This is a genomic window from Desulfosarcina sp. BuS5 (genome assembly GCF_028752835.1).
Lineage (GTDB): Bacteria > Desulfobacterota > Desulfobacteria > Desulfobacterales > BuS5 > BuS5.
In genome coordinates this window covers 3,777,572-3,835,242 of the sequence record NZ_CP087952.1, presented here as the reverse complement: position 1 = coordinate 3,835,242, position 57,671 = coordinate 3,777,572, and the positions used below count along the sequence as shown (strand labels likewise).

Sequence of the window (57,671 nt, the reverse complement as noted above, 5' to 3'; positions counted from 1 at the left end):
ACGTGGATATGCCTATGGGTAATTTTTTCATATTTGAACTTGTGGAACATTTATAACGCTTCGTAAGTAAGGAACAAAAACGAATTAACTTCCCCAACTATGCATCACAGTTTCATTATCATGTTGGAATTATTCCGGATTCTGCTTTTCTCCTTCCATAACAGCAAGCCGCTCTGTCAACAAGCGTAATCTTTGTTCCTGCCTTGATCGTTCAATATCATTAACAAGCATTTTAATCATTATTACCCCCATACCGGCTATAACAAGAAAAATCGGTGGGTAACTTACGCCCAGAAGCGTTGCCACAAAATCATTCAGATCCGGAAATGCCCCGAATAAAACAATTGCGCCTGATATCAGCAGCCAGAATAATGAATGTCTGGCATGTAAAGTATCTTTTCTTACAAGATAAATTATAAGCACGGCTATTGTCAGCCCTAATACCAGAGATGTCAAACGATAAGAAAACAACATTAAATTGTAAATTTCCTCCTATAAACGGGAATCAGGTCGGGAATCAGGTTTTGACTCCCGGCACATTTTAGACAAACACAATATTAAGGTTTTATAAAGATATATAATAACGGCTCCCCATGAAGAAAATACTTTAGACTTGCCGTATGCCCTGGTATTCATTTTTACCGGAATTTCCATTATTCTAAAACCGTTTTTTTTTAGATAAAGAAGGGTTCCAATATCCTGATAATCAAGAAGCGCCGTCCGGTCGGATACAAGAGCTGAAAAAGCGGCTCGATTATATGCGCGCAGCCCTGAGGTAATATCCCATGTTTTTAACATTGAAATCCTTCGCAGCCAGGGCCAGGCAAATTTTCTGGCGGAAGTACCACGGGAAAGGCATGAACCGATAACTACATCTGACTGTTTGTTTTTAACCGGAGCAGCTACCTGCATAATCGAATCGGCGGAATGCTGACCATCGGCATCCATGGTCACCGCAATCTCATAACCGTGCCGGACAGCATACCGGAAACCGGTTCTTACGGCGCCCCAGGCGCCAAGCCGCACAGCATGAGGCAATAAGACAGCTCCGGCAGCCCTTGCAGCATCGGAAGTGCCGTCATCGCCGGCATCATCTATCACCACTACATCACAGGAGACCAGTTCCTTAACCTTAAGGACAACATCGGCTACTGTTTGCTCTTCATTCATGGCCGGGATAAGAACTATCATACTATCCGACTTGAAACCTTTCGCTGCGTCCGGAGATCATCCCTTAAAGCCTATAAAACAGTATCATACACGGCTGCAATTTGCCGGGCAATATTATTAATTTTATAAAATTTATTAAACTCTTCTTTAGCCGCATTCCCCATCCGGTTTTTTAATTCCGAATTTTTCGACATTATCCTTATCGCCGCCGCAAGAGCATCCGGATCGTCCGGCCTGACCAATAATCCGGTCTTATTATGTTTTACAACACAGCCAATGCCGGAGCCGGTTATATTGCCTGCAATAACAGGCTTTCCAAATCGCATTGCTTCAAGAAGAACAAGGCCGAAGGCCTCGGTTCGTTCAACAGAAGAAAGGCAGAGGAAATCACACGTTTCCAGCAGTGCGCAAACTTGCTCTTGTTCCATAAGGCCTGTCAGCTTCACCCGGCCGGCAAGTCCGCTTGCGTTAATCAGATCCTGCAGATGCTGCCGGAGCTCACCATCACCCACGATAACAACCATGGCGTCAGGCGTTTTTGATGCCGCTTTGATCAACACATCATGCCCCTTATAGTATGTTAGTCTTCCTATTGCAAGAATTCTGGGCTTTCTGCCGCCCCATATTTTTTCCATCCGGTTTTTCAATTCAAGAGATGCAGTTTTTAAACGCGCAGGATTTATACCAAGTGGAACGACTATGCATTTATTTTTCCATGGCTTTAAAGCGCTGCTTGTTGCCAGATAAGGCGGGGAAGTTACAAATATTGCACTTGACCTTTCCAGGAGAAGGCTTTCCAGGGGACGGTAAAACCTGTAGGCAAAGTTCAACCGGAAATCAATATTAGAAACAGCTACATCCGAATGCCAGTGAATCACAGATGGAATTTTTTTTGCCGGCATATGGAATAAAGCCCAGAATGCCGATGTATTAGGCATGTGCAAATGCAAAATTTCCGGCTTAAACAAACGAACAATGCGCCTCAGGATAAAGGGAAACAAAGGGCTCAGAGGCGCATAAATCAAAGTACCATAGCATGGGGCCTGCCAAATTTGAACGGAATTTTTATTTTTAATCAATCCGGTTTGTTCAGGCGAATGACTGTGCACCAGGGCTGCGGCATTCACTCCTGCAGTTTGCAATGCAGGAAGGAGATCGCCTAAAAAATTTTCCATGCCGCCGGATACAGGCGGGTAAAATTTTCCGATATGAAGAACACGCATTCTATATCGCCCTTATGCCCGGGTTTATCACGTCAATCATCATTTGCAATTTTCAAACGCCCTTTTTTTAATAATTTTTGAAGCAAATCAAAATTATGTTTTGCTTCTTTGTGCTGAGGATCAATTTTAAGGATTTCGGTAAATATATTTTTCGCATCTTGAACCCTGCCGCTGATAATAAATATATGCCCGAGATTATTCATTGCAAACAAACTTTCCGGATAAATTTCAAGCGCCTTTTTAAAATATTTTTCAGCACGGGAGTACTGTTTCATGGCAAAATAGATATTCCCCTTGCTGTTAAGCACCCTGGAACGATTTAAGGAAGTTAAATCCTGTTTTAAAAGAATATCCGCCATCTGCAGCGCATCCTTTAATCTTCCCTTGCGCCGGTACAGGATAATCAGGTTTGAGGCGGCGGCCTGGGCGCCTGTTTTAGTTTGTCTGCACTCCATGGCTTTGCTGAATGCTTTTTCAGCCTCATCATCTTTTCCTTCCTGCAGCAACATCACGCCTAACGTATTCCAGGGTCTCATCTTTTGCGGGGAATACCTGGCGCAATCCCGCCAAAAGAGAACCGGATCTCTCCACATCCGGTTTCGCTGCCAGGTGGCAGCCGATGCAGACAACAATAAAAGCAGAACAATCGGCACCGCAATATTTCTTTTTCGATCCGATAGCCAAACCGCCGCTGAATATCCCGCGCCAAGACATAACCCCAGGTTCGGCAGATAGGTTCTATGCTCAAACATCAAGTCCCTTATAGGGATTAGACTTGATTCAACAAGGTGGGCCAGATAATAAAATAAAATTGCAAATGTTACCGTCGGAAACCGTTTTTTTAATAAAATCGCTGCGGCAAGCATGCAGAGATGCCCGGCAAAGGAGCAAAGAACCAGGGGATCAAAAAAACCTGGCGCAATCGGAATATCATAGTCAAGGTGCAAACCTGCAGGCCACAGGAAAAGACGAATATATTTCCATAATACGATAAACTGGGTATTTAAATAATCTTTGCGTGAAATAATTATTGTGTCTCTGGTAAGGGCCTGCAGCGCTTCAAGGGAAAATGGATCATACCCTGAAATATATCTGACAAAAGCCAGGATAGCGCTGAATAGAATGATTGAAAAAAAAGCCCATAAAACAAGCCGTTTTTTAGCGCTGTTAAAAAATATCCATTCAATTATTAATACCGCCGCCGGAAGGGTGACGGTATTCTGCTTTGTGAAAAAAGCAAGAATTGAAAAAAATATAAGACCTGAAAACCATAAATATCTTTGCTTGCTATCGGTTGAAATTCTTGCATAAACATAACAGGCAAGGGAAAAAATATAAAACATTGCCGCCATGCAGGCCAGCCGCTGCACAATATATGTAACCGCCTGGGTCTGAAGGGGATGAAGCAAAAATAACGCGGCGCTTATAAATGGAAACCATTTTGCGGTTATATTGCTGATTCTGCCTTTTAAGGCAGGAGAAAGGAGCAACCCCCTTCCGAGCAGAAAAACAGCATAACCGGCAAAAAGATGGATTATCAGGTTGATAATATGGTATCCTGTCACATCAAATTTGTGCCAGTGATAATTCAGCCAGAAAGAAGTATAGCCTGTTATTCTAAGGGGTGAAAAATTCCAGAGTGATTTAATATCACATCCCTGGGTGAATAGAGTACTTTCTTTTATAGAAGAAAAATCATCAAAATAAAACGGGACATCAAGAGTATGGATGTAAACCGCAATGGTTGCGGCGGCAAGTAAAAAAACCTGAACCTGCCATAAACTAAAAACTTTCCTGAAAACCGCCTTTTTATCCGCTGCCGGTTTTTTTTTTTTTGACCGACTTTTCATTTTAATGGCCCCTTGAGCCGAACTTTCATATAAAATTTCATTGGGGAATATACAATCTTTTCCCAGGGCTGGTTGCATAAGATATAAGGGCCTTGGTCATCGTTTCGGCCAGGGAGCAAATGCTGTCAGCCCGACTGGTACTGTAGGGAATACAAGTTTTAGGTTTTAAGTGGTTAAGTTTTAAGAAATACACCACTTAACACTTAAAACTTAACCCATCTTTTTGAATAAAAAAAACAAACACTATAATTACAGTAGGTTACTTTTTTAAAATCTTAGTTATGGCACTACTTTTATTTTTTTGATAGTTGTTTTCATCGTTCTGCCAGGGAGAGAGCTTAACCCTAAAGCAGAATATATTTTCTGTTGTCGTGATTCCGGTCGTGTGCTTTTTCTTACATGCACAACATTATCATTTCGGCACTGCATGGAAACTGTTACTCGATTTTGGCCTGCAAGTTGTTTTCTCAAATCAGACCAGCTACTGTTTATCCCCGTCTTTTTCAATCGGTAACGAATACTATGTATCAAATGGTAAGCGATGACACTGATAAAAATATGACCTGTCACCCGTTTTGTGATTTGGTGAAAAACCGGCCGCATCCCAAGCTCGGATTTCAGTGAACGAAAAACAGCCTCCAAATCCGTTAACATTGTATATGTACGCCATAGCGTAGCTTCATCAAATTCCATATGGGTTGTTCTGAGACAATATACTCCCGGCAAACTATCTTTTGTGTCCGCAAGCGTTTGGCGTGTCCAAAGGATCTTAACAGCGTTGCCATTTTTTTCGTTTTTAGATACTTCTATTTTATAATGCTTTGCAGCCTTGGAATATTGCTGTTTCAGACGACCTATTTTTTCCAGGACTTTATCGTATTTTTTTAGACATCCTTTTTTATGCAAGCCTGACTCAAGTTTGCTGACAGCCTTTTCAAAGCGAATGGTAAAGCGATCATTAATAGCCTGTTCTTTTTTTTCCCGCTTTGTAGAGTGACAATACAACAAAACCTCATCATTTTCTGAGTCAATAATTTTTTGCACTTTTACTGTGCAGTCATTGTCTTGTTTTACCACAACTGCTTCATCTTCATTAAATTCGCGATGATGTTTTCGGCTAACTACAATATATGGATAACTGTTTTCCCTGAGCCATTTAATATTATCTTCAGTGGCAATTCCGGCATCCATTACTATAGTCGCTTTTGAGGGCTTAAACAGCTCTTGGGATAAATTCTTTCTTTCCAAACCAACAATCATTTTTTTTAATGTTGACGGTTCACTTACATTACCCTCAAATACTTTGCTGCGCTTGGGAAAGCCACTGCTGTCCAGCACCAAAGCCAAAGTTACCAGTGGACAATCAGAACGTTTCTCTTTGGAATGTCCGCGTTTCCCCAGCTTGTTTGCTTTACTGCTGCCTTCAAAATAAGTGTTGGTAAGATCATAAAGGGTTATTGTCTCTTGAAATTCAAATAAATTCTTTTCTTGTAAGTATAGATGATTTTCTATGGCTTCCTTATTATTGAGAAGCTGATCAGAGATTTTATACATTTTGTATAGATTAATTTTGTTGAAATCATAATCAATTAATTCACCCAAGCCTGAAACATTCTGGAGCCAGTAATGAGTTGCCAGTTCACTACCTGGTTGACACATACGACCTATTATTGTACCGGTTGCTGCTGCGAGCTGAGGGCCATTGAATCCCAGGGCTTTTAGTTCTTCACCAAGTTTTAAAAAAACAAACGCTTCCAGCGCCACATGTTCACAGCTTACACTGCGTGGCCTGAACATTTCCAGGCTGTCTACATCTACCTCGCGATAATCCGGCTTATTATTTTCAGCTTTATTTTTGTGTTGCGCGTGAATAATCCGGGCTGCATAATTTTGAGCAAGCTCCTCTATTTCTTCAGAAATTTTGAAAAAACTCTGCTGGCCACTGATAATCTCCTGAATGCGTGAAGATAATTCTGGCCATTGATCCCGTGGCAGAGAAAAAGCCGTACCGAGATTAATTAATGTGTGCTGGCTGACTCCCTTTGCAGTTCGTTCGGATTGAACCAATCTATAGGTGTAATATTGTTTGCCATCTTTTCGACTTTTTATTGTGGTTCTTCTAATATACATGTTGCCCAATATAGGCGGATATCAATAAAAAGTCAAGTTATTTTTTTATTTTATGGCACTACACTGGTAAAGCCAGAGCAAATTATTTTTAACCTATTAAAATCATTCAAATTAAATTTTTGAAAATTCTAAAATGAGGCTTATTTTGAGCATTTGCCCATAAAACTCAAAAAGATGGGTTAATCACTTAAAACTTTGACAAATATAAAAAAGCCCCGGTCGAAAACCGGCCGGGGCTTTTATTGAATTGTAATTGCGGCCCCTGGAATAATATTTCCAAAGGCCGGTTAATGGTTAAAGATTATTTAATCTTCAAATGTATGGGTAAAGTAACCTTTCCCCCTGGGTTTATCATCATCAGCGGTATATAAATTCGTTATAGCGCTGAAATCGTTTAAATCTGTTTCGGCAGAACTAATCCATGATTCGAATTCACCTGCTGTGAAGGTGATTACGTAGTCAAGTTCGCCGGAAGGCAGATTAATGTCGGCAACGTCCGCAATGAGATTCCATCCGAGATTGGTTTTGCTTCTGGCATCAGACGAATCAGTCACATCAAGAACATTTGCAGTAAGTTTAGCGCCGCCGCTCATACCATTATCAGGTAATACATACCCGAAAATGTAGAGCTGCGGGTGACCTTCTTCACCGCCTACTTCACTGCCGTCATTATTGTTTGTCAGGCTTGAGCTGTTAAGCGCATATGCGTAACCTGCTCTAAGGTATGATATATCAGATGAAGCAGCGTAAACAACACCGTTTTCGTCCAGGCCGAAAAGCTTGGCTCCAGCCCCGGCTATAAACGGGACACCACTTTCAGAATCAATACCGATAAGAGCACTAGACACGCTTGCAACCTGAATATTGGCAGTTGCCCTGGGTGTCTTGTCAACGCCGGGGTATACTTTGTTGATGCTTGGCGCTTTACTCTTATAATAAACCTTATCTACAACAACAGGCAGGAGATTCCAGCCATCGACCAAATCATAGTCAAAGATTTTGGTCATGTCAAAATCAGCCCTGCATGTACCGTCCTTGGTCCAGAAGTAATAAGTTATATCCACATCATCAGTTACACCGTTAAGAAGGATGTGCCTTGAAGCCGTAGCTTCAGGATAGTCTGTCTCCCAGATGCCTGAAGCAGTACCGGAGCATTCCTGTGTATACTGCTCTGTGAGTACCAGCACAACTTTCTTTTCGATGATTCTGGATTGAATCGCTTCTTTCAATTCCTGGAGAGTAGACCCTTTGGCAAGAAGAGCTTCGTCATCCTGGTTATCCGTAAGAGCTTCGTCGTTGACAAGAAGAGCTTTTCCAAGCTCGTCAACGGCTAGTATCTTGTACTGACCGGCCGTATCGCCAAAGTCTACAAAGGCTTTTCCAACCGGACGAGGTGTAGCGCTAGCAATCAGATCACCATCCCAGAATTTCCAGTCATCATCCAGGGTAGTTACAACTGTCCTGGAACCGGAACCCTTGATGCCGTAACTGCCTGAGGCAGTTATGGTCGCTGATCCGTCTCTTGTATTTTCCTTCACAGTAAGCTTTACATAAAAAACAGAATCGTGCTCGCCCTGCGGTTCAGGATCAAGAGAGAGGCCAAAGTTGAAACCGTAATTAATATTATAAATATCATCACTTGGCACTATGCCCTGGCTGCTTCCGTAGCTGCTATCATCATCATCAGCATCACCTCCAGAGTATCCAATGTCGGTATGCAGATAACAGTAACCGGCTTCTACGAAGTCCTCAATATCATCAGCACCCGTCAGCGGATCAATATCCCCATAGTTAGGATCTGTGCCGCCCTCACACGAAGATACACCATCGCCATCCGAGTATACCAGGGTGATATATGTACCATTCTGGTGACACTGCGGAGTCTGGCCTTTTGTATAAAGACCGAAAGAGCCGCCGGTATTTTTTGAAAGCGGTCCGTAGTCAAAGCTTATTTCCAGATTGTAGTATTCATCCTGGGAAACATCAAGATAACGGTAAGCCTCATAAGCCGTAATCTGGGCTCCCCCGTTAGGATCTCCCTGGAAATCGAAATTGGACAGATTACCCCAGACTTCAACGGTAGCTACATCTGCGGTTCGGTCTTCTTCAAGAGATCCTTTGTCAAGCCCATTCCATTCAACATCAACAGTTGCGCCTGCAAGAGCATCACCATTGTCAGCCATCAGATAGTCATACCCATCTTTTTCACTGTTATCCAGATAGGTAATAGAAATCGGGCGGAAACCGAGGCCATTGGTGTTGGCATCAAGTCCACCTTCATCTGCTACATGAGGCACGGCAATTAAAATCTCATTTCCATTTACAAGGGTAACAGAATTTACCGTAAGCTTCTGATACGGGTTAAGAGCACCGGAGTCAGTGTTACCGATGGTTACCTCAAACGCCATGCAAATACCTTCCGGAGTTTGCATATTAATGCCTGGGTCTGCCTGGACAACATCCTTGGTGAGTTTTACCCAGATGTATTTATAATAACATACATCATCGCTTCCGTCACCATCCGTATCTTCACAGCAGGCAAAGGTTTTGGCAGATTCTATTTGCGGAAGAGCATCTCCGCACTGTGCTACTTCAATCTTTGTGCCAATATCAAGCTGGTTGTTGTAAAGAGGATCTTCTTCAAGATTTCCAGCTTCATCTTTAATGTCTCCTCCGTCCTCCGGCCGGTTGGCCTGGCTTAAGTAAATATACGCAACCCCGCCGCCGCCGCCGTAGCCGTCGCCGTCGCCGTCACAATTTACGCCAATCTCATCCTGTTCTGAAGAAACACTTGTTTCAAGTGTCCAGCCTTCGGAATTGATGAAATTACCATCCGCGTCCAGAAAGACAAAATATTTACCTGCTTCCTGACCGTTAAGTAAGCTGGGATCAGCGTCAACCAAATCCTCACTCATTATTATCAGGAGATTATTATCACCATCGCAGGTATTGCCTGCTTCTACAGGAACCGGCGCAGAACAATCTGCCTGGTCGTCTATGACCAGTTCAGGCAATTTTGTTCCGTCGGATCTTGTCAAAGTGCTGCCTGAATAAAGGATGTAAAACATATCTTTAGCGTCTGTATAAAGATCCTGTTTTTCATCAGGATCATCTGTTGGATACCAGTCAGTGATTACCCCGTCCGGGTCAAGCGCCAGGATCAGAGTAGTCTCATCACTATCTTCGTCATAGGAAATAACGGCCTCATCTGCAACCGGAACCGCGCTTCCATCTGATTGCAGGGTTAACGAAAAACCACTGGTATCAACTGTGCCGTCTGCGGCCTCTATAAGCTCGCCGGCATAAACAAGTTCAACAGAATCAACCAATCCGTCAAGGTCGCTGTCGATCAGGCATGCCCCCCAGTCACCGGCGCTTGGACCGGCAAACATGCAGCTACCGGCACTAACTGTGCCATAGGGATCAGCTGCGTTGGATAAAGCGTAGACAACATCAGAATCATCCGTATACTGATGATATTCAATTATTACATTAGTACTGATGGAACTTGGATTTTCCAGGGTCAGGGTAACATAATTATTCGTCATTGCAGCAGCTGTGGCTGCCCTGTTCCAGGTTCCATCACCGCCGTCATAGATTAAAAACATTTCAATAAGAGCATTCTTAATCTCGGTAGTATCTGTTACGGTTGCATCGAATGTTCCGTCATCATCCGTATCCTTAACCAGGGCAAGCGTGGTAACAGGATCAGCGTCTTCAGGAGAGCTGCCGAAAATTACCTTGGCCTGATCATAAAACAGGGTTGAGTCATTTTGAATCAGGGAAATACCTGCTCCAAGATCAGCATCACAGGTTGGAGTTGCAGCGCTTGTGGCAGCTTCCGTTGAGATTGAAACTTGATTCGATTCAGAAACATAATTTCCATTACCATCCATTAATACTTTATCGTTCATGGGATAGGTATAGGCCTGAATCGTAAAGTCTAATGAGACAGACTCGCTGATTGAATTAATGGTAAACTCGGCAACTCCGCCATCCTGTAAACCATCCACAGCATCAAACTCACCAACAAAGGTTACTTTTTTGCCTGCGGCATTGCGAATTACAAAAGCCTGCTGGGCACTGTAGCCTGAGAGGTCGAAACCATCATCAGCCCAGTCTTCATTAAAGGTAACCGTCATGACACCTGTTTCGGCATCGTATTCTGCTGTTTTAATTCCAGGCGCGGCTTTGTCTTGAGCCTGGGGAGACTTAACAACGCTAAGTCTTCTTTCGGCGACTGATAATTGAGAACTTGCAGCCTCATTAGCATATTCACCGTCGTTAGGTGTGTCGGCATCATCAAATGTGAAATGGTTAAATAACTGGAAGTAATCACCTGCTCCACCAAGTATTTTACCACAATACATACCATAGTTTGCGCCGCCGGCATCCTTGATATCAGAAACAGGAGCAGCTATTGCCACACGGATGTAAGGTTCAGCACCCGTACCAATGGATGTATCATCAAGGATAATCTTGATACCATAATCCGCGCCGGTATCAGCTTCACCATCACCGTTTAAATCCCACGCGTCGTTATCCGGCTCACCGTCGCCGTCCACGTCGTTAATAGCAACAACCTGAACTGAAGTAACAGCGCTTGTAAAAATTTCGCCATCATTTACAGTATCATTATCATCAGCATCAACCCAGATCACAAAATCAGATGCTGTAAGACTGGTAGCAACAGATGCATTCAAAGGTTCGCTGAATGCAACGTAAATAGCATTAACATTTGTATCTCCATCTTCATTAACGGTCCAGAGAGCCGGAATATCGGAATCCGCTTCAGACTCCACAACATAAGGTCCTATGCCGTCAGTAACAGTAACCGAACGTTCATCGCTGGTAGCAGCGCTGATATTTGTAAGTGCGTCATCATCAAAGAAGATAGAGTAGGTGGCTTTGAGACTCAGATCATCGCTATCGGTAATCAGTACCGTACCGTCATTGAGGAAGGTAAAATCGTAGTCATTTGAACCTACTTCACAATTATCGGTATGTGTATTGACCTTGAAGATAAAAGTAAAAGGATTAATAAAATCACCGTTTGTAAATACAAGACTTGTGTTCAGGTCATCCAGATCTGGTTTGCTTCCAAAATCAGATTTCCATGCATCCGGAGCAATTTCGGGCAGAGAAACATTCAGTTCAAATTCGGCTGTAGCAATACCGTTGATAATGTTTTTTTCCGGATCCGGATCCAGTGCGCATATGAATGTTGTCTTGCCGCCGTACACAATATCCGCAAGGGTAATTTCAGCATCTACCAGGGTCGGATCAGCCATATCACTCGTAAGGCCAATGCTGATATTACTTTCGACTTCTCCATTATCATTTTCTGCTGTATCAGCGCCTAAATCATAGGCGGTTGCGCCATCATCTTGATCACCAGCAGCTAATGCATCATCACCAGACACCAGCAAGAACGGGTTAACAAGATCTGCATCAACGGGTATAGCTGCAGAGGTTACTGTTACAGAACCAGGGCCAGCCAATTTTGAACTTGACATGACATATAGTTCATCACTAGCAGTATTTCCCGTTGCAAGCAGAGTGCCTACAAGGATATCGGGAATCGCCCCATCCAATGCATTCAAACCGGCGCCGTCTTCATCAGGAACGCCTCTTAACAGCATGAACCCATCTGCTGCATCGCCGAATGTGGCGGTAGTATTTTCATTTACAAGAATCTGAAAATATGCCCCTGAATCCTCTGTATCCGGCGGCTGGTAAACCGTATCACTTGTGCCATCAGGGTCCCTCATGGTACCGGAATTTGTGCTGTCCAACACCCAGCCTGTAGTATAATAGAGCATAAGAGCATCATCGTCATCAATATCAAAATCAGGCAAAGCTATTTGATAATCCTGATCTTTTATTATCTTTGGATTTGCATTTGTGTTTCCTGTAAGGACGGCCGCTGCCATAGCGCTGCCTGTTACAAGAGCCACAAATGCAAAAATCATAATAAGGATGGATAATGGTCGCCATCCTCTATATTTACCATAATTCATAAATTTCTCCTAAAATTAATTATTAAAACATGCGTTGTAAAAAAAGGTTAAATTTTTTCTACTCCTGACGGCATCACCTCCTTTAAACGTACTGATTTATTAATTTTGCCTTTTTTAAAAAACCGTAAACTGTAAACCGTGAACGGTTACTCATAATTATATCTTCTGATTTTAAATCCGGTCATTTTCAAGTTCAACCAAAAACCTGACAGCCGCATTATTATCAATTATATCAACAAGTATTTCTTCCGCCCCATCCGGAAGATATGCGGTAACAATATATTTCCCGGACTCAAGCGGTATTTCAAAACCGCCGGCGGAATTTGTGAAAAAAAGCAAATTTTTATGATTTCCGTATATCCTGACCTGAATTCCGCCAAGCCCTTCATTAATATCGTAAAGCCTGTTTCTGTTGAAATCCTCAAAAACCATACCGCAGACAAAACTGCCTGCCGTTTTTTTTGCATAACCGAAATCGGCCGCAAGCAGAAATTGCATACTAAAAGGATTACCTGCATCGCTTGATGAAAAGCGGATCCCGCTTTCATTTAAAATATCGGAAAAAATAACAGGATTTTCATTATCAGGACTGAGTTCCTTCCTTAGTTGAGCCTTGAAAAAGAGATCGGCAACATAAGAAGACCCAGGCGCCACAGTTCCGCCGGAAATCAGAAAAGCCGTGAACTGATCCGCAAAACCGGCCTCATAACCAAAACCGGCCAGGCGCTCTTCAGGCCCGGCTTTAACCACAACGGGGTCCAAAGGGTCTGATGACCCGGAAGGATTTTGGGAATCGTAAATATCCCGGGCAAGCTCATCTACCTTATCAGCAGCAGCCGCAACCAGCATTTCATTCAAATTATAAGGCAGCAAACCGTTTTTAAAACTCTCTTTCAAATCTTCAGGAATATCTTCCGGATTAATGGATAAGGCCTGCGCTGTTTCCAAAGGAAAGGAGCGGGCCTGATTAATCAGGGCATGGAGCTGAAACCCGGTTTTCGAACAGATATTAGCCGCCAAATCAGCCGTGAGCAGATAAGCCATATAATGGCCTCCGGCAGCCCGGACATTCCCGGACCGGAAGCTAAGCCCGATTTCACTGACATTCGGGCTTAATACTTTTAAATCTTCAACCGCCGTTGCGTTCAGCTCTTTTTTTAAAATATCCCTGAAAACAAGATTGGCAGCCTCTTCCTTACTGATAAAATTTAAAAACATTATTGAGCCGGTAATCTCTTTTGAGCAGGCCGGTATGTAGCCACGCGCCCGGAGACTGCTTTCAAGCCTGCATTCTCCTTTGTTAACCAAATTGTCTGCCAGCAGCTTGCGCCCGCATTCCCTGGCCGCAAGCTGGATGTTGCCGTTATAATCAAGAGGCGGCAGGCCGTTTTCAAGGATATCCCTGATCCCGGGATCCGATTCAAGAATACTTTCAGGGTCAAGGCCGATGGAGCTTGCTGCGGCCCGCGGATTTACGCGGGCATTATTTATAAGTTGTATCAGGTAAAGTTCAATGGAATCGGGAACAGCAGTATTTGATGCCGCAGCAGCAGTACAACCCAAGCTTGATAAAAATAACAAAACTGAAATACCGTATATTGAAATTGAATGCCGCACCGGAATGCTCCTTTAAATTTTTTTGCGTTAAATTTTATTAAAAATAAGCAAACAATGTGCCATTGAACAGGTTTAAGAGCTGTTTTTAAAAAAGCTTTTGAAATCAGATAATTAGAGAGAAGCAAAAAGGATGGTCCTGCGGGCGGGAGAGAAAATCGTGGTTGTATATGACCAGCGTTGGTTAAATATCACCTTTACAGGGCCGGGTAATTATAGACCGTTAGATAATTACCTGATTTGTAACCGTTCACGGGCTGTATTGCCGTATCAAATGTCAATTACATGTAAACCTTTGAGCTGTAAGCGTTTGCAGGGTGCTGCAGATGCAAGGCGGAGCCTTGCGATACGCATTCCCAGGCAGAGCCCGGGAACGAAAAAAAGTTTGAAATTTAGGCATCCTTCAAATTTAGTTTACACTGTTTAGATGCTGGTTTTTGCCTGGTCCCATGCTCCTGCGTGGGAACCCCACATGAGAAAATTTATTTTTTAAGCTTGATTTTCAACAAAAAAGAAACTATTTTTTAATTATGAAGCAAATAACTTTATTTATTTTATTTTCTCTTATACTTTCCCTTCCGGTCTCTATCCAGGCAGTTGAAGTTGCGCCGCGTATATCAGACCGGGAAATCATAGAAAAACTTGCAGGGTTGGAGGCTGGCCAGTCTGCTCTGAATCAACGCATTACAGATCTTCGTAAAGAAATGAAATCCGGCCAGGAAGCTTTTCGTTCTGAAATGAATCGAAGATTTGAAGCCCTGGAAAATCAATATGACCGTATATGGAATTTGATTTTGGTTGTTCTGGCAGGAATTATGGGTTTGATAGGCTTTATTGTCTGGGATCGAAAAACAGCCTCCCGCCCATTGGAGAAAAAAATAATGGAACTTGAAAATAATTTGTTGCGGGATCTGGAATTACGTCATGAACAAGGTTCCGTACCAACACGTTTGGTGCATGCACTGCGCAAACTTGCGGAAAATGATGCTAAATTAAGCGCGGTACTTCGCAGTTTTTCCCTTCTTTAATAATCCGGGAGCAACGCCCCGGGAATCATTACCATCTTTTCCTTAAAATAAATTCTGTTTCAAAGGGTGCGCCGTTGATGGAACCGTATGTGCCGGGGGTTTTGTAATCCCGGTCAAAAAGATTCCGGCAGGAGACAACCAGATCCAGATCGTTCAGGATAAAATTTTTAAAAGTTACGCCGGCATCAACAATCGTGCTTCCATGGATGGTCGAAATTTTATTGGTGCGCGGCTGAATCATGCGTCGGGACGAGAAATAGCCTATCCTGGTTGAAAAAATGACTGATTCAACAGGTTTCCAGATGCCGCTGATATTAAAAAACGTGCCCGGGCCCTTGTCAAAAGGATATTTGATATCGGTATAGTGCCTGGTTATTGTATTATCATGGTTTATAATAATATAATCGTTGTAATAATAAGTCTCGTCTTTGCCGCCGGCATGTATAAAGGAGGCATTTGCCGAAATTTCAACCGTAGGCAGAGGTTTTATATTCCCTTCAATTTCAAGCCCTGATATCTTCTGGCTGTTGGGCAGGGAAAGCCCTGCGTAGCAATCCTCTTTGACATGATCTTCAATCCTGCTGATGAAACAGGAGAGAGTGACGCCGGCGCGGTTTGAAGGCTTCCAGGCCAGTTGCAGATCGATGTTTCTGATTTTTTCAAGATCTAGCTCCGAACCAAATTCGGAATTGTTTGTCAACTGCCTGGCAAAGGGGGTCCGGTAGGCTGTTCCATATATAAGTTTGAACATGCTATCGCGGTGAAATGCCCAGGTTACGGCCGCATTATAGCTTGTCCGATCGGGATATTTATCATGGATGTCTAACCGCGCGCCGAGCATAAGGTCCAGATCGCCGATTTTAAAAGAGGATTGTCCGAAGATTGATTTAAGACGCGAATCATAATTCTTTTCCAGCGCCAGGGGTAAAAAAAACTTGTTTTCCGGTCCAAGAAAATCGGGCATATAGCTTTCCCATACAAGCGCATCCCTTATATTCCTTTCTCTGTACGAAACGCCCCCGGTAAAAAGCCCGCGGCGGGAAAAAAAAGACCGGTCATAGAGAATTTCGGAATAAAAGGCTCTCTCTTTCTGGGTAACGGAATAATCGATTATACTGTTTTCGATTTCAGCATTCCTTAAATATCCGGTGAACCTTAATGCCGACAGTCTGTTCAGGCTTTGTTTAAGTTCAAGCTTTACAAAATGCTGGGGGCAGCCGCGGTTTTCCCTCCACTTGATGTCTGAATCCGGTTTTTTGAAAACGGCCGGCCTTTTAAAATCGCTCACACGGCCGCTAAGGCGCGCGAAATCACCAAATGAAAAATTGCCGGCCATTTCAAACAGCCTGGAACTATTCAGACCTTTACTTTTAAAACGATTCTCCGGATCAGCCGGAATTATTCCGTTATCCCAGAAGCGGGTAATATTATACCTTTCATTATTTCCCTCGCGTCCCCTGCGGCCGCTGACGGACAGAAATACGTCCCAGAGGCCCTGATCATATCCCAAATTTACGTAAAAGCCTTTCTGGTCATGGGGTGTGTTATAGATCAGACCGCTCTCCATTCCGGTAAAATCACGGCCTGTCAGGGGAACAAGGTTGACAATTCCGGCAAAGGCATCCGGCCCCCAGAGAACGGAACCGGGGCCCCTGATGATCTCTACCCGTTTAATTGCCGAAAGAGAAAGCTCATGTTCAAGCGGATGCACTGTTTTGCTTATTTCCATACCCATGGGCACCGTATCATACAGGAACAGAATCGAATCAGGGAGGCCCCTGAGATAAGGCTGACATCCCCATTCCTTTTGGGCCATGTAAAATCCGGGTGTATATTCCAGGGCCTGGGCAAGGGTGGTGATGCCCCGCTCCCTTATTTCAGCGCCGGTTATTACACGGGCTATGGCAGGCGCCTTAAAAGCGCTCTCTTCCCGGCGGGATGCAATCGAAAGCAAATTGAGTTCCTCTCCCACAAACATGAGCATGGTGGGACTGCTTTCCGCACCAGGATTTTCCCCGGCTTCACCTTCCGGAAATACAGGCGCAGGCATAAGCAGGAATAATATGACAAAGACTTTTAATATAATGAGTAATTTATTCGTCAAGAAAAGCCTCAGTTAAGCTGTTTCAACAGGACTCTGAATCTGGATCTGGTTATACCTAACAGTTTGGCGGCAGCGGTTTGATTATTGTTCGATTTTTCAAGCGCCTGCTGAACCAGATTTTTTTCTATTTCGTCCAGGGATGTTTTTCCGTTTAACAGGATATTATTATTGTTCTTGTCAGCCAGGCGGGCTTTTGAATTCAAAAAGGAGAGAGTCGCAGATGTTATCTTCCCCGGATTATCCGCTATAATCACAGCCCGCTCTATGGCATTGGCAAGCTCCCGGACATTGCCGGGCCAGGCATAATTTAAAAGCTGTTCCTGGGAGCTTGCCGACAAACTTATTCCACCAGACTCATCAAAACGGCGGAGAAAATACTCGGCCAGTGGTATGATGTCATTTTTCCGTTCGGAGAGCGTCGGAATATGAACAGGAAAAACATTTATTCTAAAAAAAAGATCCGCACGAAATTTGCCGTCCTCAACAAGTTGCTCAAGATTCTGGTTAGTGGCGCAGATCACTCTTACATCGATCTTAATTTCGCTGTTTCCGCCCACTCGCTGAATTTTATTATCCTGGAGGGCCCTTAAAAGTTTTGACTGGGCCTCAAAAGGGAGATCTCCTATTTCATCCAGGAAAAGTGTTCCTTTATCCGAATACTCAAATTTTCCCAGGGTTCTCCGGTCAGCTCCCGTATAGGCTCCTTTTTCATGTCCAAAGAGCTCGGATTCCATCAGGCCTGCAGATATGGCTGCGCAGTTTAAAGGTATAAATTTTTCATCTTTTCTGGGACTTTTGTTATGGATAAATTTTGCCAGAACCTCTTTGCCGACTCCCGACTCACCGGTAATCAAAACAGTGGCATTACGCTGCGCCACCTTGCCGGCAAGCTTAAGTATTTTCGACATTGATTCGGATGCACTGATAATTTCATCTTTTTCGGTAATTTTATTGATATGCTGCTTTAAAGCCAGATTTTCGGACATTAACCTGGTAATGTTTAATGTCCTTTCCACTGCCAGCAAAATCCGTTTTTCTTCAAAAGGTTTGGTTATATAGTCAGCCGCGCCTTTTCGCATTGCATCAACGGCTGAATCTACCGAAGCAAAAGCTGTTATAAAAATTACCGGGCATGGAAGATTCATCTCCTTTAATCTGTTCAGCAGGGTAATGCCATCCATTTTCGGCATCCTTATATCGCTTATTATGATATCGTAATTACCGGAAGCCGCCATATTCAAGGCGGCTTCGCCATCCGGCGCCTGATCAACGGCATAACCACCGGCGCCGAGCATTATGGCAAGCAGATGCCTCATCTTTTCTTCATCGTCAACTACCAGAATCCTGACCATAACATAGCTCCTTTATTCTTCTTCGATCTTCAACTCAACACTGAAAAGGGCGCCGCCTTCAGGAATATTTTTTACAGCTATAATTCCGCCATGCGCCTTGATCGCCTGGGAGGCAAAGGCAAGCCCCAGACCGCTGCCCTTTGCCTTGGTAGTAAAAAACGGTTCAAAAATCCTGTTGATCTCTTCTTCCGGAATGCCGTCGCCATGATCTGCAACCTCGGCGATCCAGAAGTCATGAATTGTTCTGGCGCTTATATTAACAGGGCCGTCTTTATTTTTGCCGGCGTCAATTGCATTTCTGATTATATTGCCCAGCGCTCTTGACAGAAGATCAGGATCAGCCATGATTTTACATTCTGTTTGCGGAATATTTTCCTTTATAAAAAATTCAGCATTATTATCCTGAATTTTAAACCTGCTGACTATATCAACAAGGAGTCCGTTAACATCCACTTCACGGAAAACCGGTCTGGCCGGCCTGGCAAATACAAGAAAATGTTCTATCAGCCGGTTGAGCCGCATTACCTCATCTTCTATATATTCAATCATCAAGCTGTTGGTGGCCGGGTCATGTTTTTTTTTCAACACATCAATGGAACCTTTAATAATTGCCAGGGGATTCTTAACTTCATGGGCTATCATCATGGAAAACTTGCCCATTTCAGCCATGGAACTCTGGCGAATAATTTTTTTATTTGTTGCTTTCAGCGCTTTCCGGCTCTTTTCGATCGTATCCAGCATCGCGTTGAATGCCGTGGCCAGCCTTCCGGTTTCAGGCAGGCGGCCCGGCTCGGCCCTTAAATCAAAATTTCCCCGGGCAACTTTCTTCGCAGTATCGGACAGCATGCTGACCTCTGATACTATGGATCTGGAAATAAAGAAAAATATAACGCAGGCGCAGCTTGCAAGCGCCAGGGAAAGCCAGAAAAACCTTTGCGTAATGCGTTGCAAAAGATTATCTATATTTCTGGTGGTGAACCTGATCGATATTTTACCTACCGGTTGTTCCGCAAGTTTACCGGATAAAACATTAAGCGCGGATGATGAAAACAGGCTGTTTGCATCCACAGGCTTTCTGGGAATTACCGGCAGTTCCACAAAAGCATCCGGGCCTTTATAATTTTTTGTAATATCGACCAGAAGATTGCCCGAAGAATCCGCGATACTGATTTTCACAATATCATTTTTTTCCGTTAAAAGATTTGCGGCAAGCCGTTTCAGCCAGGCCCTGTCGCCTACCATAATGCCGGCCTCGGCATTTGTGGCCAGATGCCGGGCCATAAAAAATATATTATCGGTAAACCGCCTGGTGATATATTCCCTGGTTATATTTATGCCTGTGATGCCCAGTATAAAGCTCACAGAGCTTATCAGGATAAAGGCCGTGACAAGAATTCTGAAATGTATACCCGGCTGTTTCATGGGCCCGCCTTTATTTGTGGAAATCCTGTTAAATCGGTTTTTAAATTCAACAGCCCGGCAATCCTGGTATTTAACAGGGCATTAAACGGCGGCGCTTGTTTTCCGCATTCCCGACTATTGATCAGGGCGGCTGCCTGACGGGCTGTTTGAATGCCGGTTTCCCGATAATCTATCACAAAGGCAAGAGCGGCGCCTCTATCATAAAAAAAACGGTTGTATCCTATTACAGGAATATTTTTCCGGATGGACTCTGTTATGATATACTGAATAATACTTTCTGAAATTACTGTTTCATCAGGTATAAAGAGCAGCGCATCAATGGCAGGCCAGTTTTTTTTCAGCACGGAGGGGATATTTTTTTTTGATGAAATTGAGAGCGGAACTATCCGGAGGTCGGTTTTTAAGGCATAACGCAAGGTTTTATTAAGAAAATCAGTATTATGCGCCGGATCATAAAGGATCCCTATTCTGTTGATATCAGGAAAACAGCCGGATATCAGTTCAACCTGAATTTCAGGCGGAATATTAAGTGAGGTGCCGCAGTTTTCAGCGCTTTCTCCAATAATTTTTTCCGGTGCAAGTACCATTGTGTAGCATTTGAGGGCATTAAGGCCAGGTATATCCTTCCAGATAAAAAATGCGGCTTCCGGGCCTATTGCAATGCAGATATCAAATTTTTTCTTTTTTATATGGTCAGCTATTTTATTAAGCTGTTTCCGTTTATATCTTCCAATATTAAATTCTTCGATCCTGAAATTGCCTATAGATACCAGCTCATTATTCAAGCTTTCCACTGTTTCATAATAGGGACGTATATCCCGTGAAACAAGCACGGCCGTTTTTATTTCAGCAGGTTCCGGACAAACCGGTATGACGCTGCATAATAAAAACAGTAAAAACAGAAAAAAAATTATAACGGAAAATAATTGTTTTTTTACCACAATGCTTTTGAAACAACAATGGAATACAGATGCACACAGACAGGTTTATCAAATTTATAAAAGATGCAGTACTTTTGAACAAATATAAAAAGTATGCCCGGACAAGTTATCCTGCAACGCGTATAATTTCTTCAATTGTTGTTAGTCCGGCTTTTGCCTTGGCAATGCCGTCCTCGGTCATAGTTTTGAAGCCTGCTTGCGCGGCGGCATTCTCCAGTTGTACGACCGGAGCTTTTGTAAGGATGAGATGCTGAATTTCATCATTTATCTGCATAATTTCATAAATTCCGATCCGGCCCTTATATCCGGTGTAATTACACAATTTGCAGCCTGCGCCGCTGTAAAAATCCGTATCGGCATTTACATTAAACATCTTTAGAAAACTTGAATCCGATTTAATAATCTCTTTGCAGGCCGGACAGATCTTGCGAACCAGCCTTTGCGACATCGAACCCAGAATTGAAGCAGAGGCGAGAAATGCCTCTATGCCCATATCAATCAGCCGGCTGAATACCTGGGAGGCCCGGTTGGCATGCAAAGTCGTCAAGACAAGGTGTCCTGTCAAGGCAGCCTGGATGCTTATGGATGCAGTTTCCGAATCTCTTATCTCTCCTACAAGCATAATATCGGGATCATGACGCAAGATTGATTTGAGTCCGTTTGCAAAAGTGAGGCCTGCCTTGGGATTAACCTGAATCTGGGTTACATCCTTTATTTTAAACTCGACAGGGTCTTCAATCGTAACAATTTTTCCCGTTTCCGAGCGGATATGTTCCAGAGCGGCATAGAGAGTCGTTGTTTTGCCGGCGCCGGTGGGACCTGCCACAACAACCATGCCGTAACTCTTTTCCAGCATGGAGATTAAAAGCCTGCTGTTTTCTCCATCCAGGCCAAGCGCTTCCAGATTTAAAACCGTACTCTCTTTGTCGAGTATACGCAGCACCACGCTCTCACCATGCACGGTAGGTATGCAGGAGACTCTTACGTCCACATCTTTGGCGGAGGTGGTTAATTTTATAGCGCCGTCCTGGGGTTTCCTTCGCTCCGCAATATCGAGGTTTGCCAAAATTTTAATGCGGCTTATAATTGCCGGTCCCATTCCCGAAGGGGGTGGTGCAAAATTGTGCAGAATTCCATCTATCCTGTATCTAAGTTTAAGATCATTATCCCTGGCCTCAAGGTGTATGTCGCTGGCGCATAGTTCAACTGCGCGGCTCAATATATCACTTACCACCCTGACAACCGGAGCTTCGGAAGCAATATCAATAATATGCTCTATATCATCTTCTTCCACGTTTTCTTCATTTTTCAGAAGGTCATCCCAGAAACGAACGATCTCTTTTTGTGGCAACAGGCTGATAATCGTTTTTATGCCGAAACTTTGTTCAATCGAACGGATGAGCATCGAATCAGAAGGGTCGAACAGAGCCAGTGAAAGAGTATCGTCATTTTTTTTTAAAGGAACGAGATGATTGGCCATAAAAAAATCGATATATTTATCCCATCCTTCCTGATCCAGTTCATAGCCGTCAAGTTCGGTTTTTTCAAATCCATACAGGGCGGCAAGATGATCCACAATCTCTTCCTCCGAAAACATACCGGCTTCGGTTGCGAGATGAAGCATCCTTCTTCCGCTTTTCTTCTGCATCTGGAAAAGAGTCAAACGGTTCGATTCGCTTAGCAAACCATTATCTGTAAATTTGTTTATTATCTCATATTCATCCATTATTAATTATCGTCCTGATTTTTTTCTTTACTCTCTTTTTTGTTTAACAAGTACTTGAACAGTTCCGCCTCCTGATCATCGCTGCTTACTTTGAGGGCAAGTTTGAAATATTCCGGAATACCCGAGGTATACATTTTGGTTAGACGCGCTTTCCATTGAAAACTTTTATATTCCCCTTCATAATCTCTTTTTTTTTCATTTTTTTCCAGAAAAGGGAAATCTTCGTCTGTCTCTTTTATTATAAAAGGTATATCCGACAGCAATGCGGCGGCCCTGTTAAAGAGCAAAAATCTTTTTTCAACTTTAGCTGCAATTGCTGTGTGATATCCGATAAGACCAAGCGCACTTGACGCCAGCAGCGCTGTAAGAGTTACTGCTATAAGAACCTCAAGCAGAGAAAAACCTGATTTATTCATCCTTTTCTATTTCAAAGCCGATTTGAAACCTTTCGTTGCCTTTTGCGTCACGAACCACAGGGGTTGTAAATTCCGCCCGGGATACATAGGCGCGTCCGGAAAGCAGCTCAAGCAGAGTGGTAACATCCCTGGAGACGCCTGTGATATATCCTTTTCCGGCATCTATAAAAAAATCCGTAAGAAATGTTTTTTCAGGAAGATTTACAGCGACATCTCCCATTACAAGATAAGGTGATATATATTCGTCGTTAAATTTATGAAGAAAATCAGCCGTGGTTTCAATATTTTTATTACGATTTATAACAGCTTCAATACTCCCGGTTTTTTGCCTTATATCGCTGATGGAATTATTTAATTTTTCCAGCGTAAGCAGATCTTTTGAATATAATGAGTATATAAAAAAAAAGGTCATGAAAGCACAGCAGGCGGCGTATAAAAGCGGACGAATTGCAAAACGGGCAAAAGGCCTGCGCCCGCCAAGATCGGTTTTAAAATTATGGGGTATCAAGGCATAAATAGCCGCGCCGCATGCAATTAATTCCGGGTTATCATAGATTACAACCTCCCTGTCGGGGATGGTTGCATATTGTTCTATTTTTTCGGCGCATCCATTGCGCATGCACATCAAAAGATAGCCTGAATCGACCGGAACCGCAAGATCGCCATTTCCGTTATGCATCCACAAATGATAAATTGCGGCTGCCACAATCGAAGGAATTACAAACGGAGGTTTTTTGCGGCCCTTAACAAATCCGGATATTATTTCACGCCACCTTGCTCTGGTCAGCGCAATAATAAATGATTTTCCGGCAACGGGTATAATAAGCCAGGTTAAATCCGGGGCTGCAAAAGGGAGGAACCTGTTTATCTGGCCGGCAATGACTTTAGGATTGTCCGGGGATATATCAACCATCCGGAATATAAAATTCTCCATGGAAACAGCTAACACCGCAGGCCCCGAGCCTTCACCTGAAAGTTTCCATGAAAATTTTTTCCGGTCCAAAGAACCTTCAACCTGTACCGGATTATCATGATGGTATGCGCAACCCGTGGCGGAAGGCCCGAACAGATTCAGCAGCCTGAAGCGGGGAGGGGCAGCATTATTTTTTTTCCGATTAATCAGCCTTTTCAACATCTCCTATTTCATCCTGTATATTATTTTGCAATATAGCCGTCAGGTTGTTTGTGAAAGCCTGTAATTCATTGCTGTTACTAACAATAACCGGAGTCAAAAAAAGGACCAGTTCACTCCTTTGGGTTTTTTTACTTTTACTGGTAAACATATATTTCAGCAGCGGGATATCGCTTAGAATGGGAATCCGCGTATCGGAATTTTCATGCAGCTCCGAAATAAGTCCGCCTATCAGAATCGTTTGCTGATCTTTAAGGATAAGGTCAGACATAATCTTTCTGGTATTAAATTCATATGTATCAATACCGGCAACTGTTGTTGTTCTTGGTTCAGACACCTCCTGCTCGATATTAATTTCCACATCCGACCGGTTGATAATCCTTGTTTTGACTTTAAGAATAATACCGGCATCCTTGTACTCTATGGAGGGCTTGTCTGAAGTGGTGCCATCGACCTGCTGGTCTGTTTTTAAAAAATCCTTGACAACCGGGACTTCGCGTTTAATTTCTATAGATGCTTCTTCCTCGTGCTTAACCAGTATATGGGGTGTAGCAATAATACTGGCCTCGCCATCATTGACCCTCTCGGCCAATAACCCGAAAAATTCCCCGGAAGAGACAGTAATTTTCAAAGCTTCATTGGTCAGATCACCCATCGTGCTCCCGATAACCAGATCATCATAGCCGAAAAACTCATGCTGCAGCCACCATTGAAAACCCATCTGCATATTTTGATCAAGCTTGATCTCCGCAAGCACCGCCTGAATATAAACCTGGCCAGGCTGTTTGTCCACATCAACGATGATCTCTCTGGCTTCCAGCCAAATCTTTTTTTGTGCCCTCAGGATAAGCATATTGCTGATATTATCAGCAAATGCTTCAAGGCCGTCTTCGTTGTTTTTGAGTTTCGGGAATATTTTATTAAGAAGATTCACCAAATCCTTTACTTTGCTGTATTTTGGACGGTAGGTAAACAGGGAAATTTTTTCATCATCATCACGCTCCTGATCCAGTATGCCGATCCAGCTATCCAGATATTCCAAAGATTCCAGTGATGTCGCCAGTATAACGATTTTTTTCAGCCTTTTAATCGGAATAATTCTTATATTGACCGGTTCTTTGTTTGAAAAAACATTATATTCCTTGACCAGCGAATTAAGTTCTTCGGAAACATCCTGCGCCAAAGCGGTTTTTAGAGAATATACACGGACATACCTGTCCTTGAAAAACGGGGCATCAAACAGATTGATCAAAGCCCGGGCTCGTTCCAGGTTTTCCGGATAATCAAGCATGAAAAGTATATTGCTTCCCTGGATAGTGGCAATTTTCCCGCCGGAAGACTTCAAATCCTTTAAAATTGTAATAAGGTTGACAACCTTGATATATTTTGGCGAGACTATCAGTACCTGAATATTTTCCGCAATGGCAATCCCTTTTTTATTCGGCAAAACATGATAGACACCATGGTGCCTGGCAAGAGTCAGGCTCATGGAATCAAGTATAATTTTCAGGGTGGCCAGCATATTTTTATTAGTAAAATTTCCATGCATGTTAATGCTTATTTTTTGTGCCGGCTTTGCTTCAAGAATATATGATCCTCCTATAAAATCACCAATTATTATATCCAGGAAATCTCTTATATCAGCATCTTCAAGCTGGATCGAAAATGGAATGCTATCCTTTTTGTCTTTATCCTTATTACCTTTCTCATCAGCGGCGTCTAATTCGGAAGTTTGACCGCCGACAGGAGGAAGAATATCCATTACTCTTCGAGCTTTATCTGTCTCCGGAGATTTTATCTCTCTTGAAACGCCTGATTCAGCCGGCTTTTCGGCCTTGTCAGGATCAATTTTGGAAATCTTGACTTGGTATTTTTTTCCGGTTTTATAGATATCTTTTACTTTTTTAATTTGCGCTTCACTTTTATTCTTATGATCCAGATCATACTGCAAGGCGCACCCGGCAAAAATAGATACAAAAACAAATAATAATATAATACTGAAACAATAAAAACCCGGCCGTCCCGTCCGTTTTAACGGTGCCACTTATTTCTCCCCTTTTTGAAATATTTTCATCAGCTCTTTGATAAAAGCCATTTCCTCTTCCCTTGACGACTCTGATTGGGCGCCGTTTCCGCTTGAAGATGTTGAACCGGAGGGGGATGTGGACCCGGCGACTCCTGAAACGGATCCAGCAGACAGGCCGGATGATGAACTGCTTTGGCGGCTAGTGGCTGCTGTTGAAGTTGTAGTTTTTTCTGCTGCAATTCCAGCCTTTTTTGTTGCTTTTTTACCATCCGCGGCGGTTTTTTGTACGCTTGCCTCTTCTTCTGCTTCCAGATTGTCAAGATAGAGATCTATGTCCGGAGCTACAAAGATTTCCGGTTTACCACTGTATAGTTTGCCACGACCGGTTTTAAGCGTAAAAAGGAGATTTTTCCCGTTTCCTGTAAAAACTATATGCCGTGAGCTTACGTAGGCGACATTATATCCTTTATAAGTGTCGCCCCTGGCAAGCCAGAAAGTGCTGTTATTTTTTCCATCAAGATCTTTAACAAGAGCCTTAATCCTTGACCTTATATTAACAACACCTCTGACCTCAAGATTAAGGTCGGCATCTTTTTCCTTCACCGTCTCTCTGGCTGCGATCCAGTCCTGATGGTCGGATGCAAATGGATTGAGATCGGCTTTTATGCTTATCTTTTCTCCGAGGGTTACATCTTTTTCCACAGGTGAAATCAATTTGATACCGGAATCACTGCCATTTCCCGGGAATAGTTTATCCGGTATTTCAACGCTGCCGGTCAGGTTATTGACACCCATGGCAAAAAAAATAATTGCGGCGGCAAACAAAACAATATTAAACGGATATATTAAATTGTGATATATTTGTTTAAATTTCATAATTCTCCTTTCTTACGAGTCTTGCTCTGTTATGCCGAACAAACCTACTTGCACTTCCAGTTTTTCAGCGCCTTTATAAAATATAATTTCTTGCGGCGTTGAAAAGCCTTCCGGATAAAACAAAACTTCTTTCTCCTTTTTAAGTATTATACCTTCCGGATAATCATATGTCATGTCCAGAACTTTAATTTTATCATGCTCAAAACTGAGTTTAACCTCTTTACCCGATATAAGCGCCCTGGTAAATGCATGTTCAAAGCAGCTTTTTAATATTACCGGTAGTTGTTCCTGCCTGGGCATTATCATGCGCGGCAAAGCCACTGCTGAAATAATACCTATTAAAAATATTATTATCAACAGCTCTAAAAGAGTGAAACCTCCGGTTCCCGCGCTGGAACGTGGGAGCGTAAATATTTCAGCGATCTCTGTGCTCTCCGCGGTTAAATCCATTTTTTTGTGCAAAGTAAATGTAAAAAGATGCCGAAATGACTAATTAATTAAAATTGAGAATCAGGAGATGAAACAGCATGCTTAATTTTTGATGCAGCGAACGGCTGCTCGGGAGGAGGCGTAAAAATTGTTCCTGAAGATTGTGAAAAAGGGTTCTGCCCGGGCACAGTGAAGGGCGACTTTGATGACTGCTTGATCTGTGAGCCGGAAGCATCAGCAAAAGGGGCTTCGGAAGATTTTTTTTCAAAGGGGCTCTTACCGGCCTGCGTGAATGCTGTATTGGCAGGCTTCTTAAATGGTGAATCCTGCTGCCTTGCAAAAGGGGCTGCTGTTGCTGAAAAAGGTGAATTTCCATTCCCCCGCCCCCCCCGGCTGATGATATATATTTCTTTTACATCATCATTGTTTACAGTTCCATCACCGTTAATATCATACCCTGGATCATCTCCGCCTTCGAAAAGGATATGGTGAAGCACCATTGATGCATCTGATGAATTAACCTTATAATCCCCGTTCAAATCCCCATGGACAGGAAGAATGACTTCCTGCTCCGTATCGTCTTCTCCACCGGCTGTTTTCCGGGTAACCTCCAGGACCAGCCTTGATTTATTTATATCTGAAATATTGGTAATTTCAATTTGGCGCCCTTCAAAAAATTCGCTTCCTTCAGGTTCTGCTATTTTAACAATATACTCTTTTTTTCCACGGGCATATCGGAATTCTACCTCTTCTCCTATCGCAGAAATTTCACCACACAAATATATTGAGAAATTAATATTTCCATCAAGCACCTCCATCCTTCCGGGATTTCCATCTGTTCCGCCTAAAAAGATTTCCGTGTAATCTTCGCTTTCTGTTCCCTCTTCATCAAAAGCTTCTTCATCAGCAGCGTCGGGATATTCAATCTCTTCCGGTTTTATATAAGCCCTTAATTCATCATTTGGCTGCATTACAATTCCCACGATAATACCATAAAAATTTTCCTGATACTGATCCGGCGGACATCCTGCCATAGAGCTGCCGGTATTTAAAAACGCTGATATAAAAAAAAAACAGGCTGATATTATTAAATTCAGACGAATGGAAAACCATCCGAATTCATTTTTACAGAAAACTTTTTTAGTCATTTTATTCACCTGTTCCTCAATGTTGTTAACTTAGTTGTTAACTTAAGGATTTCTTCCATGATACAGCAATAAATATGCCACAAAAAATACTTGAGTATTAAATAATTACTGTACTAATATCTTTTTTTTTATTAATCAAGGGTTAATGTTATCTATGAATAATAATGAAAACGGCTTTACCCTGATGGAACTGTTAATCGCTGTTTCAGCAGGAGTGATCGTTGTTGCTATTGCCATGGGAATATATAGAACCGCTGCTCACAGTGAAATCAGGCTTGCCGGTATACAGGACAGTTTTTTGAAAAAAGCACAAATAACAAATATTCTTAACAGGCTGCTTTCAAATATGGAAGGCCCGGTTTACGGAAACAATGACCGGCTTGTTTTTATTTCCAGCCTCGATCTACTAGGGTATGGACCTGAATTAATAAGTATTTCGAGCAGTTCAATACATTACGTTAATTATTTAACGTTAAGTGTCACACCTATGCTGTTTACAGGTGAAGGTTCTGAAAAAAAAAAAATTAAATCCTTTTATGAAAATCCATCAAATGCCTTTGACTACTGTTATGAAGAGAGACTTGAGGGGTTTGTCCCGCATTTTTTTTATGCTTTTGATAAAATTGATAAAGAACAGGTTCCGGGCGATCAAGCCGATTATATAAAAATCATATTACAGGACCACGCTTCAAATGAATGGTTTATTACACGCTGTCGGCAATAAAGGATTTGTTCTTATATATGTACTCTGGATATCGGTTATTGTAACCGCCATGGTAATGTTAATATCCAGGCGCGGTAATGAAATGATGCGCGTTGAAGCTTCCATTGAGGCAAGAATTATTTTAGATCAGGAAATGGACAGCCTGAAACAAATACTAAAAACCAATATTATTTCGGGCGGCATGTCGAGTCCTTACAAAAATAGAATAGGTAACTGCAGAATTGATATTTCAAATGCCGACTATTTTCTTGATCTTAATAAAGCCGGCTTTAACGAGATTTACAGGTTGTGCATATCTTTAAAAATCAAGGATCATCAGGCTGAAATTATTGCAGATTCAATTCTGGACTGGATTGATACCGATTTATTCACGCGTCCGAATGGAGCTGAAAATGATTATTATCAGTCATTAACAAATCCTTATAACAGTAAAAACAGTTATATTGAAAGCTATGATGAGCTTCTTCTCATAAAAGGGATTGACATCAGCGTTCTTGATCTGCTTAAAGAGTTTATTTCATTTAACAGCACAGGTATAAATTTCAAGTATGCGCCTTACGAGGTTATTTACGCTATTACCGGAGATGTTGACATGACTGAAAGAATAATTGAATATCGAAATGAATTCGGGCTGGATGATGAATCGTTAAGGACGCTTATAGGCATAAATCTTTATGAAGCAATGCTTACCCGCCATACATTTCAGTCAGCAGCATACAACAGGCTTATGATTACAGGAAATTATCACGGATTTGAAAAAAAAATCGCAGAGTGGGTAAGAGCGGACAGATAATGAAAAAAATTAAATTTATAGGATCTACATCTAAAGAAAAGGCGCTGGGCATAATAGCATTGCTTCTTGTTCTCCTTTTTATCGGAAAGACCGGCATGCTCGGCCCTGTCTTTCAAAAATGGGCACATCTCCGGGAACAGATAGAGGCGCAGCAGGATCTTTATAATCGTTACCTTACGATTTACTCTCAACGTGACGAGGTTGACCGGATTTATAAAAAAAACCTTAAAACTATTGAAACTATCGAGCAAAAAATTTTTTCCGGTCCTGATATTAATATTGCGGCTGCCAAACTTCAAAAAATAATACAGAACCTTGCACAAAACAACAATATCAAAATCAGACGTACTCAAAATAATAAACCAATAAATATATCAGGCGGGCTTTATATAATCAGCCTGGGTATTTTTGGTGAATCCAAAACAATGCGACAATTAAATGGTTTTCTTGAAGAGTTGGAAAGTTACAACAATAAATTTTTATTTACTCCAAAATTATACGCCAAAAGCATTAAAAACCGTATTATTCTTGAAATTCATGTGTTAGGTATTGCTGTGATAATCTGAAAGCATTGCACGGCGCAATATCATTTTTATTCAAAAACCCGTATTATGTGGCCTGTTATGGCACAAGAGGATGTTTTATGAAACGTTTCAATAACAACACCGGCTTTACGCTTATGGAACTTCTTATTGTAATGGTAATTATCGGACTTCTGGTTGCTCTTGTCGCTCCTCGATTTACAAGCCGGATAGGGGAGGCCAATGTTAAAACAACCAAATCACAAATCGAACTACTCTCAACGGCGCTTGAATCATATCACCTCGATCTTGGAGAATACCCTTCTTCCGAACAGGGACTGAATGCTCTTTTAAAAGCGCCGCATTCTCTCTCAAAAAAATGGAAGGGGCCATACCTGAAAAAACTTAATCTCCCACAGGATGCCTGGAACAGGGATTTTATTTACCTTGGAACTGAGGATCAGGAAGTAAAAGCAAAGGGAATTGATTTTATTTTATATTCTTTAGGCAGGGATGGAAAACCTGGAGGAGAAGAGGAAAACAAAGATATTTTCAGTTATGAATAGAAAGCGGTCATTTGAAATACAGGCCCGCGATAGAGCAGGCAATGTATTAAATATACACATTGATGCTGAATCTACTGAGGCTCTTTATCGGGAGCTGTCAAAAAGACATTTGTTTGCCCTGGAAGTAAAAGAGAATTTATTAAGGCGCTTCTTTATTCTTCCTAAACAATCGGGGGTTAAAAAAAGGGAGATTCGCGACCTTTTTTTTCAAATGGGCACTTATCTTGACGCAGGCATCTCCCTTGAAAAACTTTTAAAACTTTTACACAAGCAGCAAAAAAATATCCACCTCAAGGCTTCTATTGATGAAATCCATAAAGGTGTAAGATCCGGACAACGGTTTTCAGAACTTATCCTGCAGCATCCTTCTGTTTTTCCAGGCTATATTGCAGCTTCATTAAAAGCTGGTGAAGAAAGCGGAAATATTGCCGGAAGCCTTCTTGAAATCTCCCGCCTGCTGGATCTTGAAATCAAGCTTATGGATTCATTGATTTCATCGTTTACCTATCCTCTAATCCTGTTGATTACAGCGGTTGTTTCAATTTTTCTTATAATATATTTTGCAGTTCCGAGGTTTGCCAAAATGTTTGCGGATATGGGCAAACCAATGCCTTTTATTCTGAATATCATGCATGCTGCAAGCATTCATTTCTGGATGACAGCCTGCACAGCATTTCTGCTGACGGCGGCAACTGCCGGAGGATTAATATTTGCATGGAAAAGCAATAAGCTGCGCAGCAGGCTTGACAACTTTTTGATCAACGTGCCAAAAATCGGCCCGATTCTGGTAAATTACCAATTATCACTCTATTTTCGCCTGCTTGGAATGGCCATCCGGAGTTCTCTGCCGGCTGATAAAGGGATTGAGCTGGCCAATTCCACATTAATCAGTAAATCGATTAAAAAAGTTTTTGATACAGCGTTAATCGACATTCGCAAAGGTGGTCGTTTCTCAAGTGTATTACAGAAAATTTCATGGATGCCGGATTCAGTTACTTCGCTTATAGATGTGGCGGAAGAAAGCGGGGATATGGGCAAAATGAGCCTCAAAATTTCAAATATCATCGGAGAAGATCTAAATACCGGCCTTACCAAATTAATTGCCCTGGCTGAACCGGTAATGATAGTATTTGTAAGCCTTATTATTGGAGGGGTAATTATAAGTCTTTTATATTCTCTTTTCAGTATTAATTTTTAACCAATTCAATATGTAACCGTTCACGGTTACTTTAATATTTAGTGTCCATCCATAAATGGCTATTTCGCCCGATATCTACGTTGCTCTAAAATTTTAATCCTCGAAATACTCAATGTATTCCTGCGGTTAAAATTTCAGAGCGCCTTGATCTCGAACGAACTATCCTATTTATGGATAGACACTATTTAGCAGTGCCCGAACGAAAACTATAAAATTTTTTCTGGACAAAAATTGGGAAAATTAGCAGTTTTCGTTCAAGCACTAATTAATCTATATTAAAAATATTTCCCCTTTCACCGGAATTTAAAAATTCAATGGCAACTATTTTTAGAGAAATAATCCGTTTTCTTTTATGGCTCAGATATCATGTAACCATCAATGGTATTACTGATATCGCAGCAAAAGGCGATAAAGGGATTCTTTTTTTACCTAATCATCCGGCCTTGATTGATCCTGTTATCCTGAGCGTCTATCTGCATAAAAAATTCAGGCCCAGGCCTATTGCAAATGAGGGTCAAATCAACAGACCGGTTATTCGCCAATTAGCCGAAGCTGTTCATGTTCTCTCTATTCCGGACATGGTTACGACAGGCGCCAAGGGCGGAGATACGATAAAAACCGTTTTAAAAACCACCATCTCGGCCCTGCGGAAAGGAGATAATATACTGCTCTATCCGGCAGGTCATCTTGCCCATGGCAGGTATGAAGATATTGGCGCCAACAGCGCTGTTGAGACGATATTAAATATTTTGCCGGATACCCGGGTTGTGCTGGTTCGAACAAGAGGGTTATGGGGAAGCAGATTCGGCCATGGCGGGGAAACGCCTGTAAAGCTTGACAATGTGCTTTTTAAAGCCTGTAAGTCTCTCCTGCTGAACGGAATATTTTTCGGGCCGCGACGCAAGGTGATGATCGAACTTTACGAACCTGAAGATCTGCCCCGCGGCGATGGGAGAGCCGCCATAAACAGTTATCTTGAGGCTTTCTACAATCAGGACGTTCCTCCAGCCGTTTATGTTCCTTATACTATATGGGAAAGAGGAGGTACCCGCGTACTGCCGGAGCCTGAACTGCAAAAAATTGACGGAGATATATCGACTGTACCGGATGCCACGCGCAAAACGGTTATTAAGTATCTCAAAAAAATTACAGGTATCGATAAAATAGACAACGATCTCCGCCTTGCCCATGACATGGGCATGGACAGCCTTGCAAGAGCTGAACTGATTGTATGGATCGGCCGGGAATTCGGCTTTGCCCAAGGTGATAGCGATTCAATGCAGACAGTTGCCGATTGTCTGCTGGCAGCATCCGGACATGCCATATCATCAGGCTCTAAAAGTCTCAAGCCGGTGCCCCGCAAATGGTTCAAAAAGAATAACGATAACGGAATTGCAATGGTTCCGGAAGGGGATAAAATCACAGATGTTTTCCTGAATCAGTCTTATAAAAATCCAGGCAGCATCGTTATTGCCGATCAGACCGGAGGCGCTAAAACCTATCGCCGTATAGTAACCGGGATACTTGCGCTGCAATCAAAAATCAGGAACCTGGCAGGCGCAAGAATCGGTATAATGCTGCCGGCTTCAGCAGGCGCCTCTATTGTCTATATGGCTTCCCGTTTTGCAGGCAAGATACCTGTTATGATCAATTGGACCGTTGGTGAAAGAAGCCTGAAGCATTGCCTCAGCCTGTCGGAAGTAAAACACGTGCTTACATCCAAAGTCCTGACAAGCACTATTGAAAACCGGGGAATATCCCTTAAAAGCATAAAGGAGAAATTTGTTTTCCTGGAAGATATAGGAGCGGGATTGACAAAATTGCAGAAAATATCAGCTCTTCTAAAGAGTTATTTTTTTAAGGGAGCATTGCGGAAAGCAGATGTTTCCGATACTGCTGTTATACTCTTTACAAGCGGTTCGGAGGACCTGCCAAAAGCAGTCCCTTTAACAGATAACAATATTCTCACAAACATCCGGGATATGATAAAAGGATTGTCTTTGACAAATAAGGATATATTAATAGGTATGCTGCCCCCCTTTCATTCCTTTGGATTAACAGGCACACTTTTGATTCCCTTATGCACCGGAATGAGGGCCGTTTACCATCCCGAACCCACCGAGGCAGTCACACTCTCCTCTCTTATCGAAGCCTACAAGGTCAGTATCCTGATAGGCACGCCTACTTTTTTAAATGGAATCGCCAGAGCTGCAAAACCCTCTCAACTTTCCAGCCTGAAACTTGCTTTTTCAGGCGCAGAGAAATGCCCTGAATCCGTTTATGACGCCCTGAACCATTCCTGCCCGCAATTAAAAGTTTTGGAAGGCTACGGCATTACTGAATGTTCTCCTGTAGTATCCTGCAATCATCCTGAAAATCCAAGACACGGCACCATCGGCAGGGTTGTTGAATCACTCGATTATGCTATTATAGATACAAAAACGAAACAAAGAGTCGCAGCCGGCGCCCGGGGGATGCTGCTTGTAAGAGGACGGAGTATTTTTAATGGATATTTAAACTATAACGGCGCTTCACCTTTTGTAGATTTTGAAGGAAAATCCTGGTACAAAACAGGAGATCTGGTAAAAGAAGATTCCGACGGAATTCTTACATTCTGCGGGCGTTTAAAACGCTTTATAAAGCTTGGGGGCGAAATGATTTCACTCCCGGCCATTGAAAACGTATTGAGCGCCTGTTTTTCAACTGAAGAGGATGAAGGGGAGGATGAAGGGCCTGTTTTGGCAATAGAGGCAACACCCGACGATGAACATCCTGAAATAGTGCTGTTTACAACACGTAACATGGATCGAAGCCTGATCAATCAAAAAATTCGCAACAGCGGGTTATCGCCATTACATAATATCCGTCGTGTAGTAAAAGTAGATTCAATTCCTGTTTTGGGGACGGGTAAAACAGACTATCTCCGGCTCAAGGAGCAGTTATAGGAAAGTTTTAAGTTTTATGATAACACTTTCACGTTTTGTTGTGCCCGACAGGGCATGATGATTATAGAGTATGCCTGATTAAAACCGAAGATTCGATATTTTTTTCAACAAGCTCCAGAAGGTGCCGGTGGTGGGTGAAAAAAATTACCTGGGTCTGTTCGGATAACCGTGCCAGCGCCTGCAGGGCCGCAACCGCCCGATCATCGTCAAATTTAATCAAAATATCGTCCACAATAAACGGGATCGGTTCATTTTTTTTCAGGTAATCCTGGAGACCGGCTATACGTAAAGCAAGGTACAATTGATCTGCCGTCCCGTCACTCATCCCGTTAAGGCTGACTATTTCCCTGCCGTCCGGGCGGACACCTACAAGCACCGGCCGGCCATTATCGTCGAATTCCGCCCGGATTCCTTTAAAGGAGCCTTGCGTAATGAGTTTAAAAAGATCGGTTGCGCTTTTTAAAATCGGACCCTGGTTTTTGTCCCGGTACCGTTCTATTGCCATGTTTAAAATTTTTGCGGCAATTCTCAAGCGGGCATACTGCTCCACGTTGTTTTCAAGCCGCCCCAGGTGTCCCTGAATCGCTTCGGCCAACTCGGCGGCCCGGGAGCTTCCGTCCATTTTGCCAAGCTCGGTTCGCTCGCTTCCGATGGTCTGATCCAGTTCTGATTTTTCCTGATTAAGCTTATCAATCTCCTCCGTCAACCGGCCGATATCCCCCTCAATACTGTCCGGGTCCACTTCCCGGGCATCCCTGATAAAATCATCAATAAGAGCGCCTCCGCTCAACTGGTGCAGCCTTTCATCCAGTCCTTTCAGTTCGGCTTCCAGCCGCCGCCTTGTTTTGGATCTTTCCTCAGCCTCCGGGAGATCATCGTAGCTTGCGCAGCCTGCCTCGGCGCACATACCTTTGAGCCTGGTTTCCAGCGTGGTAATCCTGATAACAGCCTTATTGATACGGATCTTTTCCTGCTTTAACTGTTTCAGGAGTGTTTGCCTCTGCGATTGAGCCGTTCGCGCCAGTGTCAGCCTGCTGTTCAGTTTCAAAGTTGCTTCACCGGCAGTCAGATCCGCCAGATCTTTTGCCACAGCCCCCACCAAACCGGTAACCTTGTTTATAAATTCATCCGCATCACGATTAATACCTTTAATACGCTTTTGAAGAATGCCGGCCTCTTTGAGCTTGTCGAACAGGGTGTTGAGATCTTCCATGACAACCTTGGCCTGAGCCGGGAGGGCGCCGCGGTCAAGACCTATGATCCGGACAGCCTGTTCCCATTCGTTTTGCCATTGGGAAAGTTCCCTTTCACTGGCAGCAACTTTTTCCCTGGCTTCCGCCAATTCCTGTTTATGCTGCTCGTCTTCAGCTTGCAGACGGTCTTTATTCCTGCGCAGATCATCCTCCGATTCGATGATCATTCTACCTCTTTTTATTAAACCGGTCAGGGTTTCGCCATCACCGGAACGGGGCTCAGAAAGATCATCCATACACTTGTTCAGCCTTTTAATCTGAGCGTCAATCCCTTCCTGCAGCTTATCAGCCTTTGCTTTACGTTCCCTGATATCTGCGGCCTTTTTAACCAGCGCCATATGGTTTTGGACCCATCCCCGCATCTCTTTTGGCGATCCGGCCTTAATTTTCGCAGCCTCCCATAATTGCGCCCACTCTCCCTTAATATTCTCTTTTGCCTTTTCAGATGTTTTCAGAGCTCTTTTCAAACGCTCCATCTGCTTTTGATAAGCCGTCTGATCAGCGATCAATTTGGCTTTGGCCGCGACCCGGTCCGCCTCCCGCCTGAGCCTGTCGGAAATCTCATCCGCCTTCCTGACACGGATTTCAAAGGCCTCCGGCAGAGTACCTGCCGGCGGTACCCCCTTTATGTAACTGTCAATTGCCTCATCTTGCAGAGGTTTGCCCTCCAAAACAGATGCAACAAGCAGCCATCCTGAATCTCTCTCTTCCCTTGCCTTTTGAAGATCCTCCTCACCGGGCACTTCCTGCTGCAGCCTGAGTTCGTTGATCTGCCTTTCAATATTCGCCAGTTTCTTCTCAAGTTTTCCGTAATCCTTTTTTAAGCTATTGTTATCAAGCTCAACCGCACCGATTTTATCCTCAAAGATGCTTATCGTATCTATTGAAGGCACCGGAAGCGACTCCAGTTTTTCGATCGTTCCCGACCATAAATTCTGTTTATCAAGCTCCAGATTCAGCGATTTTAAAATAATACTGATTTCAGTCTGCTCATTACGGCAGTGTTTTTCTAACGCCCCGTATTCTTCAGCCTGGTATAGAGCATTTTTTAAGGTATCGATCTGCCTGGGATCTCCAATTTTTTTTAGCTGTTTGGCAATCCCCGCAATTCGATGCTCAAATTTAGGAATTGCCTCGCGGGCAGCATCTATACGAGTGCTGATCCGCTCAAACTTTGTTCCCAGGTCCTGTATTCGAACCGCTTCAGACTTCTTGATCCTCAATTTTTCAGCATCAGCCAAAGTCAAGTCATCCCGCAGACTGTGAAGAATTTCCTTTGCTTCGCCCCGCAGGATGCTCAGACGCGTTTGTAACTGAAAAGAATCCCGGGCAGCTTTACCCTGACTCCCGGAGTCCCGATGTATTTCTTCAATCAACTCTGAATTTTCGAGCAAATTTTTGGAAATTTTAAGTTCAGACAGATCTTTTTGGATAATCTCCAAGCTTTTAAGCGCCTGATTACGATCGTTTTCCGCCATCCTCAGCTTTGTGAGCAGATCGCTTCTTTGCTTCGGGAATTTTTCCGGCAAAAGCGTTGCAGAGGCGTATATTTCGAATTTATTGATCAGCTCTTTGCGGTTGGCAATAACCGGTAAAGCCTCCCGGATACGTTCCAGGCGGTGCATAGCGCGTTTTTTTTCCGCTAAATCCTTTTCAACGGCTTGCTTACAATCCATTGCTCGGCGCAAAGACTGATCATGCGTGATCCATTGCCAGCCGGACAACTGGACATCACGTATCTCTTTACGATTCCTGCTTATATTGCTCAGGGTTTCATTAATTTTCGGTTTCTTGGCAGAGGGTTTGAAAAGAGCGTCAGCCTCGGACTTGAGTTTTTCCTGAACTTCACGAAGATTGGAAGCGCCCGATCCTGCGGCAAAAATAAGCCGCCCCATGCTTCCGCCGCCACTTATAATCTCTTTGCCTCCGCTAACCAGGTCGTTGTGGTCGATGCCGAACATGGTCACAAAAAGATCGGGGCCGACCCCGTTTAAAAATCGGCCCAGCAGTGATTCTTCAATCACTGTCCGGTCATCCTCAGAACGAAGCGTATTGTTCCTCCCTTTGCGCCGAATAAATTCCAGCACATCTCCCCGGCTTGATTGAATGGTTGCTCCGATGCGCATTTTGGAGTAGGGATGCAGAAAATCATCCGTTGATCGCTCCGGAATACCGTAAAGCAGGTTTCGCAATGCCCGCAGGGCCGAACTTTTGCCGGCCTCGTTAGGGCCGTAAATTACATGCAGGCCTTGATTGCCGCCGCTTAAATCAATGATCTTGTCGGTAAAAGGACCATATGCAAGAATTCTCATCTCAAGAATCTTCATTCAAAATCCCCTTTTCGCATCAGCCTCTGAATGAGCATCGGCCGCACTTGTTCCACCAGGCTTCCAAGCCATTCAATATCATCCAGCCCGATTCCATCAGGATTCTCCTGAAGTTCTTTTTTTAGTTCTTTAGGGATTTTTTTATCAAGATCAATCAGTTCATCCGATAAACCACGCAATAATTCCGGTTGGGATGCTAATTCGTCAAATAATTTTACAAGCTCCCCGATTGCGCCGTCACCTGCCTGAATACTCTGCTCAGATGGGGGTAACTTGGTCCGGATTTTAATTTTTTCAATCCAGACCCTGTCTCCGCTTGTATCTAAAGCAGCAGCCCGGATCTCATTGCTCCATCGGTCAAAATCCGTTAAAAGCTCACTATGAGCCGGAGTTTCACCTTCGATTAAAACACGCGCAACCAGAGGCAGGCCGGCGCTCTGATCTAACAAAATTTCAAGCTCTTTACAAAATCGATCAATAAGATCATAGCCGCTTTCAACTCCTTTTGAATCGACTTTGAGGATTGCCCAGCGGACAACATCGAGTGGTTTGAACTCGAGTTTTGAACGGCCGCTCTCGTCGACCGTAATGAGCATACATCCCTTGGGGCCGGTTTCCCGGATATGGCGTCCCTGGATGTTTCCTGAAAACAAGATCGGCGGATCTTCACAAAGGATCTCCTGCTGATGAACATGCCCCAGCGCCCAGTAATCGTATCCCTTTTGGCGCAACCCTTCCAGAGTACAAGGAGCATATGGATCGTGGCCTTCGCGTCCTGAGGCGCAGGTATGCAATACGCCGATGTTAAAATAACCATGAAGAGGGGATGGATAAAAAAGGGAAATGTCCTTTTTTACGGCCGGTGCAGCAAAACTCTGGCCATGAACAGCCACATTTATATTGTCTATAAGGTACGTGGAGGGTTTATCAGGCGGAAACAGATGAACATTTTCCGGAAGTCTGAGCGTTTTGGTTATCTTGCTTGCCGCATCGTGATTTCCGTAAGCAATATAAACGGAAATGCCGGCATCACGCAGCTTGCCGGTTTGGGATACCAGGTAAAGCCCGGTATTATAATCTTTCCAGTCCCCATCATAAAGATCACCGGCTATCAATATAAAATTAACGTCTTCGGCAATGGCGGTTTGAACCAGATTATCAAAAGCCCGTCTGGTTGCCTTGCGAATTTCATCTGCCGGAGCGCCTTCGTAATAGTCGAGCTTGTGCAAGGGGCTGTCTAAATGAATATCAGCCGCGTGGATGAATTTAAACATATTTCAAGTTCCATCGGCAAATTAAGGGCTGGCTCAAAAACAAACAGGACACAAGCAGATTACCAGCCGCTCAAGAGATCCTCGCCCATGGTTTTGGCAACAATATCCTGAAACTGCTGGAAACGATACCCAACCACCTCGACCATAAGCCGCATAACCAAAAACCCAAGTCTGCTGTCTTTTTCACAAATTGAGAGAAGGTCTTTTTTCGTAATCCTTATTACCTTGCAGCGTCTGGAGGCACAATAGGCTGAAAGCCTCATTTTATATGGCTTCACAAAACAAGACCAGCCCAATACCCTGGAGACCGTTTTTTTGGATTTTCTGGCTCCAACAGTGTTTCTTTTTGCCGCAGGACGACCTCCTGGCAATTCAAAACGCAAGTCTACCTCTCCCTCAATCACTACCCACAAGTGTAGTGCATCATCACCCTCAGTAAAAAGCTTATCATCTTTTTGATATTCGATTTCTTCGACATATTTCTGGATGGTGGCCAACCGCTCATCATTTAAGCCTTTAAAAACCTCAACTTTTTCTAAAACACTCAAACCAACCATAACTATCTCCCTCTTCAATAAATTGAGACCTTTGCAAAACACCCTTTTTGCCCAACTCCTGTGTCAGGCTCAATTTTTAATCCTCGAAATATCAAATATATTCCTGCGGCTAAAATTTTAACTTTCCTTTACTTTGAACAAAATCAAGTATTTTTCAAAGGTCTCAAGTTTAAAAATAAAACAAGTCAAAAATTAATAGTATTACAGAGTAAATTTTTTCCCTGCCAATATCCTTATGGATAATACCATTCTGATTGGCTTAGTCAAGCCCTGAACAGATCCGAAAGCAAAATTCTAATCATGACTTCTAATGGAATGCATGACTGATTTATGAAAACCCTGGCGGAACTCTTCTAAAGTCTTACTGCAAGATGCAATTATATCCACACCAGCATCCGAAAAGACATACCCTGGTCCTTTTCCATCGAATTTTTTGGGTGAATATACAGCATCTATTTTTTTTTCAAGCAACCACTCACTAACCTTGATTCCCTTGCCCCTCTCATCCTTTGCAACGGGATTGCGGTGAAATGCCTCTGAAAGAAGGGAGCCGTCCATTTCCCGCAATGTGGCTATATAAAAGAAAGGAGCCTCTCCAAAATGTTCTGACAATATCTGCCGGTCCTCTTCCAGGGGAATGGCTAAAGTAATAGTATCTTTCTTTTGGGGCTCGTAATGGATTAAAATATGATCAACGTGGGAAACAAGCCTCTTGATTTCATTTTCAATCTTCCTGGTAACGGAATGTGCTTTTTCCAGGTTATTGGTCTTAATCACTATGTCGGCCTCTATAAATTTAAACGGACCGGAATTTCTCCCCCAGAGGTTTCTAATTGAAACGATCCGTGGATCTTTCAAGATAATAGTTTTGACTCGATCCATTGTTTCAAAGTCAATTGACGCATCCAAGAGTACCCGTATAGCATTGACAAAAATACTCAGCCCGGCTTGAAAAACAAATACAACAACTATAAGCGCCGCTATCCGGTCAATCTCCAGACCGAACAATCCGCCTATAAGACCAACCAATATAACTAAAGAAGAAAACATATCCGTTCGGATATGCTGCGCATCAGCAATAAGACTGGGAGAGCCGATTTTTTGCCCTTGCCGCAATTCATAACGTGAAAATAGAAAAGTAATTCCCGTGGCCAAAGCTACGCCCGCCACTGTATAAGGCAAAAATTCGGTCTTCAGGGACTTTTGCGCAAATATAACAGTATAAACGATTTCATAACCGGCAAAAAAAATAAATATAGAAGAGAGCAGAGAAACAAAATTCTCAACTTTGTACAACCCGTAAGGAAAATTTTTTGATTTTCTCTTGGAAATTTTTATTCCCCACAAGACTGTTATAGAAGAAATTACATCTGTGGCGGAATGAATAGTATCTGCAAAAAGAGCAACGGATCCGGAGAGAAAAGACAAAAAACACTTAATTATGACAAGAAGGAGATTGACGCCTATGGAATAGGCCCCAATTTTTTCATTTTGTTCCATTTTATATTCCGGATTGAATAAATCAGCAATAATCGAAGACCAAATATCAAAGATATTGAAATAATAATACAATATTTCCGACCGTTTTACAAGCCTCTTATCCACATTCCCGGTCAGGATAAATCATAAAAAAATCGGCATCCTTCATTAAAGGCCAAAAGTAGTTAACACTTTTTCCCAGGTTAGAACCGATATTTTCACCGCAAAGAACGCAGAAAGCGCAGAGGAACTGCTTAATTTTTAATGTAATATCTCAGCGATCTCTGCGTTCTCCGCGGTGAAATCCAATTTTTTATAACAAAGTAAATATAAACTAAATTTGAAGGATGCCAAAAAATCAACACAAAAAAAATTTAAAAAAACAAAAAAATACTGGAATAAATATACAAGCAGGGGTATGTCATAAAAGATTCAATCTCTTGATTTCTGAACGGACACTATTTGCAATGAATTTATAAATAATAATAAACAAAGGAAAAACCATGTTTGAAAATAAAAATTACGAAACAGAACTGAATGATTTTATTGAAAATTGGAAAACTGATGAGCTTAATGCAAAACCTGCATTTGCCAGACTAAAAGATAAACTCTTAAAAAAAAAGAATACACTTTTATCTTTTCATTCAAGGGCCGGGATTACCTATTCATTACGAGCTACAATAAAAAAATCATCGGCAAAGGATAATCCATTATTCGCAATGGTAGATATAATAGATGATGACCCTGCTAATCGCTGGCTATCTGTTTGTTTCTTTGGAGACATGATAACAGATCCGGACGAAATTGGTGATTTTGTACCTGAAGGGCTTTTGGGGCAGGACGCTCACTGTTTTGATTACGATAATCAGGATGAGGAACTGCTTTTGTATATTGAGCAAAGAATAGACGAAGCCCACGCGTACATGTGTGATGAACAAAACAATTAAAACACGGGATCCATATGTCACTTAATTCCCAAAGCGGGCTTTGACCGCAACCCAACTCTATAAGATATGAGTATTGAGTATTGAGTATTGAGAATAAAGATACGATCTGGTTTTCCTCATCACTCACTACTCAACACGCAACTCTTAGGGTTCGATGATAAAACCAACCCCTAATTTTCTTGTTTTTCATGACAGGGTTTCAGGGGAAAGATATTAAGGAATCATGAGGTAAGATGGAAGAAAAAACAAAAATTGGAATAATCATCTGTGACCGCTACCGCAGATGCGCAGGAGGAAAATGTTTCAGGTCATTGCGCAACAGGGAAGGCGCGTTTAGCAGATATAAAAAAATGGAAGTTGAAGTTGTCGGGTATACTACTTGCGAAGGGTGCCCTGGCGGCAATGTTGAATATGCTGTTGATGAAATGATGGGAAACGGAGCAGAGACGATACATCTTGCCACCGGACTAATTGTGGGGTATCCTCCATGTCCATATCTCACTTATTTTAGTAATTTTATCCAAACAAAATATGGCCTTGAAGTAGTATATGGCACTCATCCTATACCTCAAAAATACCTCATCATGCATGATCAAATAGGTACCTGGGACACTCCTGGGTGGAAAAAAATTATTAGCCCGACATTAGTGGATGAAAAGATTCGTTTATCATATGACTAATAAATCAAGTGTAAGGGAGCTTCCAAAAAATAATTACCCATCCTGCTTGCCCTTTTGCCCGTCTTCTACGTTGTAATAACAGGCATATAGCTTGCTATGCACCTGCCATCACGCCTTGAAGACGAACAAAAGTTCTGCACGATATAGGTATATTATTTTCTTCCAGTTCCCTAAAGATTGGACGGGAAGAAGTGCCTCATATATAAAACATGACCAATAATCCGCTCATAATCACCTGCCCTGTTACAGGCGCGGAACTTTGTAAATTTTGTTCTCGGTGTTCCCGGCGGCATGGATGGCAATATCGAAAATTTAATTTCTCTTAAAAACCGTCTGAATCCTATGTAAACCTGGCCAGTTACAGGTGTGGGTAAATTCCAGCTTCCCCTTGCGGTTCACGCAATCATGATGGGAGGGGGTAGGGGTTCAAAATCTTGAACCCCTACTCCGACGACCGATAATGCAGTGAAATTATTTATGTGACAATCTATAGTTGTTGCCATCTCTTTTCATGTAGTTTATCCTGTTAATATGCATCGCAAAACATACACAGTTTCAGAAATAACTTCCGATATTAAAATTCTGCTTGAAGAAAAATTCCCTTTTATTTGGGTTTCAGGTGAAATATCCAACTTCAGCACTCCATATTCCGGGCACTATTATTTTACTTTAAAGGATAGTAAATCCCAGATCAGCGGTGTAATCTTCAAGGGACAAAACCGATCTTTACAATTTGTCCCGGAAGACGGGATGAACATAACCGGTTTTGGCAGAATCAGCGTCTATGAACCCCGCGGAACATACCAGATAATTTTTGAATACTTGGAGCCCCATGGCGCCGGAGCTTTGCAGAAGGCTTTTGAACAACTAAAAAATCGTCTTGCCGCAGAAGGTCTATTCGACGAAAAACATAAGGCTCCCCTTCCCTTTTTACCAAAAAAAATCGGAATTGTAACATCCCCCGGCGGAGCCGTTGTCCATGACATTCTCAAAATTATTGACAGACGTTTTCCAAATATTCATCTTGAAATTATTCCCTCCAGGGTTCAGGGATACGGCGCCGAAAAGGAAATCGCCGCCGGTATAAAACTGCTGAACGCCATAACTAAAACCAGACCTGAAAACAAACCGGCAGATCTGATCATAGTGGCCCGCGGCGGGGGTTCTATGGAGGATCTGGCCGCTTTTAACTCAGAGGATGTTGCGAGGGCCGTTTTTGCATCAAAAATTCCTGTTATCTCTGCTGTGGGACACGAAACCGACTATACAATTTGTGATTTTACAGCCGATCTGCGTGCTCCGACTCCATCAGCCGCGGCAGAGCTTGCCGTACCGCAAAAGGATGAACTTGAAAAACAATGTTATGAGCTGTTCAGAAGCCTTAAAACAAATTTTTACAAATATATAGAGCAAAAGCTTACCATACTGAAGAGTCTCTCTGACCGGCTTGTCAACCCCGGAAAAAAGCTTACAGACTTGCGGCTGAGGACAGATGATATCACATCGCGCCTTGTTGGAAATTTTTTAAATCATCTAAAACAAAAACGACAAGATCTGAGATGGCGCATTGAAATACTGCAGGCAAACAGTCCTTTAAAATCGATACCCCGCATAAATGAAAGACTTGAACAGATCAACTCTGATCTGTTATCTTTTCTAAAGATATATTTGATCGGCAAACGTGGAATTCTGAACGAACTCTCCGCCAGGCTGAAAGCTATGAATCCCGAGACAATCCTTGCCAGGGGCTACAGTATTACAAGAACCATACCTGAAAGAATTATTGTGAAAGAGATCACATCTGTTTCAATAGATGATCAACTTGAAATCATGGTCAGGAATGGATCAATATTATGCCGCGTAGAAGGGAAAACTTATAATGACGAAACAAACATTTGAAAAAGCAATAAGCTTGCTGGAACATATAGTTCAGGATTTGGAAACCGAAGATCTTCCCCTTGAAGAAGCTTTGAAAAAATTCGAGGAAGGTGTAAAACTATCAAAGTTCTGTTCCCGCAAACTTGATGAAACTGAAAAAAAAATAATAATCCTCATGGAGAATAACAGCGGAAAGTTGAGTGAAAAACCATTTGCACCGGATCAGGAATGATAGTTTAATAAAAGGCTTGCATGTTGATGAACAAACTCTATCATGTTCAAATTTAAAGAATATCTTACTGAAAAACAAGAGCTTGTAAACAACTCTCTTAGAAATATCCTTGAACATTTTTCGGTTCACAGCCGTCTTATGAAGGCTGTGGAATTTTCCTTGATGGCCGGAGGAAAAAGAGTCAGACCGGTGCTCTGTATTGCCGCATGTGAAGCCGTTCATGGGGATATTCGAGATACCCTGCCGGTTGCATGCGCGCTTGAAATGATACATACTTATTCGCTGATACATGATGATCTCCCGGCAATGGACGACGACGACCTGCGCAGGGGGAAGCCCACTTGTCACATCCGGTTTGACGAAGCCACAGCAATCCTTGCCGGCGATGCGCTGCTTACGCTTGCATTTCAGATTCTATCTTCAGCAAACATTTTATCAGGCCATAACGATAAAAATCATCATCCATCTGTGCGGCTGAAAATTATCAATATATTATCAAGCGCATCAGGCTGGAACGGTATGATCAGGGGACAGATGATGGATATCTCTTCAGAGAACAGTGTGCTGAATTTAGATAAGCTTGAACATATGCATTCATTAAAGACAGGCGCGCTTATAGAAGCATCGGTATCTGCAGGAGCAATTATAGGAGGCTGCAATACTAAACAATTAAAACATCTTTCATTATATGCCAAAAAAATAGGCCTCGCATTTCAGGTTGCAGACGATATATTGAACGTTGAAGGAGATCCGCTGGTTATGGGCAAGACTGCAGGAACTGATGCCCACCGGAACAAAAACACCTATCCGTCTTTGATGGGGTTGAATGGTTCAAAAAAATTTGCCGGACAACTCATATACGACGCATTGCAGGCTCTGGATATTTTTGATAAAAGTTCAGATCCGCTTCGTAAAATCGCTTCTTATATTATTAACCGAAAAAAATAATGACATTTTAATTTAACTTAACTTACTTAACTTACAGGAATTTATAACTATATTGAGCTTTCTGAAAAAAATAGATTCACCCGAAGATCTTAAACTTCTCTCGAGATCTGAGCTGCCGGCGCTTGCGGAAGAGATACGAACAATGATTGTGGATGTTGTTTCTAAAAACGGCGGCCATCTTGCATCGAGCCTCGGAGCGGTTGAACTTGCCATTGCAATCCATTATGTATTTAATGCGCCTGAGGATAAAATCATATGGGATGTGGGGCATCAGTCTTATCCTCACAAACTTCTTACCGGCAGGCGGGAGAGCTTTCATACTCTCCGACAACATAAAGGCCTTTGCGGATTTACCCGTATAGGTGAAAGCCCCTACGATGCATTTTCAACCGGTCACAGCGGCACATCAATATCTGCAGGCCTTGGTATGGCCTGTGCCGGACGCCTTAAAAAAAAGCATTCCAAGGTTATTGCGGTAATAGGCGACGGATCATTGACTTCGGGCCTGGCCTATGAAGGCCTGAATCAGGCCGGAGATATACACAAGAATCTTATTGTTATCCTGAATGATAACGATATGTCGATCTCCCATAATGTAGGAGCATTATCCTCTTTTCTCAGCCGCGCCTTTGCCGCAAAAAGGCTGCAAGGCTTAAGAAAAGAATTCGGCGAGTTTCTGAAATCCCTTCCAAAAGTAGGTGGAGACATCTACCAGATTGCAAAACGTTCGGAAGAGTCATTCAAATCGTTTGTAACCCCCGGAATGTTGTTTGAAGCATTTAATTTTGAATATTTCGGGCCGATCAACGGCCACAGGCTGAATCACCTGATCGATATACTCAATAATGTCAAATGCCTTAATGAACCGGTACTTCTTCATGTCACAACCAAAAAAGGAAAAGGCTACCCTCCTGCGGAAAATAATCCTGTCTATTTTCATGGTGTAGGAAGTTTTGAAATAAAAACAGGAAACAGTTCGGGACAAAAAGGTGCGATCCCCACATATACCCAAATTTTTGGGAAAGCAATGGTGAAACTGGCCGAAAAAAATGATAAAATCATAGCTGTTACCGCAGCCATGCCGGAAGGTACGGGACTCGTAAAATTCGCCGATACTTTTCCAGACCGCTTTTTTGATGTTGGGATTGCGGAACAGCACGGGGTTACCTTTGCCGCAGGCCTTGCAATAGAGGGACTAAAACCTGTTGTGGCTATTTATTCAACCTTTTTACAAAGAGCATATGACCAGATAATCCATGATGTATGCTTGGAAGCGCTCCCGGTTGTTTTTGCCATCGACAGGGGCGGTATTGTAGGCGAAGACGGCTCTACTCATCACGGGCTGTTCGATTTGTCATACCTCAGAAATCTTCCCAACATGGTTGTAATGGCTCCTAAAGATGAGAATGAACTCTGCAGAATGCTCATAACAGCGACTTCACATAATGGACCGGTTGCTTTCAGATATCCCAGGGGGACTGCAAGAGGCGTTTCTGTTGATGAAAATCCGGCTGTCATACCCATCGGCCGGAGCGAAATCCTGAAGGATGGTGATGATATTCTCATACTGGCCATCGGACGATCTGTGGGTGATGCTCTTGACGCCCATTCCCTGCTGTCAAAAAAGGGCATATCCGCAACCGTAGTTAACTGCCGATTTGTAAAACCGATAGATTCCGACAAGATATGCGCTTTAGTAAAAAAAATCCCGAAAATCATTACAGTCGAGGAGAATGTACTGCAAGGAGGTTTCGGAAGCGCGGTTCTGGAATGTTTATGCGATAACGGAATAATGAGATTTAATCTTATAAGGCTTGGAATACCGGACAAATTCGTCGAGCATGGAAACCAGGATATTCTAAGATCAAAATACCGCATTGATGCGCCCTCCATTGCCGATGCAGCAGTAAAACTTTGCGACATATATGATTGAAAAGAAAAAAAGAATCGATTTGCTGGTTCTGGAAAAAGGGCTGGCGCAAAGCAGAAATCAGGCCAGGGCGCTTATCATGGCCGGCAAGGTGCTGGTAAACAATATGCCGGCCGCTAAACCGGGCACATTGGCATCAGGTTCTGATAACATAGTTATTAAAGGGAATGAGTTTCCATATGTCAGCCGGGGCGGGCTTAAACTTGAAAGAGCTTTGGAATCTTTTGATATTTGTGTTCAAAACAATGTATGCCTTGATGTGGGAGCATCTACCGGCGGCTTTACCGACTGCCTGCTCCAAAAAGGCGCCGGAAAAGTCTTTGCTGTAGATGTGGGATATGGTCAGCTTGCATGGAAACTGAGGCAGGATTCCCGTGTGGTGGTGGTGGAACGTACAAATATCCGTCATATATCTGAAAAAATCATTCCTGTCGGGTTAGACCTTGCAACCATAGATGTTTCTTTTATTTCCCTTAAAATAGTAGTCCCTGCTGTTCTTAAATTTATCAAAAAAAATGGCGGCATTATAGCCCTTATAAAGCCGCAGTTCGAAGTGGGTAAAGGTAAAACAGGGAAGGGCGGCATTGTAAGGGATACACGCTTACACGAAGAAGTCATAACCAGTCTTGCCGAATTCTTCCAGGATACAGGTCTTGTGTGCAGTCCGGTAATCCCATCTCCGATTCAAGGCGCAAAAGGCAACAAGGAATTCTTGATATTCATTTCCCGGTTGCAATCTGCTGCAGCAAAAGAATGCTGCAAAACTTTGAAAAATTTTAAGCACATACAATCCTGAAGATCAGCATGGACTATTTGCTAGCGCAGTCATTAAGCCTTTTTTTTATATAATTACCCTGGTGGCATACAACCGGGCCAGAAAAGAGTATGCCGGAGAAAAGATAGCCGCTGCCATTAATCTTATAATGGTCTCGCTTATCATTCTTTTTTGTTGTGATTTTGCGGATTACTTTTTTTCAATAATATTCCACATAACTCGCGAAACAATATCAATAATAAAAATCCTGTTAAGATTAACCTCTTTTTGCGTACTTTTTTTCGGAGGATTACGTTTTTTTGTCAGCGAACCGGTTGACAATCGATTCCTGCAGCATATTTCCATCAGGAGAGGCTGTCCGAAAGATACTCAACAGGAGGACAATTTTGCTCCGAATCGCAGCGCAGAATTAACGGTTATGCTTAAAGAGACTTCAGGAACCCACCCTAAGCCTGAAACCTTAGTCCATTATTTAAAAAAACATAACATACCGATCGTTGTTCCATGCCTTGTAATAGTTGCAGTAGCAACAAGTTATTATCTATCATGGCGAACGGATCAACCTACGCGCGCTGTTGATAAAAAATCTCAAAAAAAGAAAATCGAATCAGATGGTATTACAGAAGAACAAAAACAAAAAATCCAGACGATACTTGCAAGAATAAAACAAGAAAAAAACAGGGAACGTGAAGTACTTGCCAGAATTGAAAAAGTAGAAAAAAAAGAACGTGAGATACTTGATAGAATTGAAAAGGAACATCAAAAAGAACGTGAAGAATTAAATAAAATAAAACAGAAAAAAAAAGAGGCCGACAAGCACCGCCTTGCAAAAATCAGGGAGGAAAATAAACACAGACTACGAAAAAAAATCGAAAAAGAAAAGACCGAGGCATTGAAAATAAAAGAGATAGATATATTAAACTGCATCATCGCATCAGCAGAAGAATCTTTGAGGCAAAAAAAATATTCAGAGGCAAAAAATGGTTATGAAACAGCCTTGCGCATACTTGAAGAAAGCATTTTTAAAGATCAAAACGAATTTTTAAAGTGTAGAATTAAAATTGAAAATGCATTAAGAGATGAAGAAATCATTTTCGGTTCACAAGGATATATTTATTATAAAGAAAAATGGATCACTCCTAAAGAGTATGAGAAAAAATTATATGATGCAGGATTTGTGAAATATAAAGGAAAACTTAAAAAATTCATGGAGTTAAAGGATTTGATCATAGGGTTAACGCATAATGATGTTAAGGCTTATTTAACCTCTAAATACAGCGGGAGGAACATCCATAAAAAAAATATCAAATTTAACGATTTAATCTTAAACAGGAATACCGGAATATACTCTGAGTTTACGATATATTACAAATGGGAAGTCTGGACCTTCAGCGAAATTGGTGAAGGTAAATGTTCATTAGATATCAGATATGATGCAAACCAGGATAAATGGAAGATTATCCGGGAATGTGAGGAGCGGTAGCATTATGGATTATATGTTTGCCCAGTCACTCAGCCTGCTTTTTTATATCATTACCCTGGTGATTTACAACCGGGCAAGGAAAGAGTATGCCGGCGGAAAAATAGCTGCGGCTATCAATCTTGTCATGATCTTTATAGGACTTGTATTCCTTTCCGATTTTACAGATTATTTTTTTATACGTATATTCCATTTTACCGATGATACAGTCTTGATAATCAAACTTATGCTAAAACTGGCAGCGCTTAGCGTGCTCTTTTTCGGCGGGCTGCGCTTCTTTGTAGACGCCCCGGACGCTGCCGGAGCTGCTGTTGAATTAAACGGGCTGTCACAGAATTCCGGAAAGCCCGCACGTACCGGCGGGGCATACCAGGGCAATTTTTCCGATCCGGAAACGCCCGGCCCTAAAAATAATTCACAGGAAATAAAAACGATCGGCCGCTATGAAATAATTAAACAGACAGGCCGTGGCGCCATGGGAATCGTATACAAGGGACGCGATCCCAGGCTTAACAGGCTGACTGCAATAAAGACCATACGTTTTATTGATGATTTCGATAAAATCAGGGTAATAAACGCAAAAAAACAATTTTATCGTGAAGCCGAAGTTATTGCAAAACTATCTCATCCTAATATCGTTGCTATTTACGATGTTGGCGAAGACAAAGGACTGTCGTATCTTGCCATGGAATATCTGGAAGGGGAAAGCCTTGAGAAATATACAAACAAAAACAACCTGCTCTCAATCACAAAGTGTATCGATATAATCATACAGGCATGTAACGCGCTGGAATATGCCCATAATCATGATATTGTTCACAGGGATATCAAACCGGCCAATATTATGTTAGTGGAGGACGGACTTGTAAAGGTAACCGATTTTGGTATAGCGCGGATTACCGCAAGCTCCAATTATAATTCCGGGACTCATACCGGAATTATAAAAGGTACTCCATATTATATGTCGCCGGAGCAGACAAAGGGGATGAAACTGACCGGCCCTTCAGACATATTCTCTATAGGTGTCGTATTCTACCAGTTACTGACAGGGAGACTGCCCTTTACAGGCGATAATCCGGCGGCTATCATGTACCAGATAAATAATGTAGACCCCGAGCCACCCTCTTCATATAACTCATCAATCGACGAAGTAATATTAACTATTTTAAACAAAACTCTGGAAAAAAATCTGCAAAAAAGATATCAGACTGCCGGACAAATGCGGAACCATCTCCGCCTTGCAGCCAGGAGAATAAACAGGCCATGACCTCTCCTTTAAAAAAAATATACGATTTATAGCCTTGCGAGGTATAAGCTATCGTGACAAACAAGCCAGCATGGCAACCAGCATGTCCGGCTCCGTTACTAATACGGTATTAGAAGATATTGCCGACACTCTTTCTGCAAGTGTCCTGTTTTTAGTTACAAAAACAGTCCATGTGTCATCGCTCTGTTCAATGGAAGCCTCTATCATGGGAATATCTGATGCTGTGTCTCCGCATATCAGGTGTGGTCCTTTGGACATTGAGAGATCTAATTCGGTATTAAGATACCTGACGGCATCCCCCTTATCAAAATCCTTGGGTACTGATTCCGAATCTTCAATTGTAAGGATTATCTCAATATCAAGGCCGGTATCTTCGATTCTGAAATTGTTCCCATCCGGATCGATATCCGTAACAATGCCTTGTACAAGTTTTAAAAATTTATCAGATTCATCCTGGGGAATCGATCCGTTTATATCCTGCCGCGCAATTGTTGTTTGTCCGAATTTAAGCTGCAACCCGGAGCCTATTAAGGTAAATTTTTCCAGCTCTGAATTCGATAATAGATCTGAAAGCTTTTTGTTCAATTCGTTGATAAGTTGTTGTTTGTTTTCTTCTATGGGATAAGTTCGGCGTGATCCGTTCAGATCTATAAATTCACGCCCCTTTGAGGCGGCATAAATAATTGCATTTTCAGGATTTACACTTACATCGACTATGCCGGGATCTTTAAGTGGCGCGGAAGTTATAATAATAGGATTCTCAGTTCTTTTTTTTACAAAACGAGTAATAAAAACAGCATTATAAACAGATTGGATTGAAGATCTGTACATGCCGCAGTAATTGTTGGTGGTGCCGTCCCGGTCGGTTATGAAACAGTTAAAATCAAGACCTGCCAGTTTTTTTACCCCAGCTTCCACCTGTTCTGTAAAGCCGGAATGTATATTTTCAAGATAACCGAAAAATTTTTTTTCTCCATTTTTAAGGTAGAAAATATCCTTTTTCAGCTCTTCTATTTCATATGCAAGATCTACCTCTATTTTTTTTGAGGCATCCAGGAACAGAATTCGCCTTGTCCCTTCAAAAGGAATATTCTCAAGAGAAAAAAGTGCATTTTCAAGAGAAGTTATCTGTAACTTTTCAACATTAATCCTTTCGTTATTTATTGCATCGGGGTCTGATGATTCAAGGTTATTGTTGAATATGTTCTCAACAATAACAAATCGTATTGCACGGGTATGGGCCATAAGATCGCAAAATTCCTTTAACAGGCGTATCTCGTGCTTTTCTATTATCATATCATACAACTCCTTCATCTTTCATTGTTGATATTTCTTCTGAAGTATATCCTCCCAGTTCAAGGAGAACCTGCTCAGTATGCTCTCCCAGTTCAGGCACAGCACTTACCATACCCGCTTCACATTCACTGAAGTAGGCCGGATACCCGGGAATTTTAATTTTACCCATGTCAGGGTGATCAAAATCTACTAGATAATTATTTTCCAGTACCTGGGGATCTTCAGCAAGATCTTCCATGGTATTTACTGCGCAACAAAAAAAATCATACCGGTTGAATATATCGAGCCATTCCGCCCGCGTTCGCTCAGCAATGATTTTATCAAAAATAGCAACCAATTCTTCCGCATTCTCAAGTTTCTGCTCATCGGTGTTGAAGCGTGGGTCATTTATAAACTCAGGATGTTCCAGGGCGAGACATAAAGATTCCCAGTGTTTGTTCGGTGGATTGAGAGTCATCATAAACCATTTGCCATCTTTGCACTTGTAATGATTCCGCATGGGATGCTCCTCTGAACGCTTGTGCCGCGGAACGTTAAAACCTCCCACGAGAGAAGTGAGAATATTAAAGTAAATCAGATTCATTGAAGAACCTAAAATGGAGATCTTGATTTCCTGACTTATTCCGAAACGCTCTCGCGCCAGAAGAGCGGCCATAATCTGGTGACTTGCATTACATGCCGTAGCCTGATCAAGAATACCGAACTGACAGACTAAGGGCGGCATACCTTCTTCGCCCATGGAATACATTACTCCGGCTCTGGCCTGGCCCTGGTAATCGAATCCGCCCCGATCGCTGTCAGGACCCTTGGGACCATAAGCGGATACTGATGTATAAATAATATTTTTGTTTATCCGCCGGATTACATCATAAGTAATATTCATTTTTTCAAGAGCAGGCCTTCTGAAATTAGTCAAAAACACATCGGCATCTTTTGCTAACCTGTGAACAATAGCCTGTCCTTTTTCTGTCATAAGGTCAACGGTAACAGACTTTTTATTCCTGTTAGCGCCTTCGCAGAAAATATTTCTTCCGCCCGGCAGGCCAAAAGGTATTTTTCCAATTTTCTTCAGAGATCTTATAGGATCGCCCGAACCGGGCTGCTCTATCTTGATTATTTCAGCGCCAAGATCTCCCATAATTGCAGAAGCTCCAGGCCCGGCATGAAATGTAGCGCATTCAATTACTCTGATTCCTTCCAATGGTCTTATCATATAAAAAAACCTCCAAAGTCTATTCATTAGATGCCTGAACGAAAAAGCTAAAATTGCCATATTTCCGGTAAATTAAGGATGTTTCCCAAATCGAAATTTTTGAGCCATTAGCTTTTAAAATCAAACGGATAGTTCTTTGAGCCAATAGCTAACGGCTAAATGTTAACAGCTTTTCGGAAATCTTCTTTTCTTGAATAATGTTTAAATATCCAAAATAATATCTATTTTTAGTTTTCGTTCAAACAATAGTTAGAAGCAGCTTCAAAATTAAATATTTTAAAATCGCCTTTTTATTTCCCGTTAAATTTGAATTCCCCCTTACCCAATATATCATGCAAATGGAGTATACCTTCTATCCTGCCGGATGAATCGGTAACCGGCAAAATGGTGATCTGGAAACTCTCCATAATATTCAGGGCATCATAAACAGGAGATTCGGGGCTGACTGCGCGAGGCTTTTTGGTCATTACTTCACTGACTGTGAGATCATCTACAGGCCTTTGATCTGCCAAAAGGCGTCTTAAATCACCATCCGTTATAATGCCTGCAAGTCTGTTTTTATCATTACCAACAAGAACAGTCCCTAAACCACGACGGTTTATCTCTTCAATTGCTTCCCTCAAAGAAGCGGAATCGGATACAAGCGGTACGAAGCCGCCGATGAGCATGATATCCTTCACCATTGCCGAAAGCCTTTGGCCTAGAGCTCCTCCGGGATGGATCTTTTTAAAATCACTCTGTTTAAAATGCTTTTTATTAATCAAAACTACGGCAAGCGCATCTCCCATGGCCAGCAAGGCTGTTGTGCTGGAAGTGGGAGCAAGACCAAGCGGGCAAGCCTCTTTATCAACCCCGACATCAACAATTATGTCACTCTGCTTTGCCAAAGTGGACCTGATGTTGCCTGTCAAAGCAATAATCGGGCAGCCTATGCTTCGTATACTTGGAAGCAGAATGTTAAGTTCGTCTGTTTCTCCACTGTTGGAAAGAGCAAGAAAAATATCGTTCCTGCTTACCATTCCGAGATCTCCGTGCATGGCTTCAACCGGGTGTAAAAAAAGTGACCTTGTTCCGGTGCTGTTCAAGGTGGCCACTATTTTTCTGCCGACAATACCGGATTTGCCTATACCGCCAATTATAAGACGACCTTTTGAATTACAAATCAGTTCTACCATTTTGGCAAAACCTTCATCGATTTTGTCGATTAAGCCTAATATCCCTTCTGCCTCTAATTTAAGTACTTCCATTGCCTGTTTAATAATCATTATCCAAATTCTTATCGCCTTATCTCAATAAATTTTTTACCCTTGATATTCAGAAGGTATAATTTTTTTTCAACATCGCCGTTTTTGGTAAACCTTGTATGACCTGTTATTCCTTCAAAACCGGCCATACGGGTTAATTCGTTTTTAACCGTACTGCGAAAAGAGACATCGCTTCGACTTATGATGCTGAAAAGTATCATGGCGGTATCATATGCTACTGCCTCAATAAAACCGGGCTCTTTTTTAAATGAATCCTTAAAGCGCTTGACAAAATCCTGCACATCTTCAGATGAACTTCCTGCAAAAAAAACATCCGGCATAACCGTATCCTGCACATATTTATGTGCCATTTCAATCAATCGGTCTGAATGCCATAGGTTTGTGCCGAAAATATATACATCTTCAATATCATTATAAGCTAATTGGGGCATAATAAGACCAGCCCTTTTAGGCCCGTCCGGAATGAAAAGAGCATCAAAATCTATTATGGGCTCTGGTTTTTTATCTGTATCAAGGATATTATCGTCATCAATTAGCTTATCTTTACCTTTTTCTTTTAAAAGATCCTCGGGAATCTCATAGTAGAGCCCCACAAGTTTTTTGATCGGAGCGCTGAAGTCAGTCTTATCCGGGCTGTAAGATTCAAGGCCGGTAACAACCCCTCCGGAAGCAATTACTTCATCCCAAAAAAGGTTCATAAAGGTTTTTCCATATTTTTCATCAGGATAAAGAATCGCAAAACGATCTACTCCAAGTTTTTCAACAGCAAACGATACAATCGCTTTAACCTGCATTTGCGGTGTAAAAAAATTTCTAAAAACAAAGTCTCCGGTTTCGGTTATATTATCCTTTTGCGTTATAATTATAATAGGAATGCCTTTATTCTGAGCTTCTATGGCTGCCGCTTCCACAGAAAAAATCGGGCCGATTATAGCAGCAACACCTTCCTGATACAACTCCTCTATCGCAGATATGGCTTTATCAGGGGTTGAACCGGTATCTTTAATAATTATTTTGATTAATTTTTTTGTATCCTGATTCGTATTTTGGGCTATGAACTTGTTCAAAGCCAGCTCGATACCATGCAATGCCCTGTTCCCATATACTTTATAATCACCGCTCAAAGGTAAAAGGCAGCCAATGGTATGGTGCTCATAAACAGAAAGGCTTTCCAGTTTTTTTAACTGTTCTGACGCCATGCCGGCCTTTTCATGATCAGGGAATTTATCAATAAATTCGGATAAAATTCTTTTAGCATCATCATAGTATTCTTCTTCTGTTTTGGCCATGCCCATAAGATATAAGACAAGGCCTTCTAAATGTTTGTCGTCAATAAGTTCAAGAACCATCTCGATATCTGTGTATCTCAGTGGTTTGACGCCTTCTTTCAGCTTAACAAGGATACTCTCTTTTGTTAAAGCATCAGCCTTTCCATATGCTAAAGTATAATAGTAAACAGCGACCACAGGGTTCTCTTGAGCAATATAAGTATCTCCAAGAGTTATATATATATTTA

The 57,671-nt window shown here is 42.3% G+C and carries 43 protein-coding genes (2 of these 43 running past the window's edge); 16 read left to right on the top strand and 27 right to left on the bottom strand.

Features of this window, described 5'->3' with window-relative positions:
- From BuS5_RS18485 to BuS5_RS18450, 8 genes are all read right to left on the bottom strand, one after another.
- A protein-coding gene (locus BuS5_RS18485) for an AAA family ATPase (protein ID WP_027354536.1) crosses the window boundary here: on the bottom strand, positions 1 to 31 show its start. It extends 491 nt beyond the left edge of the window; the window shows 31 of its 522 coding nt (coding positions 1-31); its start codon is at positions 29 to 31; its stop codon lies off the left edge, out of view.
- 98 nt (positions 32 to 129) lie between these two features.
- Positions 130 to 474, bottom strand: coding sequence for a DUF2304 domain-containing protein (locus tag BuS5_RS18480; protein WP_035265902.1), 345 nt, complete (start codon positions 472 to 474; stop codon positions 130 to 132).
- Positions 475 to 492: 18 nt separating this feature from the next.
- Positions 493 to 1,191 carry a glycosyltransferase family 2 protein gene (locus BuS5_RS18475; RefSeq protein WP_035265900.1) on the bottom strand — a complete coding sequence of 233 codons (699 nt, stop codon included), beginning with the start codon at positions 1,189 to 1,191 and terminating at the stop codon, positions 493 to 495.
- Positions 1,192 to 1,241: 50 nt separating this feature from the next.
- A complete protein-coding gene (locus tag BuS5_RS18470; protein WP_027354535.1) occupies positions 1,242 to 2,393 on the bottom strand; it encodes a glycosyltransferase in 1,152 nt (383 codons plus the stop codon).
- A 32-nt stretch (positions 2,394 to 2,425) separates the two neighbouring features.
- Entirely contained in the window at positions 2,426 to 4,243 is a 1,818-nt protein-coding gene (locus BuS5_RS18465) for a tetratricopeptide repeat protein (RefSeq protein WP_198012288.1), read from the bottom strand.
- 279 nt (positions 4,244 to 4,522) lie between these two features.
- Positions 4,523 to 6,373, bottom strand: a complete 1,851-nt coding sequence (locus tag BuS5_RS18460; protein ID WP_274427756.1) for an IS1634 family transposase — start codon at positions 6,371 to 6,373, stop codon at positions 4,523 to 4,525.
- A gap of 305 nt (positions 6,374 to 6,678) precedes the next feature.
- Positions 6,679 to 12,393 carry a hypothetical protein gene (locus BuS5_RS18455; RefSeq protein ID WP_027352891.1) on the bottom strand — a complete coding sequence of 1,905 codons (5,715 nt, stop codon included), beginning with the start codon at positions 12,391 to 12,393 and terminating at the stop codon, positions 6,679 to 6,681.
- Between the two features lie 171 nt (positions 12,394 to 12,564).
- Entirely contained in the window at positions 12,565 to 14,010 is a 1,446-nt protein-coding gene (locus BuS5_RS18450; protein ID WP_027352890.1) for a hypothetical protein, read from the bottom strand.
- Positions 14,011 to 14,537: 527 nt separating this feature from the next.
- Between BuS5_RS18450 and BuS5_RS18445 the strand changes: the two genes are divergently transcribed.
- Positions 14,538 to 15,035: a hypothetical protein gene (locus BuS5_RS18445; RefSeq protein WP_027352888.1), complete on the top strand. Its 498-nt coding sequence runs from the start codon at positions 14,538 to 14,540 to the stop codon at positions 15,033 to 15,035.
- A 28-nt stretch (positions 15,036 to 15,063) separates the two neighbouring features.
- Here BuS5_RS18445 and BuS5_RS18440 read toward each other — a convergent pair whose 3' ends face one another.
- From BuS5_RS18440 to BuS5_RS18390, 11 genes are all read right to left on the bottom strand, one after another.
- Positions 15,064 to 17,139 (bottom strand): TonB-dependent receptor plug domain-containing protein, encoded by a 2,076-nt coding sequence (locus BuS5_RS18440; RefSeq protein ID WP_051374550.1) that lies wholly within the window; start codon positions 17,137 to 17,139, stop codon positions 15,064 to 15,066.
- 8 nt (positions 17,140 to 17,147) lie between these two features.
- The gene (locus tag BuS5_RS18435) at positions 17,148 to 18,491 is read right to left on the bottom strand and encodes a sigma-54-dependent transcriptional regulator (protein WP_027352887.1); all 1,344 of its coding nucleotides are present in this window, start codon (positions 18,489 to 18,491) and stop codon (positions 17,148 to 17,150) included.
- Between the two features lie 12 nt (positions 18,492 to 18,503).
- Positions 18,504 to 19,913 (bottom strand): sensor histidine kinase, encoded by a 1,410-nt coding sequence (locus BuS5_RS18430; RefSeq protein ID WP_035264229.1) that lies wholly within the window; start codon positions 19,911 to 19,913, stop codon positions 18,504 to 18,506.
- A complete protein-coding gene (locus BuS5_RS18425; RefSeq protein ID WP_027352886.1) occupies positions 19,910 to 20,854 on the bottom strand; it encodes an ABC transporter substrate-binding protein in 945 nt (314 codons plus the stop codon). The genes BuS5_RS18430 and BuS5_RS18425 overlap by 4 nt, the downstream gene beginning before the upstream one ends.
- 106 nt (positions 20,855 to 20,960) lie before the next feature.
- Complete coding sequence (locus BuS5_RS18420; protein ID WP_027352885.1) at positions 20,961 to 22,580, bottom strand: GspE/PulE family protein; 1,620 nt, start codon at positions 22,578 to 22,580, stop codon at positions 20,961 to 20,963.
- A 2-nt stretch (positions 22,581 to 22,582) separates the two neighbouring features.
- Positions 22,583 to 22,996: a PulJ/GspJ family protein gene (locus tag BuS5_RS18415; protein ID WP_027352884.1), complete on the bottom strand. Its 414-nt coding sequence runs from the start codon at positions 22,994 to 22,996 to the stop codon at positions 22,583 to 22,585.
- The gene (locus BuS5_RS18410; RefSeq protein ID WP_027352883.1) at positions 22,989 to 24,131 is read right to left on the bottom strand and encodes a PilN domain-containing protein; all 1,143 of its coding nucleotides are present in this window, start codon (positions 24,129 to 24,131) and stop codon (positions 22,989 to 22,991) included. Before BuS5_RS18410 ends, BuS5_RS18415 begins: the two co-directional genes overlap by 8 nt.
- Entirely contained in the window at positions 24,112 to 26,172 is a 2,061-nt protein-coding gene (locus BuS5_RS18405; RefSeq protein WP_027352882.1) for a secretin N-terminal domain-containing protein, read from the bottom strand. The genes BuS5_RS18410 and BuS5_RS18405 overlap by 20 nt, the downstream gene beginning before the upstream one ends.
- Positions 26,173 to 27,030 (bottom strand): hypothetical protein, encoded by an 858-nt coding sequence (locus BuS5_RS18400; protein WP_051374549.1) that lies wholly within the window; start codon positions 27,028 to 27,030, stop codon positions 26,173 to 26,175.
- A gap of 12 nt (positions 27,031 to 27,042) precedes the next feature.
- Positions 27,043 to 27,480, bottom strand: a complete 438-nt coding sequence (locus BuS5_RS18395) for a hypothetical protein (protein WP_027352881.1) — start codon at positions 27,478 to 27,480, stop codon at positions 27,043 to 27,045.
- Positions 27,481 to 27,527: 47 nt separating this feature from the next.
- Positions 27,528 to 28,607, bottom strand: coding sequence for a dockerin type I repeat-containing protein (locus BuS5_RS18390; RefSeq protein WP_027352880.1), 1,080 nt, complete (start codon positions 28,605 to 28,607; stop codon positions 27,528 to 27,530).
- A 154-nt stretch (positions 28,608 to 28,761) separates the two neighbouring features.
- Between BuS5_RS18390 and BuS5_RS18385 the strand changes: the two genes are divergently transcribed.
- From BuS5_RS18385 to BuS5_RS18360, 6 genes are all read left to right on the top strand, one after another.
- Entirely contained in the window at positions 28,762 to 29,331 is a 570-nt protein-coding gene (locus tag BuS5_RS18385; protein WP_027352879.1) for a PilW family protein, read from the top strand.
- On the top strand, positions 29,300 to 30,124 hold the full coding sequence (locus tag BuS5_RS18380) for a general secretion pathway protein GspK (protein ID WP_027352878.1): 825 nt from the start codon (positions 29,300 to 29,302) through the stop codon (positions 30,122 to 30,124). The genes BuS5_RS18385 and BuS5_RS18380 overlap by 32 nt, the downstream gene beginning before the upstream one ends.
- Positions 30,124 to 30,690, top strand: coding sequence for a hypothetical protein (locus BuS5_RS18375; RefSeq protein ID WP_027352877.1), 567 nt, complete (start codon positions 30,124 to 30,126; stop codon positions 30,688 to 30,690). The genes BuS5_RS18380 and BuS5_RS18375 overlap by 1 nt, the downstream gene beginning before the upstream one ends.
- Before the next feature lie 77 nt (positions 30,691 to 30,767).
- Positions 30,768 to 31,211, top strand: coding sequence for a type II secretion system major pseudopilin GspG (gene gspG / locus BuS5_RS18370; protein ID WP_027352876.1), 444 nt, complete (start codon positions 30,768 to 30,770; stop codon positions 31,209 to 31,211).
- The gene (locus tag BuS5_RS18365; protein WP_084445566.1) at positions 31,159 to 32,409 is read left to right on the top strand and encodes a type II secretion system F family protein; all 1,251 of its coding nucleotides are present in this window, start codon (positions 31,159 to 31,161) and stop codon (positions 32,407 to 32,409) included. The genes gspG and BuS5_RS18365 overlap by 53 nt, the downstream gene beginning before the upstream one ends.
- 314 nt (positions 32,410 to 32,723) lie before the next feature.
- Complete coding sequence (locus tag BuS5_RS18360; RefSeq protein ID WP_051374548.1) at positions 32,724 to 35,354, top strand: AMP-binding protein; 2,631 nt, start codon at positions 32,724 to 32,726, stop codon at positions 35,352 to 35,354.
- Positions 35,355 to 35,415: 61 nt separating this feature from the next.
- Here BuS5_RS18360 and BuS5_RS18355 read toward each other — a convergent pair whose 3' ends face one another.
- The 4 genes from BuS5_RS18355 to BuS5_RS18340 all read right to left on the bottom strand — a co-directional run bounded on the left by BuS5_RS18355 (position 35,416) and on the right by BuS5_RS18340 (position 42,265).
- Positions 35,416 to 38,934, bottom strand: coding sequence for a YhaN family protein (locus BuS5_RS18355; protein WP_027352874.1), 3,519 nt, complete (start codon positions 38,932 to 38,934; stop codon positions 35,416 to 35,418).
- On the bottom strand, positions 38,931 to 40,208 hold the full coding sequence (locus BuS5_RS18350) for a metallophosphoesterase family protein (RefSeq protein WP_027352873.1): 1,278 nt from the start codon (positions 40,206 to 40,208) through the stop codon (positions 38,931 to 38,933). Before BuS5_RS18350 ends, BuS5_RS18355 begins: the two co-directional genes overlap by 4 nt.
- 59 nt (positions 40,209 to 40,267) lie before the next feature.
- Positions 40,268 to 40,765, bottom strand: a complete 498-nt coding sequence (locus BuS5_RS18345; RefSeq protein WP_027352872.1) for a Crp/Fnr family transcriptional regulator — start codon at positions 40,763 to 40,765, stop codon at positions 40,268 to 40,270.
- A 294-nt stretch (positions 40,766 to 41,059) separates the two neighbouring features.
- Entirely contained in the window at positions 41,060 to 42,265 is a 1,206-nt protein-coding gene (locus BuS5_RS18340) for a cation diffusion facilitator family transporter (protein ID WP_157487301.1), read from the bottom strand.
- 482 nt (positions 42,266 to 42,747) lie between these two features.
- Here BuS5_RS18340 and BuS5_RS18335 point away from each other — a divergent pair, with 482 nt between their 5' ends.
- The 9 genes from BuS5_RS18335 (at position 42,748) to BuS5_RS18295 (ending at position 52,381) form a co-directional block, all read left to right on the top strand.
- Complete coding sequence (locus tag BuS5_RS18335; RefSeq protein WP_027352871.1) at positions 42,748 to 43,191, top strand: hypothetical protein; 444 nt, start codon at positions 42,748 to 42,750, stop codon at positions 43,189 to 43,191.
- A gap of 233 nt (positions 43,192 to 43,424) precedes the next feature.
- The gene (locus BuS5_RS18330) at positions 43,425 to 43,871 is read left to right on the top strand and encodes a CGGC domain-containing protein (RefSeq protein ID WP_027352870.1); all 447 of its coding nucleotides are present in this window, start codon (positions 43,425 to 43,427) and stop codon (positions 43,869 to 43,871) included.
- Positions 43,872 to 44,402: 531 nt separating this feature from the next.
- Positions 44,403 to 45,770 carry an exodeoxyribonuclease VII large subunit gene (gene xseA / locus BuS5_RS18325; RefSeq protein WP_027352869.1) on the top strand — a complete coding sequence of 456 codons (1,368 nt, stop codon included), beginning with the start codon at positions 44,403 to 44,405 and terminating at the stop codon, positions 45,768 to 45,770.
- A complete protein-coding gene (gene xseB / locus BuS5_RS18320) occupies positions 45,751 to 45,981 on the top strand; it encodes an exodeoxyribonuclease VII small subunit (protein ID WP_035264221.1) in 231 nt (76 codons plus the stop codon). The genes xseA and xseB overlap by 20 nt, the downstream gene beginning before the upstream one ends.
- A 42-nt stretch (positions 45,982 to 46,023) precedes the next feature.
- The gene (locus BuS5_RS18315; RefSeq protein ID WP_027352867.1) at positions 46,024 to 46,929 is read left to right on the top strand and encodes a polyprenyl synthetase family protein; all 906 of its coding nucleotides are present in this window, start codon (positions 46,024 to 46,026) and stop codon (positions 46,927 to 46,929) included.
- 52 nt (positions 46,930 to 46,981) lie between these two features.
- Complete coding sequence (gene dxs, locus BuS5_RS18310; RefSeq protein WP_027352866.1) at positions 46,982 to 48,862, top strand: 1-deoxy-D-xylulose-5-phosphate synthase; 1,881 nt, start codon at positions 46,982 to 46,984, stop codon at positions 48,860 to 48,862.
- On the top strand, positions 48,855 to 49,655 hold the full coding sequence (locus BuS5_RS18305) for a TlyA family RNA methyltransferase (RefSeq protein WP_051374546.1): 801 nt from the start codon (positions 48,855 to 48,857) through the stop codon (positions 49,653 to 49,655). Before dxs ends, BuS5_RS18305 begins: the two co-directional genes overlap by 8 nt.
- Positions 49,656 to 49,716: 61 nt before the next feature.
- The gene (locus BuS5_RS18300) at positions 49,717 to 51,117 is read left to right on the top strand and encodes a hypothetical protein (RefSeq protein ID WP_027352865.1); all 1,401 of its coding nucleotides are present in this window, start codon (positions 49,717 to 49,719) and stop codon (positions 51,115 to 51,117) included.
- A 4-nt stretch (positions 51,118 to 51,121) separates the two neighbouring features.
- The gene (locus BuS5_RS18295; RefSeq protein WP_051374545.1) at positions 51,122 to 52,381 is read left to right on the top strand and encodes a serine/threonine protein kinase; all 1,260 of its coding nucleotides are present in this window, start codon (positions 51,122 to 51,124) and stop codon (positions 52,379 to 52,381) included.
- Between the two features lie 48 nt (positions 52,382 to 52,429).
- On the opposite strand, the gene BuS5_RS18290 is transcribed toward BuS5_RS18295, so the two are convergent.
- From BuS5_RS18290 to BuS5_RS18275, 4 genes are all read right to left on the bottom strand, one after another.
- Positions 52,430 to 53,677: an HAD family hydrolase gene (locus BuS5_RS18290; RefSeq protein ID WP_027352864.1), complete on the bottom strand. Its 1,248-nt coding sequence runs from the start codon at positions 53,675 to 53,677 to the stop codon at positions 52,430 to 52,432.
- A 1-nt stretch (position 53,678) separates the two neighbouring features.
- Positions 53,679 to 54,890: a CaiB/BaiF CoA transferase family protein gene (locus BuS5_RS18285; protein ID WP_051374544.1), complete on the bottom strand. Its 1,212-nt coding sequence runs from the start codon at positions 54,888 to 54,890 to the stop codon at positions 53,679 to 53,681.
- 290 nt (positions 54,891 to 55,180) lie between these two features.
- Entirely contained in the window at positions 55,181 to 56,155 is a 975-nt protein-coding gene (locus BuS5_RS18280) for a KpsF/GutQ family sugar-phosphate isomerase (protein WP_027352862.1), read from the bottom strand.
- An 11-nt stretch (positions 56,156 to 56,166) separates the two neighbouring features.
- A protein-coding gene (locus tag BuS5_RS18275) for a penicillin-binding protein activator (RefSeq protein ID WP_157487300.1) crosses the window boundary here: on the bottom strand, positions 56,167 to 57,671 show its 3' portion. The gene runs 442 nt beyond the window's last position; 1,505 of the gene's 1,947 nt are visible here — the last part of the coding sequence; its start codon lies off the right edge, out of view; the stop codon is at positions 56,167 to 56,169.

Coding starts and splice junctions, on each gene's coding strand:
- BuS5_RS18480 (WP_035265902.1), bottom strand. CDS start 474: ATGTTGTTTTCTTATCGTTTGACATCTCTGGTATTAGGGCTGACAATA.
- BuS5_RS18475 (WP_035265900.1), bottom strand. CDS start 1,191: ATGATAGTTCTTATCCCGGCCATGAATGAAGAGCAAACAGTAGCCGAT.
- BuS5_RS18470 (WP_027354535.1), bottom strand. CDS start 2,393: ATGCGTGTTCTTCATATCGGAAAATTTTACCCGCCTGTATCCGGCGGC.
- BuS5_RS18465 (WP_198012288.1), bottom strand. CDS start 4,243: ATGAAAAGTCGGTCAAAAAAAAAAAAACCGGCAGCGGATAAAAAGGCG.
- BuS5_RS18460 (WP_274427756.1), bottom strand. CDS start 6,373: ATGTATATTAGAAGAACCACAATAAAAAGTCGAAAAGATGGCAAACAA.
- BuS5_RS18455 (WP_027352891.1), bottom strand. CDS start 12,393: ATGAATTATGGTAAATATAGAGGATGGCGACCATTATCCATCCTTATT.
- BuS5_RS18445 (WP_027352888.1), top strand. CDS start 14,538: ATGAAGCAAATAACTTTATTTATTTTATTTTCTCTTATACTTTCCCTT.
- BuS5_RS18435 (WP_027352887.1), bottom strand. CDS start 18,491: ATGGTCAGGATTCTGGTAGTTGACGATGAAGAAAAGATGAGGCATCTG.
- BuS5_RS18430 (WP_035264229.1), bottom strand. CDS start 19,913: ATGAAACAGCCGGGTATACATTTCAGAATTCTTGTCACGGCCTTTATC.
- BuS5_RS18420 (WP_027352885.1), bottom strand. CDS start 22,580: ATGGATGAATATGAGATAATAAACAAATTTACAGATAATGGTTTGCTA.
- BuS5_RS18415 (WP_027352884.1), bottom strand. CDS start 22,996: ATGAATAAATCAGGTTTTTCTCTGCTTGAGGTTCTTATAGCAGTAACT.
- BuS5_RS18410 (WP_027352883.1), bottom strand. CDS start 24,131: ATGTTGAAAAGGCTGATTAATCGGAAAAAAAATAATGCTGCCCCTCCC.
- BuS5_RS18400 (WP_051374549.1), bottom strand. CDS start 27,030: ATGAAATTTAAACAAATATATCACAATTTAATATATCCGTTTAATATT.
- BuS5_RS18395 (WP_027352881.1), bottom strand. CDS start 27,480: ATGGATTTAACCGCGGAGAGCACAGAGATCGCTGAAATATTTACGCTC.
- BuS5_RS18390 (WP_027352880.1), bottom strand. CDS start 28,607: ATGACTAAAAAAGTTTTCTGTAAAAATGAATTCGGATGGTTTTCCATT.
- BuS5_RS18385 (WP_027352879.1), top strand. CDS start 28,762: ATGAATAATAATGAAAACGGCTTTACCCTGATGGAACTGTTAATCGCT.
- BuS5_RS18380 (WP_027352878.1), top strand. CDS start 29,300: ATGAATGGTTTATTACACGCTGTCGGCAATAAAGGATTTGTTCTTATA.
- BuS5_RS18375 (WP_027352877.1), top strand. CDS start 30,124: ATGAAAAAAATTAAATTTATAGGATCTACATCTAAAGAAAAGGCGCTG.
- gspG (WP_027352876.1), top strand. CDS start 30,768: ATGAAACGTTTCAATAACAACACCGGCTTTACGCTTATGGAACTTCTT.
- BuS5_RS18365 (WP_084445566.1), top strand. CDS start 31,159: ATGGAAAACCTGGAGGAGAAGAGGAAAACAAAGATATTTTCAGTTATG.
- BuS5_RS18360 (WP_051374548.1), top strand. CDS start 32,724: ATGGCAACTATTTTTAGAGAAATAATCCGTTTTCTTTTATGGCTCAGA.
- BuS5_RS18355 (WP_027352874.1), bottom strand. CDS start 38,934: ATGAAGATTCTTGAGATGAGAATTCTTGCATATGGTCCTTTTACCGAC.
- BuS5_RS18350 (WP_027352873.1), bottom strand. CDS start 40,208: ATGTTTAAATTCATCCACGCGGCTGATATTCATTTAGACAGCCCCTTG.
- BuS5_RS18345 (WP_027352872.1), bottom strand. CDS start 40,765: ATGGTTGGTTTGAGTGTTTTAGAAAAAGTTGAGGTTTTTAAAGGCTTA.
- BuS5_RS18340 (WP_157487301.1), bottom strand. CDS start 42,265: ATGGAACAAAATGAAAAAATTGGGGCCTATTCCATAGGCGTCAATCTC.
- BuS5_RS18335 (WP_027352871.1), top strand. CDS start 42,748: ATGTTTGAAAATAAAAATTACGAAACAGAACTGAATGATTTTATTGAA.
- BuS5_RS18330 (WP_027352870.1), top strand. CDS start 43,425: ATGGAAGAAAAAACAAAAATTGGAATAATCATCTGTGACCGCTACCGC.
- xseA (WP_027352869.1), top strand. CDS start 44,403: ATGCATCGCAAAACATACACAGTTTCAGAAATAACTTCCGATATTAAA.
- xseB (WP_035264221.1), top strand. CDS start 45,751: ATGACGAAACAAACATTTGAAAAAGCAATAAGCTTGCTGGAACATATA.
- BuS5_RS18315 (WP_027352867.1), top strand. CDS start 46,024: ATGTTCAAATTTAAAGAATATCTTACTGAAAAACAAGAGCTTGTAAAC.
- BuS5_RS18305 (WP_051374546.1), top strand. CDS start 48,855: ATGATTGAAAAGAAAAAAAGAATCGATTTGCTGGTTCTGGAAAAAGGG.
- BuS5_RS18295 (WP_051374545.1), top strand. CDS start 51,122: ATGGATTATATGTTTGCCCAGTCACTCAGCCTGCTTTTTTATATCATT.
- BuS5_RS18290 (WP_027352864.1), bottom strand. CDS start 53,677: ATGATAATAGAAAAGCACGAGATACGCCTGTTAAAGGAATTTTGCGAT.
- BuS5_RS18285 (WP_051374544.1), bottom strand. CDS start 54,890: ATGATAAGACCATTGGAAGGAATCAGAGTAATTGAATGCGCTACATTT.
- BuS5_RS18280 (WP_027352862.1), bottom strand. CDS start 56,155: ATGATTATTAAACAGGCAATGGAAGTACTTAAATTAGAGGCAGAAGGG.